The organism is Dactylosporangium sucinum (assembly GCF_014647515.1).
Taxonomy (GTDB): domain Bacteria; phylum Actinomycetota; class Actinomycetes; order Mycobacteriales; family Micromonosporaceae; genus Dactylosporangium; species Dactylosporangium sucinum.
This window is the reverse complement of sequence record NZ_BMPI01000018.1, coordinates 1-57,671: the sequence shown is the minus strand read 5'-3', so window position 1 is coordinate 57,671 and position 57,671 is coordinate 1. Positions and strand designations below refer to the sequence as shown.

Here is a 57,671-nt window from a genome sequence, read left to right as displayed (position 1 = left end):
CGTAGCCGGCCCACGCGACGGTCTCCAGGACGGACGGCTGCGGCGTGAAGTTGAACATGCCGCGCAGCAGCTCGGCGTACCACGAGTCGGGCGGGAACGCGGTGCTCAGGTCGTACGCGTAGGTGTTGAGGCCGGGGACGATGCCGGCCTCCTGCAGGTCGTGCACGCCGTACTTGAAGATGCCGGCGGCGACCAGCACGAGCAGGGCGCCGGTCCACATGAAGAACTTCGTCAGGTTGATGCGCACGGCGCTCGCGTACAGCAGCCAGCCGAGCACGACGGCGGTGAGCAGGCCGAGCGAGATGCCGACGAGCGGCTCCGCGGTGTCCTTCGCACCCTGCGCGGCCGCATAGAAGAGGATCGACGTCTCCAGGCCCTCCCGGATCACCGCGAGGAAGGCCATGCCGGCGACGGCGAACGAGCCGACCTGGATCGCCTCTTCGAGCTTGCCACGCAGCTCGGCGGCCATGCGCCGGGCCATGCGGCGCATCCAGAAGATCATCCAGGTGACGAAGATGACGGCCACGAACGAGGCGATGGCCTCGAACAGCTCCTGCTGCTCGAAGCTGAGCTCGGCGGCGCCGATCTCCAGCAGCGTGGTGAAGCCGATCGAGATGAGGGCGGCGAGCGCGACGCCGGACCAGACCCACTTCAGCAGGTGCCGACGGTCGCTCTTGACCAGGAACGCCACGAGGATCGAGACGACGAGCGTGATCTCGAGTCCTTCGCGCAGGCCGATCAGGTAGATGGCGGTCATGCCGAGCTCCGTAGGTTAGCTATACCTAAGTTAGGTCAGCCATACCTTAGACCGCTTCGATGATCCGCTACAAGCTTGTAGAACACAAACGGGGTCCGGTCACACGACCGGACCCCGCCATGCGGAGCGGATGTCAGTAGCGGTAGTGGTCCGACTTGTACGGGCCCTCCACCGGGACGCCGAGATACTCGGCCTGCTTCTTCGTCAGCTCGGTGAGCTTGACGCCCAGCGCGTCGAGGTGCAGGCGGGCGACCTTCTCGTCGAGGTGCTTCGGCAGCGTGTAGACGCCCACCGGATACTGCTCGAGCTTGGTGAACAGCTCGATCTGCGCGATGACCTGGTTGGCGAAGCTGTTCGACATCACGAAGGACGGGTGCCCGGTCGCGTTGCCGAGGTTCAGCAGGCGGCCCTCGGAGAGCACGATGATCGAGTGGCCGTCGTCGAACTTCCACTCGTCGACCTGCGGCTTGATGTTGATCCTCTTGACGTCCGCGCGGCGGGCCAGGCCGGCCATGTCGATCTCGTTGTCGAAGTGGCCGATGTTGCCGACGATCGCCTGGTGCTTCATCCGCGCCATGTGGTCGGCGGTGATGACGTCGAGGCAGCCGGTCGCGGTGACGAAGATGTCCGCGGTCTCGACGACGTCCTCGATCGTGGCGACCTGGTAGCCGTCCATCGCGGCCTGCAGCGCGCAGATCGGGTCGACCTCGGTGACGATGACCCGGGCGCCCTGGCCGCGCAGCGACTCGGCGCAGCCCTTGCCCACGTCGCCGTAGCCGAACACGACCGCGACCTTGCCGCCGATGAGCACGTCGGTGGCCCGGTTGATGCCGTCGATGAGCGAGTGGCGGCAACCGTACTTGTTGTCGAACTTCGACTTCGTCACCGAGTCGTTGACGTTGATCGCCGGGAAGAGCAGCGTGCCCTGCTGCTGCATCTCGTACAGGCGGTGCACGCCCGTCGTGGTCTCCTCCGTCACGCCCTTGATGCCGGCGGCGACGCGGGTCCAGCGGCGGTTGTCCTCCTGCAGCGAGCGCTGCAGCAGGCCCAGGATCACGCCGTACTCCTCCGAGTCGGCCGTGTCCGGCGACGGCACCGCGCCCGCACCCTCGAACTCGGCACCCTTGTGCACGAGCAGGGTGGCGTCACCGCCGTCGTCGAGGATCATGTTGGGGCCCTGACCGTCGGGCCAGACGAGCACCTGCTCGGTGCACCACCAGTACTCCTCCAGCGTCTCGCCCTTCCAGGCATACACCGGGACGCCCTGCGGCTTCTCCGGCGTGCCCTCGGGGCCGACCGCGATGGCGGCGGCCGCGTGGTCCTGGGTGGAGAAGATGTTGCAGCTCGCCCACCGCACCTGCGCGCCGAGGGCGACGAGGGTCTCGATCAGGACCGCGGTCTGGATCGTCATGTGCAGCGATCCGGTGATCCGCGCACCACGCAGCGGCTGCGCGGCGGCGAACTCGCGGCGGATCGCCATCAGACCGGGCATCTCGTGCTCGGCGAGCTGGATTTCCTTGCGCCCGAAGGCCGCGAGGGAGAGATCCGCCACCTTGAAGTCGCCGTCGGCGACGGTCTGCGGGCGGTCCCCCGGCTCGGTCCGCGGCGGCAGCGTGCTGGTCAATGCAATCTCCTGCTTCTTCAGAGGCGTTGCGGCGACCTTTCACGGTACGCGGCGTGAGTTGCCGAGCACCAACCGCCTCGCGGGGCCGTGGATCGGGTTCTGGACAGCGCACGGGGCGGTGAGATCACTCTCACCGCCCCGTGCTTCCCCCCGGTTTGGTTCCCCCGCATGCGGCTTGCGCTCATCGCCAAACCCTGCGTAGCTGAAACACTACTCTCCGCAATGCGAATGTCAAGCAAGTCGCAAAAATCGGTCAAGCCGGACTTGTACCGCGCTCGCGTGCTGCTGTCGGCGAAGGCTTGCCGGCGAAGGGGCTTCGACGGCACGCCGGGTCAGCGAAGCGTTCGAGCGCACGCCCCGCCGACGGCGAGGCTTGACGGCACGCCGAGCCCTCGCCGCGGTCCCGCGCAACAAGGCGTCGCCCGACATTTCGGATATGTCCGGCGCGAGACGCGGCGCCAGATCGTTCCCACGATCATGCAGCGCGACGTGCAACGTCAGCGGCTCGGGGCCGTCCATGATCCATGGAGACTCCTGGTTGCCATGGCAGCCAGCCGGCTCCATCGATCATGAAGGGTTGCGCAGTGCGGCGCGCGCTACGGAGTGGCCGCCTGGTAGGCCTCGCCGACGCCGCTCACCGCGAGCTCCCCGCGCGACGCCGGGGCGAACGCCGCCTGGCCCCGCGTCAGGGTCACCGGGACCACCCCGTCGTCGACGCGCAGGCTGCCCCGGATGCAGAGGACGATGCGGGGGCCGCCGGCCGGGAAGCGGACCGCGGGGGTCTGCGCGTCCACGGCGGCGCGGTGGAGGGTGAAGTCCTCGATGGGCACCGGGTACGACGTCAGGCCCGGAGCCAGCGTCACCGGGCGGGTCACCGGATCCTCCAGGATCTCGAAGCGCAGCACGTGCAGGAGCTCGTCCACGTCCACGTGCTTCGGGGTCAGGCCGCCCCGCAGGACGTTGTCCGAGGCGGCCATGATCTCGACGCCGACGCCCTGCAGGTATGCGTGCAGGTTGCCCGCCGGCATCCAGACCGCCTCGCCGGGGTGGAGGCGGACCCGGTTGAGGAGGGTGGCGACGATGACGCCGGTGTCGCCCGGATACTGCCTGGCCAGGTCGGCGACGAGGTCGCCCCGGCGACTGGCGGCCACCACGTCCGCCACCAGCTCGGGGTCGGGCTGGCCCAGCAGGCCGCGCACCGCGTCGTGCAGGGCCTTGGCCGGGTCGGGCTGGCTCAGGGCGTCGATCGTCGCCTTCAGGCGCGGGACGTTCAGCGCCGCCAGTTCGCGGGCCGTGGCGGCCGGGTCGCGGAAGCCGCACAGGGCGTCGAAGTCGGTGACCGCGACGAGCATCTCCGGCTTGTGCCAGGCGTCGACGTAGGAGGCGTGGCCGGCCGCGAACCGCTCGCGCGCCCGCTGCAGGTCCGGGTGGGCCTGCAGGGACAGCGGCTGGGCCGCGGCCAGCACCTTCAGCAGGAACGGCAGCCGGAGCCCGAACCGCTCGACGTTGCGGGGGCCCAGCAGGGTCTCCGGGGCGGCGGCGACCGCGTCGACGAGCGACGTGCCGCTCACCGCGAGCCGGGACGGGCTCGCCGGGTGGGCGCCCATCCACAGCTCCGCCTCCGGGTCCTCCGTCGGCGCCGGGCGACCCTGCAGGGTGGCGATCGCGGTGTGCGACCCCCACGCGTACTTGCGGATCGGGCTCTCCAGCAGCTCCAAGCTAATGCGCCTCCGCCGTCGAGGGGGCGGCCGTCTCGCGCGCGGCCTTCCCCGCCTGGTAGATGTCGGGCTCCAGATAGATGACGCGGGCGATCGGCACGGCGGCCCGGATGCGGGCCTCGGCCGCGTCGATGCCGCGGGCGATCTCGTCGGCCGTCTCGTTGTGCCGCACCGCGATCTTCGCCGCGACGAGCAGCTCGTCGGGGCCCAGGTGGACGGTGCGCATGTGGATCACGCGCTCGACCTCGGGGCCGTCGACGATGGCCTGCTCGATCGCGTCGATCTGGTCGGGGGCGGCCGACTCGCCGACCAGCAGGCTCTTCATCTCCACCGCGAGGATCGCGGCGACCACGATGAGCAGCACGCCGATCAGGGCGGTGCCGACACCGTCCCAGATGCCGTTGTCCGTGATCAGCGTCAGCCCGACGCCGAACAGCGCGAAGACGAGGCCGAGCAGGGCGGCGAGGTCCTCGAGGAGGATGACCGGCAGCTCGGGCTGCTTGGCGCGGCGGATGAACTGCCACCACGACGCCTCGCCCTTGATCTTCCTGGTCTCGATGATGGCCGTCCGGAAGGACAGGCTCTCCATGACGATCGCGGCGACGAGCACCGCGACCGGCACCCACTTCCACTCCTCGATCGGGTGCGGGTCGGCCAGCTTGTGCCACGCCTCGTACAGCGCGAACACGCCACCGACGAAGAACAGCACGACGGCGACGACGAAGGCGTAGATATACCGGTCGCGACCGTAGCCGAACGGGTGGCGCGCGGTGGCGGGCCGTTCGGCCTGCCGGCCGCCGAAGAGCAGCAGGCCCTGGTTGCCGGAGTCGGCGACCGAGTGGATGGCCTCGGCGAGCATCGACGAGGACCCGGTCAGGGCGAACGCGACGAACTTCGTCACGGCGATGCCGAGGTTCGCGAAGAGCGCCGCGACGACGGCCTTCGTGCCGCCCTCGGTGCTCACGACGCCACCGCTTCGCGGCGGCGGGCGCCACACTGAACCGAACGCGGACCGATCACGGGCTCACCAGCTCCTTCATCTCGGACACGGCGGGCACGGCCATCGGGTCGAAGCCGTGCGCGAGTCCAAGATAGATGGAGGCGAAGTCCGGCACAGCAACGAGCGAGGCCAAGCGCTCCAGCGCCGAGCCACCCTCGGCGGTGATCAGGCTCACTCGGACACCGCGGCGTTCGGCCAGCTCCTGGATCGCCTCGGCGCGCCGCTCCTCCACCACGGTCGGCTCGCCGTCGAGCTCCTCGTCGTCGTTGGCCAGCCCGCCGTCGCGCAGCAGGACCAGCCGCAGCCGGGTCGGGCCGCCGCTCTCCTCGTCGGACGGGTCGGCGAAGATGTCGCGGTCGGCCTCGGCCAGGCCGCCGTAGACGCCGTCGATCAGGCCGACCCGGCCGCGGCCCGCCTCGCCGAGGGCGCCGGCGACGGCGGGGTACCGGGCGTTGGCGGCCAGCGTGTCGCCGAAGCGCCGCGCGGCCACCGTGGCCAGCGGCGACGAGCCCCAGATGACCGGCACCGAGTGGGCCAGGTCGAGCGCGAGGCTCTTGCCCGGGTTGACGAACGACTCCAGGGTCGTCCGGCAGCGGTCGGCGTCGGCGTCGAGGCGCGACGCGGTCTCCGCGAAGTCCGCCTCGTTGACCTTGATCAGGCCGAGCTGGCGGCCGGCGAGCAGCACCGGCACGGCGAGCCCCCACAGGCTGGCCCGGGCCGGGGCGCGGCGGGGCACCGGGATGAACGGCGCCCGGAACCGGTCGGCGAGGGCGTGCAGCTGGGTGTCGGGCGCCCCGATGGCGACCAGCCGGGCGCCGCGGCGGCCGGCCGCCTCGGCCGCGGCGAGCGCCTCCGGGGAGCGGCCCGACGCCGACACCGCGATGACCACGTCGGCGGCGCCGACCCAGCCCGGGATGCCGGCGCTGCGGTGCGCGAGGACCGGCACCGGGCAGCGCGGCCCGGCGACGGTCTCCAGGATGTCGCCGGTGCGCGCGGCGGTGCCGACGCCGGCGACGACCACCGCGCGCGGCCGGCCCTCGTCGGCGAGCTGGCTCAGGTCCGCCTCGGCGGCCAGGGCGGCCGACTCCCGCACCTGGGCGCCGGCCGACGCCGTGGCCCGCAGCATGCCGCCCGGGTCGTTGCGCTCCAGCGACTCGGCGTTGTCGAGCAGCGCCAGGTCGACCTCCCGGTGCCCGCGGACGCCCGCGGTGCCCTCCAGCGGGTTCACTGCTGCTCCCCCTCGGCCGGTGCGGTGCGCGCCTCGTCGAGCAGCAGGACCGGGATGCCGTCGCGGATCTCGTAGATCCGGCCGCACTCGGTGCAGGTCAGCGTCTGCTCGTCCGCGTCGAGCGTGAGCTCGGCGTGGTGCTCGTCGGGGCAGCGCAGGATGGAAAGCAGGGCGGGGTCGACGGACACGCGTGCCATCTCCTTCGTGCGTTCGTCAGCGGCGGATCACACCCAGCATCTCATCGCGCAGGGCCGCCATCCGCTCGGCGGTCGGCGCCTCGACGTTGAGCCGCAGCAGCGGCTCGGTGTTCGACGGCCGCACGTTGGCCCAGCTGCCGTCGGGGAAGTCCAGCGTGATGCCGTCGAGGCGGTCGACCGGCACCGGGAACGCCGCCTCGATCTCCGCCATCTTCGCGGCCTGGTCGGCGACCGTCGAGTTGATCTCTCCCGACGCAGCGTACCGCTCGTAGTCCTTGGCGAGCGCGGACAGCGGCGCGGCCTGCCCGCCGAGCATCGCGAGCGTGTGCATCGCGGCGAGCATGCCGGTGTCGGCGCCCCAGAAGTCGCGGAAGTAGTAGTGCGCCGAGTGCTCGCCGCCGAAGACGGCGCCGGTGCGGGCCATCTCGCCCTTGATGAACGAGTGGCCGACCCGGGTGCGCACCGCGACGCCGCCGTGCTCGGCGACGATCTCCGGCACCACCCGCGAGGTGATCAGGTTGTGGATGATCGTGGCGCCGGGCACCTTGGCCAGCTCGCGGACGGCCACCATCGCGGTGATCGTCGACGGCGAGACGGCCTCGCCGCGCTCGTCGACCACGAAGCAGCGGTCGGCGTCGCCGTCGAAGGCGAGCCCCAGGTCGGCGCCGGTCTCGCGCACCTTGGCCTGCAGGTCGACCAGGTTGGCCGGCTCCAGCGGGTTGGCCTCGTGGTTGGGGAACGAGCCGTCGAGCTCGAAGTACAGCGGGACGATCGTCAGCGGCAGGCCCTCGCCCAGCACCGCCGGCACCGTGTAGCCGCCCATGCCGTTGCCGGCGTCGACGACCACGGTCAGCGGGCGGATGCCGGTCAGGTCGACCAGCGTGCGCAGGTGCGCGGCGTAGTCGGTGAGCAGGCCGCGCCGCTCCAGGCCACCCTTCGGCTCACCCGCGCGGTCACCCGCGTCGAGCAGCGCCTGGGCGCGCGAGCGGATCTCGGCCAGCCCGGTGTCCTGACCGACGGGCTTGGCGCCCTGCTTGCAGAGTTTGATCCCGTTGTACCGCGCGGGATTGTGACTCGCCGTGAACATCGCACCCGGCAGGTCCAGCGAGCCCGACGCATAGTAGAGCAGGTCGGTCGATCCCAGGCCCGCCTCCACGATGTCGGCGCCCTCGGCGCGCGCACCGGCGGCGAACGCGCCCGCCAGCGCCGGACCGGACTCCCGCATGTCGTGCGCGGTGACGATCCGCTCGGCGAACTCGCCGCGGTCGCGCAGCGTCTGCACGAAGGCACGGCCCAGTGCCTCGGCCACCGGCTCGTTGAGCTGGTCCGGCACGGTGCCCCGCACGTCGTACGCCTTGACGATCCGGCTCAGGTCGATCACAGTCCCCTACCCCTGTCGTGGTCGCTGTTCCTAGTGGGGAAGCCTAGTGCCGATGCGTTCCGTGCACGTGTCAGTCCGGAGTTGCGAGGGTGAGATCGCGTAAAGGTTGTGGTACAGGATGAATCATGGCCGAGGAAGGTAACTCCGTCCGGGCGATCGTCGCCGCGCTCGCCGCCAACCTCGGCATCGCGGTCAGCAAGTTCGTCGCGTTCCTGTTCACCGGGTCGTCCTCGCTGCTGGCCGAGGCCGTGCACTCGGTGGCCGACACCGCCAACCAGGTGCTGCTGCTCGTCGGCGGGCGCCGGGCGCAGCAGCGCGCCAGCCAGCTGCACCCGTTCGGCTACGCCCGCTTCCGGTACTTCTACGGCTTCCTCGTCACCCTGGTCATCTTCCTGGTCGGCGGCGTGTTCGCGCTGTTCGAGGGCTACGAGAAGCTGCACGACCCGAAGCCGGTGGAGTCGCCGGTCTGGGCGTTCGCGGTGCTCGGGATCTCGATCGTGCTGGAGGGCTTCTCGCTGCGCACGGCCGTCCACGAGGCCCAGCCGTCCCGCCGCGGCCTGCCCTGGCTGCGGTTCATCCGCACCACCCGCTCCCCCGAGCTGCCGGTCGTGCTGGCCGAGGACTTCGGCGCGCTGACCGGCCTCACGTTCGCCCTCGTGGGCATCACCCTCGCGGTGGTCACCGGGGACGGGCGCTGGGACGCCGCCGGCACCCTGGCGATCGGCGCGCTGCTCGTGGTCATCTCGATCACGCTGTCGCAGCGGATGCGCAGCCTGCTCATCGGCGAGTCGGCCGACAACGCCACGCTGCACCGGATCGAGGCGGCGATCGAGCGGGAGCCGCTGGTCGAGCGCATGATCCACCTGCGGACCATGCACCTCGGCCCCGACCAGCTGCTCATCGCGGCCAAGGTGGCGGTGCGGCCCGACGAGTCGATGGGCCACGTGGCGCGCGCGATCAACCGGGCCGAGGCGCGGGTCCGGGAGGCGCTGAGCTACGAGTGCTTCATCTTCATCGAACCCGACGTGTTCGACCCGTCGCTCAGCGAGGCGAGCCGGCCGCCGGGGTCGGCGGCCGACGAGGCCCGGCCGGGCTGGGAGTAGCCGCCTGGAGTGGCTACAGCTGCAGGCCGGTCAGCACCATCACCCGTTCCTCGGTGTAGTCGGCCATCGCGGACGCCAGGCCCTCGCGGCCGACGCCGCTGGCCTTCGACCCGCCGTACGGCATCTGGTCGGCGCGGTAGCTCGGCACGTCGCCGACGATGACGCCGCCGACGTCGAGCACCCGGTGCGCCTCGAACGCCCGGTCGAGCCGCCGGGTGAAGACGCCCGCCTGCAGGCCGTACTGCGAGTCGTTGACCGCGGCGAAGCCCTCCTCGTCCGAGGTGATCCGCTCCAGGACCAGCACGGGGCCGAAGACCTCCTCGGCGACGACCTTCGTGGCGACGGGGGCGCCGGCGAGGACGGTGGGGGCGTAGGCGGCGCCGTCCCGCGCCCCGCCCGTGAGCAGCTTCGCGCCGGCCGCGACGGCCTCGTTGACCCACGCCTCGACGCGCTCCGCGGCGGCCTCGCTGATGAGCGGGCCGACGTCGGTCGCGTCGTCGGACGGGTCGCCGGTGCGCTGCGCCTCGACGGCGGCGACGAGCTTGTCGGCCACGGCGTCGTAGTGCCGCTCGTGGACGTACACCCGCTGGACGGCGATGCAGCTCTGCCCGGCCTGGTAGTTGGAGAAGGTGGCGATGCGGGTCGCGGCCCAGTCGAGGTCGTCCCAGTCGGCGCAGACGACCACCGCCGCGTTGCCGCCGAGCTCCAGGGTGACGTGCTTGCGCGGCACCGCGTCGCGGATCTGCCAGCCGACCGGGCCCGAGCCGGTGAACGACACGACCGGCAGCCGCGGGTCGGCGACCAGCGCGGACGCCCGGTCGTTGGGCACCGGCACGACCGACCACATGCCCTCGGGCAGCTCGGTCTCGGCCAGGATCTCGCCGAGCAGCAGCGCGCTCAGCGGCGTCGCCGGGGCCGGCTTGAGCACGATCGGCGCGCCGACCGCGATCGCCGGCGCGACCTTGTGCGCGACCAGGTTGAGCGGGAAGTTGAACGGCGAGATGCCGAGCACCGGCCCGCGCGGGACCCGCTTCACGAACGCCATCCGGCCGGTCGCGGCGGGGTCGGTGTCGAGCCGCTGGACGCTGCCGGAGAACCGGCGCGCCTCCTCCGCCGCCCAGCGGAATGTCGAGACCGCGCGGCCGACCTCGCCCCGCGACCACTTCACCGGCTTGCCGTTCTCGGCGGTGATGAGCCGGGCGACCTCCTCGGCGCGCTCCTTGAGGCGGGCGCTCACGTGGTCGAGCGCCGCGGCCCGGGCGCTCGCCGGCAGGGCGGCGGCGACGTTCGCCGCGGCGGTGGCCGCGGCGACGGCCGTCTCGACCTGCTCGGGGGTGGCATACGCCGTCCTGCCGACGACCCGCCCGTCGAAGGGATGCCGGATGTCGACGACGTCGTCGCTGGTGGCCGGGCGACCGGCGATGTAGAACGGGGTCACGATCCCAATCCTATTCCCGTTCACGGCGCGGAAACAGTTGCTCATGGGGTTGTGCACTGCGGATTCGATGGAAAGATGTGGCTGCCGGCACTCAAAGGAGTGGACATGACCAAGCAACTGCAGAATTTCGTCGACGGCGCCCACGTGGCTCCCGCCGACGGCCGCTATTCCGACCTGATCGACCCGACGACCGGCGAGGTCTTCGCGTCCGCGCCGGTGTCCGGCGCCGAGGACGTCGACCGGGCCGTGAAGGCCGCCGCGAAGGCGTTCGAGACCTGGCGCGACGCGACGCCGTCCGAGCGGCAGCGGGCGCTGCTGAAGCTCGCCGACGCCATGGAGGACCGGGCCGCCGAGGTGATCGACGCCGAGGTCCGCAACACCGGCAAGCCCCGGGCGCTCACCGCCAGCGACGAGCTCCCGCCCGCGATCGACCAGATCCGCTTCTTCGCGGGCGCGGCCCGGGTGCTGGAGGGCAAGTCCGCCGGCGAGTACATGAAGGGCCACACGAGCTACGTGCGGCGCGAGCCGATCGGCGTCTGCGCGCAGGTCACGCCCTGGAACTACCCGCTCATGATGGCGGTCTGGAAGATCGCCCCGGCGCTCGCCGCCGGCAACACGGTCGTGCTCAAGCCGTCGGACACGACCCCGGTCTCGACCCTGCTGCTGGCCGAGCTCGCGGCCGAGTTCCTGCCGCCGGGCGTGCTCAACGTCGTCACCGGCGACCGGGAGACCGGCCGGGCGCTGGTCAACCACCCGACGCCGCAGTTCGTCTCGATCACCGGCTCGGTCCGCGCCGGGCGCGAGGTGGCGGCCGCGGCCGCGCCGTCGCTCAAGCGCACCCACCTGGAGCTCGGCGGCAAGGCCCCGGTCGTGGTCTTCGACGACGCCGACCTCGCCGCGGCGGCCGAGGCGATCGCCGTGGCCGGGTACTTCAACGCCGGTCAGGACTGCACCGCCGCCACCCGGGTGCTCGCCGGCCCGGGCATCTACGCCGACTTCGTTGCCGCGCTCAGCGAGCAGGCCGCGGCGACGAAGACCGGCGCGCCGGACGACGAGGACATCCTCTACGGCCCGCTCAACAACGCCAACCAGCTGGCCCGCGTCGGCGGGTTCATCGACCGGCTCCCCGGCCACGCCTCGGTCGACGCCGGCGGCGCCCGGGTCGGCGACCGGGGCTACTTCTACTCGCCGACGGTCGTGTCCGGCCTGCGCCAGGACGACGAGATCATCCAGGACGAGGTGTTCGGCCCGGTCATCACCGTGCAGCGGTTCAGCGACGAGGACGAGGCGGTCCGCTGGGCCAACGGCGTCGAGTACGGGTTGGCGTCGTCGGTCTGGACCCGCGACCACGGCCGCGCGATGCGGATGACCCGCCGCCTCGACTTCGGCTGCGTGTGGGTCAACACGCACATCCCGATCGTCGCCGAGATGCCCCACGGCGGCTTCAAGCAGTCCGGCTACGGCAAGGACCTGTCGATGTACGGGCTGGAGGACTACACCCGGGTCAAGCACGTCATGCACAACATCGAGCTGTGATGTCACAGTCCGCAGACCTGCACAAGCGCCGCACCGCCGCCGTCGCCCGCGGCGTCAGCAGCATGATCTCGTCCTATGTGGACCACGCCGCGGGCGGCACGCTGTCCGATGTGGACGGTCGCGAGTGGATCGACCTGGCGGCCGGCATCGCGGTCACCAACGTCGGCAACTCGGCCCCACGGGTCGTCGAGGCCGTCAAGCGGCAGGCCGAGCGGTTCACCCACACCTGCTTCATGATCGCGCCGTACGAGAGCTACGTCGCCGTCTGCGAGCAGCTGAACGCGCTCACGCCGGGCGCGTTCGAGAAGCGCTCGGCGCTGTTCAACTCGGGCGCCGAGGCGGTCGAGAACGCGGTGAAGATCGCCCGGCACGCCACCGGGCGGCCGGCCGTCGTCGTGTTCGACCACGCCTACCACGGCCGGACCAACCTGACGATGGCCCTGACCGCGAAGGCGATGCCGTACAAGCACCGCTTCGGGCCGTTCGCCGGGGAGGTCTACCGCGTCCCCATGTCGTACCCGTACCGCGACGGCCTGTCCGGACCGGACGCGGCCGCCCTGGCAATCAACACCATCGAGAAGCAGGTCGGCGCCGACCAGGTGGCCGCCGTGCTCATCGAGCCCATCCAGGGCGAGGGCGGCTTCGTGGTCCCGGCGCCGGGCTTCCTGTCGTCGCTGGCGACCTGGGCCCGCGGCGCCGGGGCGCTGTTCGTCGCCGACGAGATCCAGACCGGCTTCTGCCGCACGGGCGACTGGTTCGCCTCGACGTTCGAGGGCGTCGAACCCGACCTGGTCACCACCGCGAAGGGCATCGCGGGCGGGCTTCCCCTGGCCGCCGTCACCGGCCGCGCCACCGTCATGGACGCGGTCCACGCCGGCGGCCTGGGCGGCACCTACGGCGGCAACCCGATCGCCTGCGCCGCCGCCCTGGCCTCGATCGAGACCATGCGGGAGCTGGACCTCGGCGCGGCCGCCCGGCGGATCGAGTCGGTCATGGTCCCCCGCCTGCGCGAGCTCGCCTCGTCCCGTCCGTACATCGGCGACGTCCGCGGCCGCGGCGCCATGCTGGCCATGGAGATCGTGGTCCCGGGCTCGGCGACGCCCGGCACCCTCACCGCGGAGCGCGTCCACGGCCGGGGCGCCCCGCTGGGTGCCACCCCGGACCCGGCCCGCACGGCGGCGATCCAGAAGGCGGCCCACGAGGCGGGCCTGCTGCTGCTCACCTGCGGCACGTATTCGAACGTGATCCGCTTCCTCCCGCCGCTGGTCATGGACGACGAGACCCTCGCCCAGGCACTCGACCGCCTGGAGTCCGCCCTCGCCTGACCCCCTCCCCGTCGATCTTGCAGTTGTGGTGCCGCGACACTCCCGGGATGTCCGGATTTGGGCGGCACCACAACTGCAAGATCAACGCAAGCGGAGGGCATCGTAGACCGTTCGCACCACGTGGCCGGGCGGACCGTACAGGTCTCGGGCCGTGAAATGCCGCATGATCCATCCGTGTGCCGCCAACCAGTTCGCGCGGCGGCGGTCGCGGTGCATCGCGGCCGGATCCAAGTGCGATGCGCCGTCGTACTCGACACCGACCTTCTTGTCCTCGTAAGCGAGATCGAGGCGGTAGACGCCACTGCCCTGCTCCGACCGGGCCCAGACCTGCGTCCTCGGTGCCGGCAACCGGCCGTCGACGAGCAACAACCGCAAGTGGCTCTCCTGCGCGCACTCAGCACCGCCGTCGGCCAGAGGAACCAGCTCACGGGCCTGCCGGACCCCACGGAGCTTGCCGTGCCGGACGACCTCCACGGCGAGCCCGTCGGCGTCCACCAACCCGGTGCGCAGCGCGGCGTCGAGCACCGCGATCCCGTCGAAGCGCCGACCGGACCGCGCCAAATCGATCGCCGCCCGCGCGGGCGGGGTGCAACGGACGCCGAAATGCATCATCGGCGCCCCCACCGGCAGAACCGCCTCGTGGGCGATCACCCCGTCGAGCCTCGGTTTCGCCATGCCGGCCGGGAACGTCACGTGGATCGCCCTCGGCGCGAGCGCGAAACCGAACAGCGCGGCGGCGGACTGATGACTCAGCAACACGTCCGAGGGCAACCGCAGCAGCGTCGCCTGCAGGCGATCGATCTGGTCAACGACGGCCGGACCGTAGACGCTCCTGACCACCGGCTCGACCCGCCCGGCGGCAACCTGGTCGCGCAGTCGCTGACGCGACATCCCGCTCGCCAACATCTCCTGGTAGGTACGCAGCTCGCCATCCACGCCGGCATACGGTTCCCGATTCCGGACGCCTCCGCTCGCCCAACGGCGCCATCCTGTGGACACCGCCCGCGTTGTGGAAACCGCTCCGCGTCGATCTTGCAGTTGTGGTGCCCCCCAAACCCGGACATCGTGGGAGTGTCGCGGCACCACAACTGCAAGATCGACGCGTTGGGGGGTGGGGGCGGGGGGCGGGGTCAGCGGGCGTCGAGGAGGGGCTGGCGGGGGTTCCACTCGTCGCCGCGGCGGCGTCTGGCCAGGGCGGACAGGGCCTCCAGGACCACGCGGTTGGCCAGGTACGCCGTGATCTCGGCGTGGTCGTAGGGCGGGCTGACCTCGACCACGTCCACGCCGACGATCGGCAGCTCGTAGCAGCAGCGACGGACCGCGTCCAGGAGCTGGCGCGACGTCAGCCCGCCCGGCTCCGGCGTGCCGGTGCCGGGGGCCATGCCTGGGTCGACCACGTCGACGTCGACCGACAGGAAGACACCGTCGCACTCGTCGACCGCGATGGCGAACGCCTCGGTCAGGCACTCGTCCAGGCCGCGGGCGACGATCTCGGTCATCTCGTACGAGCGCATCCGCTGCTCGGCCATCCAGGAGAGGGTCTGCGGGCCGGGCCAGTACCCCCGCAGGCCGATCTGCAGGAAGCGGTCGCCGCGCACGGCGCCGGACTCGATCAGGCGGCGCATCGGCTGGCCGTGGCCGATCAGCGAGCCGAACTCGGTGTCACCCGTGTCGGCGTGCGCGTCGAAGTGGACCATCGAGACGCGGCCGAAGCCGAGCTCGCGGGCCACGCCGGTGGCGTCGGGCCAGGCGATCGTGTGGTCGCCGCCGAGGACGATCGGGATCGCGCCGGCGGCGGCCACCCGATGTACCGCATCCTCCAGCGCGGCGACGGAACGGGCCGCGTCGCCGGAGAACATCTCGACGTCGCCGGCGTCGAGCACGCGCAGGTCCTGCAGCGCGTCGACGCGCAGGGCGAGCGACGGGCGGGAGCCGTCGTGCGGCAGGTAGCACGCCTGCCGGATGGCTTGCGGGCCGAAGCGCGTGCCCGGCCGGTGCGAGGTGCCGCCGTCGAAGGGCGCGCCCAGGATGACGACGTCGGCATCCGCGAGGGAGGACAGGTCGCACCGGGGAACGCCCAGGAACGTGATGTCCGGGCCGAACATGGGACCGTATCGGGTCATGCGACCCCCGCTTCGCTCCGGTCACACGGCCTGCACACTGAGCTCATGGTGCCCGGCCCCTCCGCTTCGCTCCGGACCGGTCATTTCTCCTGGATACCCCACGGAGAGCCGTACTCGGTGAGCAGGTCGAGGAACGGCTTGGCCGGCAGCGCCTCCGGGCCGAGCACCCCGCGGCCCGACCAGGCGCCGGCGGCGAGCAGCTCCAGCGCGACGACCGGGTTGATCGCGGTCTGCCAGACGACGGCCTGCGAGCCGTACTCGCGCATCGACCAGGCGTTGTCGACCACGTGGTACAGGTAGGTGGCCCGCGGGCGGCCGTCGCGGCCGAGGCCGGTGACGTAGGTGCCGGCGCAGGTCTTGCCGTGCATCCGGTCGCCGAGCGTCGCCGGGTCGGGCAGGCACGCGGCGACCACGTCGCGCGGCGAGACCTCGACGTCGCCGACACGGACCTTCGCCGTGGCGTCCAGGCCGAGCTTGTGGATGGTCTTGAGGACCTCGATGAACTCGTTGCCCAGGCCGTACTTGAACGTCACGCGCCGGGCGTCGACCCACCGCGGGATCAGCAGCACCTCCTCGTGCTCCACGTTCACGCACTCGACGGGGCCGATGCCGGCCGGGAAGTCGAAGATCTCCGGCTCCGAGAACGGCCGGGTGACGAACCAGCCGCGGTCCTTCTCGTAGACCACCGGCGGGTTCAGGCACTCCTCGATCGTGGTCCAGATCGAGAACGACGGCGCGAAGTCGTAGCCCTCGACGACCAGGTCGGAGCCGTCGCGGACGCCGATGTCGTGCACCTCGGCGAAGAGGTGGTCGGCGGCGTACCGCGCGAAGACGTCCGACAGCCCCGGCTCGACGCCGATGCCGCAGAGGGCGAGCCGGCCGGCGGCGGCCCACGCGTCGGCCGCGGCGAACTGCTCGTCGCCGAGCTTCACCCCGGTCAGCTCGTAGGGCCGGGTCGGGTGCGGCCGCGACAGCGACATCGCCATGTCGAGGTAGTCGACCCCGGCGGCGAAGGCGCCGTCGAAGATCGGCATGACGAACCTCGGGTCGACCGCGTTGAGCACGTGCGTGATCCGCAGCGACGTGCACAGCTCGGCGACCGCGCCGGACGACGACGCGTCCAGCTGGACTGCGCTGAACCGCGCGCCGTCCACCGAGGCGACCGAGGACACCGCCGCCTGGGCGCGGTCGAGCGAGTAGTCGGCCACCACGCAGTGCTCGAAGAACGTGCGGCGGGCGGCGATGCGCACGGCCGCGGTACCGACGCCGCCGGCTCCGACGATAAGCAGTCGCATGTCAGGCCTTCCGGCGCAGGCGGGGCAGCTGTCCGATGAGGACGATCAGGAACGAGATGACGAACATCGCCGTGCCGATCACGTTGATCTGCGGCGGGATGCCGCGCTGCGACGCTCCCCAGACGAACATCGGGAACGTCACGACGGTGCCGGAGTTGAAGTTGGTGACGATGAAGTCGTCGAACGACAGCGAGAACGACAGCAGCGCCGCCGCCACGATGCCCGGCATGACCAGCGGCAGCGTCACGCGCAGGAACGTCTGCGTCTCGTTGGCGTAGAGGTCCATCGCCGCCTCCTGCAGCCGCGGGTCGAGCCCGGCGAGGCGGGCCTTCACCGTGACGACCACGAACGACAGGCAGAACATCACGTGGGCGATGACGATCGTCCAGAAGCCGAGCTGCACGCCCGACGCGACGAACAGCGCCAGCAGCGACGAGCCCATCACGATCTCGGGGGTGGCCATCGGCAGGAAGATGAGGGTGTTGGTGGCGGCCCGGCCGCGGAACCGGTGCCGGGCCAGGGCGAACGACATCAGCGTGCCGAGGATCGTGGCGACCAGGGTGGAGATGAGCGCGATCGCGATGCTCGTCCAGAAGGCGTCGCCGATGCCGGCGGTGCCGAACGGGTGCGCCCAGTGGTCCCAGGTGAACCTGTAGTTCTGCAGCGTGTAGGGCGCGTTGCGGCCGGCGTCGCGGAACGACATGGCGGCGACCACGGCGATCGGCACGAAGAGGTACAGCAGCACCAGCAGGCCGATCGCCATCACCCAGTGGTCGGCGGCGAAGCGGCGGAGGCGATGGACCATCACAGCACCTCGTCGGTTCCGGCGCGGCGCACGTAGACGAAGACCAGCACGAGGATCGCCGCCATCAGGGTGAACGACAGCGCGGCGGCGGCGGGGTAGTCGCCCACGCGCAGGAACTTCGACTGGATGACGTTGCCGATCATGTACTGCCGGTTCGTCCCGAGCAGCTGCGCGTTGATGTAGTCGCCGGCGGCGGGGATGAACGTCAGCAGCGTGCCGGCCACGACGCCGGGCATCGACAGCGGCAGGATCACCCGGGTGAAGCGGGCCGCCGGCCGGGCGTAGAGGTCGCCGGCCGCCTCGATGAGGCGCGGGTCGAGCTTCTCCAGGCTGGCGTACAGCGGGAGCACCATGAACGGCAGGAAGTTGTAGACCAGCCCGGCGATCACGGCCGGGGTGGTCGCCAGCAGCCGCCCGTCGGGCAGCGGCACGTGCAGCCAGTTGAGCGTCGACACGACCCAGCCGCCGTCGGAGAGGATGACCTTCCAGGCCAGCGTCCGGATCAGGAAGCTGGTGAAGAACGGCGCGATGACGCAGATGAGCAGCACGTTCTTCCACCGGCCGCCCTTGACCGCGATCGCGTAGGCGAGCGGGTAGCCGACGAGCAGCGAGATGGCCGTGGTGAGCGCGGCGTAGCCGATGGAGCGCCCGAAGTGCGGCAGGTACTCCTGGACGGCGTCGGCGTAGTTCGCGAAGTGCCACGTCATCACGTAGCCGTTCTCCAGCGACCCGCCCGGGTCGTAGAGGCTGGTCGCGAACAGCTGGACGGCGGGCACCGCGAAGAACACGATCAGCCAGAGCCCGCCGGGCAGGAGCAGCAGGTAGGGCAGCCAGCTCTTGCGCGGCTTGTGCAGCTCCGGCGCGGGACCCGTCCCCGCGCCCAGTTGCCCGAGCGCGCTCACGCGGGCACTTCCTCGGCGTCCACGACCGGCGCCTGCGTCTCGCCGGCGGGGCGGGCGAGCAGGAACGCGTGCTCGGGCCGCCAGGACACCGTCACCTCGCTCGCCACGGCGAGCGGCGCGGACACGCCCTGGTTCGGCACGAAGACGGTGAGCTCGTCGCCCCATTCGGCGCGCACGAGGTACTGCGTGCTGACGCCCATGTACGACGAGTCGGTGACGATGCCCCGCACGCCCTGCTGCCCGGCCGGCACCTCGGTGCCGACGTGCAGCTTCTCCGGCCGGACGCCGAGCCAGACGGTGCCGTCGGCGGCGCGGGCCCGCCCGGCGGGCACCGAGTAGCGGCCGCCGTACGCCTCGACCAGCAGGTCGTCGCCGTTGCGCCCGGTGACGGCGCCGGCGAGCAGGTTCGACTGGCCGAGGAAGTTCGCGACGAACGCGGTACCGGGGAAGTCGTACATCTCCACGGGCGAGCCGAGCTGCTCGATCTTCCCCGCGTTCATCACCGCGACCGTGTCGGCCATCGTCATGGCCTCCTCCTGGTCGTGCGTGACGTGGACGAACGTGATCCCGACCTCGGTCTGGATCCGCTTGAGCTCGACCTGCATCTGCCGGCGCAGCTTGAGGTCGAGCGCGCCGAGCGGCTCGTCGAGCAGCAGCACCTGCGGGTGGTTGATGAGCGCCCGGGCCAGCGCGACGCGCTGCTGCTGGCCGCCGGAGAGCTGGGCCGGCCGCCGCTTGCCGAAGCCGTCCATCTCGACCAGGTGGAGCATGCGCTCCACCTGGTCGGCGTACTGCCGCACGCCGCGCCGGCGCAGGCCGAACGCCACGTTGTCCGCGATGGAGAGGTGCGGGAACAGCGCGTAGGACTGGAACACCGTGTTCACCGGCCGCTTGTAGGGCCGCAGCCGGGTCACGTCCTGGTCGCCGAGCATCACCCGGCCAGCCGTCGGCTCCTCGAGGCCGGCGATCATCCGCAAGGTGGTCGTCTTGCCGCACCCGGACGCGCCGAGCAGGGCGAAGAACGATCCGCGGGGCACCGTGAGGGTCAGGTCGTCGACCGCCGTGAAGGCCCCGAACCGCTTGGTCACGCCGACCAGGTGGAGGTCGGCGCCGCTGGCACCACTGTGCTGCTCGGCCATCTATCAGGCTCCCGAAACAGACTCGAACTTCTCGGCGTACTTCTTGTCCTCGGCCTCGGTGAGCGCCTTGAAGGAGTGGACCTTCTTGAGCGTCTCCGCGTCGGGGAAGATGAGCGGGTTGTCGGCCAGCTCGGGGTCGACCTGCTGCATGGCCTCCTGCGCGCCCTGCACCGGGCAGATGTAGTTGACCGACGCGGCGACCTGGGCGGCGACCTTCGGGTCGTAGTAGTAGTCGATGAGCTGCTCGACGTTGGCCTTGTGGGTCGCGGTGGCCGGGATCAGCATGTTGTCCGACCAGAGGATCAGGCCCTCCTCGGGCGCGACGAACTTGATGCTCTCGTCCTCGGCGGCCAACTGGATGACGTCGCCGGACCAGGCCACGCACGCGGCGAGGTCGCCCTTGGCGAGGTCCTCCTTGTAGTCGTTGCCGGTGAACTTGCGGATCTGGCCGGAGTCGACGGCCTTCTTGAGCTTCTCGATCGCCGCGTCGAAGTCGGCGTCGGTGACGGTGGCCGGGTCCTTGCCCATCGACAGCAGCAGGAGGCCGACGGTGTCGCGCATCTCGGTGAGCACCGCGACCTTGCCCTTGAGGTCGGGGCGGGTCAGCAGCTCGTCGAGGGTGCGGATCTCCTTGGTCACCTTGGCGTTGTAGGCCAGGCCGGTGAGGCCCGACTGCCAGGGCGCCGCGTGGTTCATGTCCTTGTCCCACGGCCGGTTGCGCAGCGAGGCGAGGACGTTCTTGGTGAAGTTCGGGGTCTTGCCCGGGTCGAACTGCTGGGTCCAGCCGAGGCCGACGACGCGCGAGGCCATCCAGTCGGTGAGGACCATGACGTCACGGTCGATCGACTGGCAGGCCTGCAGCTGGTTGCGGACCTTGCCGAAGAACTCGTTGTTGTCGTTGATGTCCTCGGTGTACGTGACGGCGATGCCGGTCTTCGCGGTGAAGCCGTCGATCGACGGGCGCTTCTTCTCGTCGTTCTCATCGACGTCGATGTAGAGCGGCCAGTTGGACCAGTTGAGCTTCTTCTCGGTCGCGGAGACGTCGGCCGCGCTGCACGCGGGGCTGCTGCTGGCGTCGGGCTTCTTCGCCGGTGCGGTGCCACAGGCCGCGAGTGCGCCGCCGGCCGCCATGAAGGCGCCACCGGCCAGGATGCCGCGCATCAGCGTGCGGCGCGAGAGTCCGGTGGCATTCAGGATCGCGGCCGCTTCTGGGGAGAGCGGGCGGGAGGGGTTTGGCACGGGGACTCCTATGGATCTCGATGCCGGCGCACACTTCTGGGGGGCGGTGAACCGACGACTGATCCTGACACGAGGTGCCATCGCTCACAAGGGATTCCGTTGTCACGATCGAGCCGCACAACGAAAAGCGCTGAGTGATCAAGGAGGGGTTACGGCTGTCACCTCGCCGAAACAGGCCCGGCCAGTCTGGCACGGAAAACCGGCCCTCAGCACCCTAACGATTCCGCAGATCTGTCGTTGACCAGCCATGGAATTAGTTGCCAACCCCCGGGTCTTGGGCAAGAATCCACATGTGACCGACCCCGTCCTCGACGACGTCAACAAGCGCATCATCGAGCAGCTGCAGCGTGACGGCCGGATGTCCTACGCCGCGCTGGCCAAGGTCGTCGGCCTCTCCGAGGCCGCGGTGCGCCAGCGCGTGCAGCGGCTGCTCGACACCGGTGTCATGCAGATCGTGGCGGTCACCGATCCCCTGACGCTGGGCTTCGCGCGGCAGGTGATGGTCGGGATCAAGGTCGAGGGTGATCTGCGGCCGGTCGCGAAGTCCCTGGCCGCGGTGCCCGAGATCGACTACGTGGTGATTTGCGCCGGGGGCTACGACCTGCTCGCCGAGATGGTGTGCACTGACGACGAGCACCTCCTCGACCTTCTCAACGACACGATCCGGAGCATCCCTGGCGTGACCGCCACGGAGACCTTCGTCTATCTCAAGCTCGCCAAGCAGACCTATGCGTGGGGGACCCGATGAACGACCAGCAGCTCGACGACGCTGCTCGCGACCACCTCTGGATGCACTTCACCCGCCTGTCGGCCTACCGGGACGCGCCGGTGCCGGTCATCGTGCGGGGCGACGGGCCCTACATCTACGACAGCAACGGCAAGCGGTACCTCGACGGGCTGGCCGGCCTGTTCGTGGTGCAGACCGGCCACGGCCGGCACGAGCTCGCCGACGCCGCGGCCAAGCAGGCCTCCGAGCTCGCCTACTTCCCGCTCTGGTCGTACGCGCACCCGAAGGCGATCGAGCTGGCCGACCGGCTGGCCGACCTCACCCCGGGCGACCTCAACCGGGTCTTCTTCACCACCGGCGGTTCGGAGGCGGTGGAGAGCGCGTGGAAGCTCGCCCGCTCGTACTTCAAGCGCACCGGCAAGCCGCTGAAGACCAAGGTGCTGTCCCGCTCGATCGCCTACCACGGCACGTCGATGGGCGCCCTGTCGATCACCGGCATCCCGGTGCTGAAGCAGGACTTCGAGCCGCTCGTCCCCGGCGCGTTCCGGGTGCCGAACACCAACTACTACCGGCGCCCCGACGAGTCGATGACGCCGGAGCAGTTCGGCGTCTGGGCCGCCGACCGGATCGCCGAGGCCATCGAGTTCGAGGGCCCGGACACGGTCGCCGCCGTCTACCTGGAGCCGGTGCAGAACGCGGGCGGCTGCTTCCCGCCCCCGCCCGGGTACTTCCAGCGGGTCCGGGAGATCTGCGACCGGTACGACGTGCTGCTCGTCTCCGACGAGGTGATCTGCGCGTTCGGCCGGTTGGGTGAGTACTTCGGGGCGAAGCGGTACGGGTACCAGCCGGACATCATCACCGTCGCGAAGGGACTCACGTCGGGCTACGTGCCGCTCGGCGCGATGCTCGCGTCGGAGAAGCTCGCCGAGCCGTTCCTCGGCGGCACGAACTGGTTCGCGCACGGCATCACCTACGGCGGCCACCCGGTCGGCTCGGCGGTGGCGCTGGCCAACCTCGACATCTTCGAGCGTGAGGGCCTCAACGAGCACGTGCGCAGGAACTCGTCGCTGTTCCGGTCGTACCTCGAGCGCCTCTACGACCTGCCGATCGTCGGCGACGTCCGGGGCGACGGCTACTTCTTCGGCATCGAGCTGGTGAAGGACAAGGCGACCAAGGAGACGTTCAACGACGTCGAGTCCGAGGCGCTGCTGCGCGGCTTCCTGTCGAAGGCGCTGTTCGACGCCGGCCTGTACTGCCGGGCCGACGACCGGGGCGACCCGGTGATCCAGCTGGCCCCGCCGCTGATCTGCGACGAGACCCAGTTCGCCGAGATCGAGCAGATCCTGCGCGCGGTGCTGACCGAGGCATGGACGCGCCTGTAAGCCGCACGCGCATCCGCCGGCTGCCCGAGCTGGCGGTCACCGACCCCGCGGTGCTGCGGGAGGTGCTCGACGCCGGCGTCGCCGGGCACGTGGCGTTCGTCCACGATGGACAGCCGTACGCGGTCCCGGTCGCCTACGGCCGCTCCGGCGACGCCGTGCTGTTCCACGGCTCCACCGGCAGCCGGCTCTTCCGGACGCTGGCGCTCGGGGTGCCGTGCTGCTTCACGGTGACGCACCTCGACGGCCTGGTGCTGGCGCGCAGCGCGTTCGAGACGTCGATGCACTACCGGTCGGCGATGGTGCTCGGCCGCTGCGCGGTGGTCCCCGACAAGCTGCCGGCGCTGCGGGCGATCAGCGAACGCATCGTGCCGGGGCGGTGGGACGTGGTTCGCCCGCCGTCCACGAAGGAGCTGGCGGCCACGCTGGTGCTGTCGCTGCCGCTCGACGAGTGGTCGGTGAAGGTCAGCGCCGGCCCGCCCGACTCGTCGCCGGAGGATTCCGGTTGGGACCCGCCGACCGGGGTAGTGCCGTTCGAGCTGGTGCGCGGTGCACTCACGGAGTCGTCGTGAGCGGTCCGGAGCGTAGCGGGTACTCAGCCGGCCGGAGCGAAGCGGAGGACGCATGAGCTTTTGGATGTCGGTCCTTCCGGAGGCGGGGCCGCGGGCGGCGCTGGCCGGGTCGGCCGAGGCCGACGTGGCGATCGTCGGCGCCGGTTACACCGGACTGTGGACCGCCTACTACCTGGCCCGCGCGGACCCGTCGCTGCGGGTCGTGGTGCTGGAGGCGGAGACCGCCGGGTTCGGCGCCAGCGGCCGCAACGGCGGCTGGTGCTCGGCGCTGTTCCCGAAGTCCGTCGCGGCGCTGGCCCGCGCCTACGGGCGGGACGCCGCGCTCGCCCTCAACGCCGCGATGGAGTCCACTGTGGACGAGGTCGGGCGGGTCGCCGCCGAGGAGGGCATCGACTGCGACTACGCCAAGGGCGGCACGGTCGTGCTGGCGCGCAATGCGGTACAGCTGGAACGCGCGCGGCACGAGGCGGAGGAGGCCGCCGGGTTCGGGATCCACCTCGACCTGCTGTCGGCGGCCGAGGCGACCGAGCGGGTCGGCGCGACCGGCGTGCTGGGCGGCACCTACACGCCGCACTGCGCGGCGATCCAGCCGGCGAAGCTGGTGCGCGGGCTGGCGGCCGCCGCCGAGCGCCGCGGGGTGCGCATCCACGAGCGGACGCCGGCCACGGCCGTCGCCGCCGGCCGGGTCGAGACGCCCTTCGGCACGGTCCGGGCACCGATCGTGGTGCGGGCGACGGAGGGGTTCACGCCCCGGCTGCCGGGGCTGCGCCGGACGATCGCGCCGGTGTACTCGCTCATGGTCGCCACCGAGCCGCTCCCGGAGACGTTCTGGGCGACGGCCGGCCTGGCCGCCCGCGAGACGTTCTCCGACCACCGGCACCTCATCATCTACGGCCAGCGGACGGCCGACGACCGGCTGGCGTTCGGCGGCCGGGGCGCGCCGTACCACTTCGGCTCGGCGGTCGAGCCCTCCTTCGACCGGGAGCCGCGGGTCTTCGCCGAGCTGCACCGGGTGCTGCTCGACCTGTTCCCGGCGCTCGGGGACGCCCGGATCGCGCACGCCTGGGGCGGGCCGCTCGGCATCGCCCGCGACTGGATGGCCTCCGTCGGCCTCGACCCGGCGACGGGGCTGGCCTGGGCGGGCGGGTACGTCGGCGACGGGGTCGGCACCTCGAACCTGGCCGGCCGGACCCTCGCGGACCTGGTCCGCGGGGTGTCGTCGGAGCTGACGGCGCTGCCGTGGGTCGGGCACCGTTCGCCCCGCTGGGAGCCGGAGCCGCTGCGCTGGCTGGGCGTGAACGCGAGCCTGCGGATGATGACGAGCGCCGACGCGGCCGAGGCCCGCTCGGGCCGCCCGTCGCGGCGGGCCGCGCTGATGGCCCGCCTCCTGGGGGCCTGATCAGCCCTCCAGGTCCTCCGGTGACATGCCGAGCAGGTTGGCGACCTGCTCGATGATCACGTCGTGGACCAGGTCGGCCAGGTCGTCGTGGTCGGCGGCGCGGAACTCCAGGGGCCGGCGGTACAGCACGATGCGCGGCGGCACGCCGTGGCGCCCGGGCCGGCCGGGCAGCAGCCGGGCCAGCGGCACCTCACCGTCCTCCAGCACGTCGGAGTCGTAGACGTTGAGCTCCGGCGGCACGTCCTCGACGGCGAACTCGACCCCGGCGAGCTCCTGGGCATACCGCTGCTCCAGCTGCTCGACCGAGTCGAGGACCAGGTCGTCGAACATCTCCGCCCGGGTGCGCGACATCGGCAGGGACGCGGGCACGAGCCGGCCGCGCAGCCCCCGGCCATGCCGGTCGCGGCCGCGCCGCCCCGGTCCGCTGCGTCGTCGGTCTGGGCTCGCCACATAGCCAGCGTACTGCCCGCGGCCCCATCGCCCGAGCGGGCGTGTCGCCCGGGTCACTGCGGCGTGTCGCGAGGCTACGGGGTTGGGCGGAGCCCCGCGGAGCGATACCGTTCGGCCGTGAGGACCCCACGTCGATGCTCGCGCAACGGTTGCCCCCGACAGCCCGTTGCGACGTTGACGTACGTTTATGCCGAATCGACCGCGGTCGTCGGCCCGCTGGCCGCGTTCGCCGAGCCCCACTCGTACGACCTGTGCGAGTCCCATGCCCGCGGCCTCACCGCGCCACGCGGCTGGGACCTGGTCCGCCACGAGGGCGAGTACGGTCCGCCCCCGCCCACCAACGACGACCTCGTCGCGCTCGCCGAGGCGGTCCGCGAGGCGGCCCGGCCGGCCCCGCGCCGGGACCGGGAGGACGCCGACCAGCAGCCTCCGCTCGGCCGGCGTGGGCACCTTCGGGTGATTCCGCCCGATGCGTAACGGAAAAGGGCGCCGGCAGCGCCGGCGCCCTTTTCTTGCATTCACGATCTGCTAGGCAGCGCGTCGTTTGAGCTTCCGGCGCTCCCGCTCGGAGAGCCCGCCCCAAATCCCGAAGCGCTCGTCGTGCCCCAGCGCGTACTCCAGGCAGTCGGCCCGCACCTCGCAGCGCGAGCAGATGCGCTTGGCCTCGCGCGTGGACCCACCCTTCTCCGGAAAGAATGCCTCCGGGTCGGTCTGCGAGCACAGAGCGCGTTCTTGCCACTCCGGAGCGTTACCCAGCAGGTCGGCCACGACTGGTCGGCCGTCCATCAGCGTGCCTCCTTCTTGCGCACCGGCGACAATGCCGGCGCAACCCCCCACGCGGAAGGCGCATGTCCTACAAGGTTGCTGTACCTCGGCGCGGTGTTCCTTATGTCCGCTTGGTGGCTAACTGGAGCCCACCCTGCGAACATCCCCCGTGAAATTACACGCGTGTAATGCGTGCGTCGTCAAGCCGAACCTGCTAAATAGGCCCGCTTGGGCGATCGCCTGCACCCCGTGCCGTACCCATACCGACGCAGCCCCGCCGGAGGTAACGGGCGACACGCCGGACGCGCCGAAACCGGTCCAGAAGTTTGCTCAACCCGGGCCCGCGGCGGCCGAACGGGCGGCCGTGATCCACCGGCTGCTGCTGGGTGTGGCCCTGTCCACCGTCCTCTTCTCCGTGGGCGTCGCCGGTCTCGGCTGGCGGCCCTACGTGGTGACGTCGGAGGCGATGGCGCCCGGCATGCACGCGGGCGACCTGGTGTTCGTCGATCCCCGGGCGCAGACGGTCGCCAACTACGAGGTCGTCGTCTACACCGACTCGCGGGGCCCGGTGACGCACCGGGTGGTGGGCCAGGCCGCCGACGGCCGGCTGACGCTCAAGGCCGACGCCGGCGCGCAGCCCGACCCGGCCGCGGTCGAGCGCGCCGAGCTCGTCGGGCCGGTGCGGCTGGTGCTGCCGAACGTCGGCTGGCCGGTCGTGCAGGTGCGCACCCACCCGCTGCGGATCGCGGGTGGTGCGCTCCTGCTCGCGCTGCTGATCCCCGGGCGGCGGCTGCTGATGCTGCTCCTGCTGGGCGGGATCGTCGCGGCGATCGCGATGGTGCCGACGACGCTTTAGGCCTCCACCTTGTCGTAGACGGTCGTGCGGCGGCGGACCGGGCGGCCGGCCGCGGTGCCGATCGCCTCCAGCTCGGCGGTGGTGCGGGCCGAGCCGTGCTCGGAGCCGGCCATCCGGGAGATGGTCTCCTCCATGAGCGTGCCGCCGAGGTCGTTGGCGCCGCCCTGGAGCATCGCCACGGTGCCCTCGTCGCCCAGTTTCACCCAGGAGCACTGGATGTTGTCGATCCGGCCGTGCAGCAGGATGCGGGCCATCGCGTGCACGGCCCGGTTGTCCCGCCACGTCGGGCCCGGCCGCGCGATGCCGGCGAGGTAGATGGGCGCGCTGTGGTGCACGAACGGGAGCGCCACGAACTCGGTGAAGCCGCCGGTGCGGTCCTGGATGCCGGCGAGCACCCGGAAGTGGCCGAGCCAGTGGCCGGGGTGGTCGACGTGGCCGTACATCATCGTCGAGCTCGACCGGATGCCCAGCTCGTGCGCCGTGGTCACCACCTCGACCCAGGCCGACGTGGGCAGCTTGCCCTTGGTGAGCACCCAGCGGACCTCGTCGTCGAGGATCTCGGCGGCGGTGCCGGGGATCGTGTCGAGCCCGGCCTCCTTGAGCTGCGCCAGCCAGTCGCGGATCGGCACGCCGGCCTTCGACGCGGCGGTCACCACCTCCATCGGGCTGAACGCGTGCACGTGCATGCCGGGGACCCGGGCCTTCACCGCGCGGACCAGGTCGGCGTAGGCGGTGACGGGCAGCTTCGGGTCGATGCCGCCCTGCATGCAGACCTCGGTCGCGCCGGCCTGCCAGGCCTCCTCGGCGCGGTCGGCCACCTGCTCGTAGGACAGGCGGTAGGCGTCGGCATCGCGCTCCCGCTGGGCGAACGCGCAGAACCGGCAGCCGACGTAGCAGACGTTGGAGAAGTTGATGTTCCGGTTGACGACGTAGGTGATGTCGTCGCCGACCGCCTGGCGGCGCAGGTCGTCGGCGATCCGGGTCAGCGCCTCCAGGCCGGGACCGTCCACATTGAACAGCGCGAGCGCCTCCTGCTCGTGCTGCCGCTCCAGGAGGCTGCCGGGGTCCTCCTCGGCCCGCTTCAGTCCACTGTGGACGTCGCGGTCGAGGCGCTCCCCCTTCGTCGTCGAGACGCGTTTCGCGACCTCCTGCCAGTCGCCGTACACCGTGTCGAAGTCGCCGCGGCGGTCCTCCGCGCGGCCCTCGGTGTCGATCGCCGTGTGCAGGTCGGTGCGGCCGCTGTCGGCGTAGCCGCCGTCGGGCTCCTGCCACGGCAGGCCCTGCGGCATCCGCTCCTCGTCCGCCAGGCCCGTCTCCGGGTCCATGAGGGCGGCCACGTGGCCGGCCAGCCGGGCGTCGATCCACGGGACGCCACGCCGGGCGTACTCCGGGTAGATCGTGAGCCGCTCCTTCAGCGTGAAGCCGGCCTCGGCGCTGCGCCGGGCGAGCTCGTCGATGGCCGGCCACGGACGCTCCGGGTTGACGTGGTCGGGCGTGACCGGCGAGACGCCGCCCCAGTCGTCGATGCCGGCGCGGAGGAGGAGGTTGTACTCCTGGTCGATGAGGTTCGGCGGCGCCTGGATCCGCGCCTTCGGGCCGAGCACCAGCCGGGCGACCGCGATCGTCGCCGCCAGGTCCTGGAGCTCCGCGTCGGGCATCCCGCGCATCGCCGTGTCCGGCTTGGCGCGGAAGTTCTGGACGATGACCTCCTGGACGTGGCCGTACTCCCGCATCGTCCGGCGGATCGCGAACAGCGACTCCGCCCGTTCGTCGAGCGTCTCGCCGATGCCGATGAGGATGCCGGTCGTGAACGGCACGCCGACCCGGCCGGCGTCGTCCAGCACCCGCAGGCGGACGGCGGGCTCCTTGTCCGGCGAGCCGTAGTGCGGGCCGCCGGGCTCGGACCACAGGCGGGTCGCGGTCGTCTCCAGCATCATGCCCATGCTCGGCGCGACCGGCTTGAGCCGCTGCAGCTCGGCCCAGGACAGCACGCCCGGGTTGAGGTGGGGCAGCAGGCCGGTCTCCTCCAGCACCGCCACCGCGCAGGCCCGCAGGTAGTCGAGGGTGGAGTCGTAGCCACGCTCGTCGAGCCAGCGCTTGGCCTGGGGCCAGCGCTCCTCGGGGCGGTCGCCGAGGGTGAAGAGGGCTTCCTTGCAGCCCTGCTTGGCGCCCTCGCGGGCGATCTCCAGGACCTCGTCGATCTCCAGGTACTCGCTCGGCAGCCGGTGCGGCACCGTCGCGAACGTGCAGTAGTGGCAGCGGTCCCGGCACAGGCGGGTGAGCGGGATGAAGACCTTCCTGGAGTAGGTCACCACACCCGGGCGTCCCGCGTCGGCCAGGCCCGCGTCGCGCACCTGGCCGGCGATCGCCAGCAGGTCGTCGAGCGCCTGGCCGCGGGCGGTGAGCAGGACGGCCGCCTCGGTCACGTCGAGCGGGCGACCGTCGGCCGCTCGGCGCAGGGCCCGCCGCATCGCGTTGCCCTCGGTACTACTGGCTGGAGACGTCACGCCTTGCAGCGTATGCCGCCGCCGGACGGATCAACGCGCACCTCGGATGTGACTTACTCCCTGTTGCCGCCGGGCGGGCTCCCCCACCCGGCGGCAAACCGGCCGGCCGTCTCAGTCGCGCGGCGGGATGACCTGGGTGCGCTGGGTGTCGTCGCCGTCCTCGGCCGGCCTCGGTGCGGCCTGGGCCGGGGCCTCGAACTTGGCGGTGGCGTCGGGGTCGGCCGCGGGCTGGGCCTGCTGCGGGTTGAACGCCGCGGTCGCGTCGGGATCGGCCGCGGGCTGCGCCGCCTGCGGGCTGAACGCCGCGGTCGCGTCGGGATCGGCCGCGGGCTGCGCCGCCTGCGGGCTGAACGCCGCGGTCGCGTCGGGGCCGGCCTCGGGCTGCGGGTTGAACGCCGCGGTGGCATCGGGATCGGCCGCGGGCTGCGCCGCCTGCGGGCTGAACGCCGCGGTCGCGTCGGGGCCGGCCGCGGGCTGCGGGTTGAACGCCGCGGTGGCATCGGGATCGGCCGCGGGCTGCGCCGCCTGCGGGCTGAACGCCGCGGTCGCGTCGGGGCCGGCCGCGGGCTGCGGGTTGAACGCCGCAGCGGCATCGGGACCGGCCTCGGTCGCTGCGACAGCGGCGGTCGGCTCGCCGGCCTTGGGCCCGGTCTCCGGGAAGGCGCCCGTCTTGCCGAACGGCGAGGCGGCCTCGCCCTCGGCGGCCTCCGCCGGCGCCGGGTGCGTGGAGGTGCCGCCCGGCCAGCCGGCGGCGGCGAAGCCGTGCGGCGGGGTCGACGGGGCGGTGTCGGCCGGCGACGCGGACACCGGCTCGTCGGCGCTCGTCGCGGGCGCCGTGTACGACGCGAACGGCGAGCTCAGCGGGGGCGCCGAGCTTGGCTCGGCCCCGGCCTGCGGCGCGGGGGCCGGCGGGGCGCCGAAGCTCGGCGCGGTGGCCGCCGGCGCCGTATACGCCGGGGCGCCCGTCGACGTGGGCTGCGCGGGCGCCGGGACGCCCGAGATCGGCGCGCTGAAGGCCGGCGCGCCGGTCGACGTCGGCTGGGCCTGCTGCGCCGGGTAGGCGGTCGCGGGGTTGGCCCAGCCACCGGTCGCCGTCTGCTGCTGCGGGTAACCCGCCTGGCCCGGCTGCGGCTGGTACGCCTGCGGGACGACGGTCGTCTGCGCGGCCGCGTAGCCGGGCTGCTGGAAGGCGCCGGTCTGCTGGCCGTAGGGGTAGCCGGGCTGGCCGTACGGATATGCGTACTGGACCGGCTTCGCGGGCGCGTAGGCGCCCAGGTAGATCCGGATGACCAGGAACAGCGCGAGGCCGAGCAGGCCCATCATCCCCAGCCGGCCCAGGAAGCTGGCCAGCACGAAGCCGAACGACACGCCGTCGGTCTGCAGGTCGCCGATGAGGCTGGCCAGGATCAGCACGACGCCGAACAGGGCCGACACCGCATACTCGATCAGGGCACCCAGCACGACGACGCGCGCCCGCGAGACGGCCGGCTCGATGTGCGTGGCGAGCAGCACCGCGATGATCGGCAGGGCCACGGTCTCCAGCGACACGAAGGTGCCGAACGAGCCGCCCGCGTTGAGCAGGAAGTCCTGCGTGAACGAGGTCAGCAGCCGGATGAGCCCGACCAGCAGGAACAGCGCGCCGACGCCGAGCAGCACCAGGGCGGCGAGCTCACGGTAGGGCGCGGTGAACTGGCGGGCCGGCTTCGGCTCGCCAGCCGCGGTCATCGTCGGCTGAGGCTGGACCTGCGGCTGGCCGGGCTGCGCCTGGCCGTAGGCCGGCTGGGCCGACGTCGGCTGCTGGCCCGGCTGGGCGTGGCCGTATGCCTGCTGGGCCTGCGCCGGCTGGACGTGCGCGTAGGCCGGCTGGGCCTGCGCCGGCTGGGCCTGGGCGTAGGCCGGCTGGGCTTGGGCGGGCTGGGCCGGCTGGGCCTGGGGCTGCGCCGCATACGGCGTGGCGCCCGGCTGGGGCGCGAACCCCCCGGTCGACGTCGGGTCGGGTGGCTGGGTGCTCACTGGCTCTCCCGAAATGACACGCATGGAACGCAACAGGTCGCCAGCAGCCTAGTCCCTGCGACCGAATCTCGCGTGCGCAGGAACACCCGGGCGACCCAGGGGAAAGTGTCGTACAGGTGGGGCAGGATTGACGGCATGCGGATCGTGGTTCTGGCCGGCGGCATCGGCGGCGCACGTTTTCTTCTCGGTGTCCGGGCGGTGGCCCGGGAGCTTGGCGCCGAGGTCACGGCGGTCGTCAACGTCGGCGACGACGTCACGCTGCACGGCCTGCGCATCTGCCCCGACCTCGACAGCGTGATGTATACGCTGGGCGGCGGCGCCGATCCCGAGCGTGGCTGGGGCCGCGCCGGCGAGTCCTGGACGGTCAAGGAGGAGCTGGCGGCCTACGGCGCCGAGCCCACCTGGTTCGGCCTCGGCGACAAGGACATCGCGACCCACCTGGTCCGCACCCGCATGCTCGACGCCGGCTATCCGCTGTCCGCCGTCACCGAGGCGCTGAACGCACGCTGGCAGCCGGGCATCCGCGTCCTGCCCGCGAGCGACGACCGCGTCGAGACCCACGCCGTGGCCGAGCTCGACGGCGCGACCCGCGCGATCCACTTCCAGGAGTGGTGGATCCGCTACCGTGCGGAGCTGCCGACCCAGCGCTTCGTGTTCGTGGGCGCCGAGACCGCCAAGCCGGCGGCGGGCGTGCTCGACGCGCTGGCGGCCGCGGACGTGGTGCTGCTGGCGCCGAGCAACCCGGTCGTCAGCATCGCCCCGGTCCTTGCCGTCCCCGCCCTCCGCGAGGCGGTGGCCACCGGCCGGGCCCCGGTGGTCGGCCTCTCCCCCATCATCGGCACGGCCCCGGTGCGCGGCATGGCCGACAAATGCCTGGCCGTCATGGGCGTGGAGTGCACCGCGGCCGGCGTCGGCGCCCTGCTCGGCGCCCGCTCGGCGGGCGGCGTCCTCGACGGCTGGCTGGTCGACTCGACCGACGCGGGCGCGGCCGTCCCCGGCGTCGAGGTGCGCGCCGTCCCGCTCTGGATGACCGACGAGGCCACCACCGCCGCCATGGTGCGCGAGGCCCTGACCCTGGCCGGTGTGGCGTGAGCCCCGCCGCCGCGGACGGCGCGGCCGCGACGCCCGAGCCGGTGACCGCTTCCGGTGGGCTCGAGGTGCTGCCCGTCACCGGGATCGGGGACGTGCGGCCCGGCGACGACCTGGCCGGGCTGATCCGGGCGGCGGCGCCCTGGATCGTGTCGGGGGACGTCCTCCTGGTCACCAGCAAGGTGGTCAGCAAGGCCGAGGGCCAGCTGGTCGAGATCCCGCTCGACGAGCCGGCGCGGGAGGCGGCCCGCGAGGCGGTGCTGCGGGCCGAGACCTCGCGGGTGGTCGCGCGGCGCGGGGCGACGCGGATCGTGCAGACGCACCACGGGTTCGTGCTGGCGGCCGCGGGCATCGACGCGTCCAACGTCGACCCGGCGCGGCTGGTCCTGCTGCCCAAGGATCCGGACGCGTCGGCGCGGTGGTTGCGGGACGAGTTCCGGGAGCGGTTCGGGGTCGACGTGGCGGTCGTGGTCACCGACACGATGGGCCGACCGTGGCGGCTGGGCCTCACCGACGTGGCGATCGGCGCGGCCGGCATCGACGCGCTGACGGACTACCGGGGCCGCCTCGATGCGTATGGCAACGAGCTGCAGCTCACCCAGATGGCCGTCGTCGACGAGCTGGCGGCCGCGGCCGACCTGGTGAAGGGCAAGGTCACGCAGGTGCCGGTGGCGGTGGTCCGGGGGCTGCCGATCCGCGCCCAGGGGCACGGGGCGGGCGCCGCCGAGCTGATCCGCGGGGCGGACGCCGACCTGTTCTCGCTCGGCACCGCCGAGGCGGTCGCGCGCGGGCTGCGGCAGGCGGCCGAGGTCGGCGACGCGCCGGCGTTCCACCCGGGGCCGGTGCACCTGCCCGAGCTGCCGTTCCCGCAGACACGGAGCGTGATCGTTCCGGACCACACGGCGGTGGCGGTCGTCGCCTGGGCGCCGGCCGGCGACCTCGCCGGCGCCGTCCGGGCCGGCATGGAGGTGCAGCGACTGCGGGCCGTTCTGGCTGCTGAGGGCCTTGCGACCGTCTGGCTCGACGCGCCGGGCGATCCGCGGCTGGCGGGCGACGTCCCCGAAGGCGGCGTGCCACTCGGCGTGCTCGCCATCGGGCGCGGTAGCCTGCCGTCACTATGACCCTGCACGATGACGCACTCGCGGTGCTGACGAGCTGGGCGGCGCCGACGGCCGAGGCCGAGTCCACCCGGCAGCGATTCCTGGGATTCGTCCGCTCCGACGCCACCACGGTATGGCGCGAGCACCCCGGCGGCCACGTCACGGCGAGCACGCTGGTCGTCGACGCCGCAGCCGAGCGGGTCCTGCTCTGCCTGCACGGCCGCATCAGGAGCTGGGTGCAGCTCGGGGGCCACTGCGAGCCCGGCGACCGCTCCGTGGCCGACGCCGCCCTGCGCGAGGCGACCGAGGAGTCGGGCATCGCCGGCCTGCGCCTCAGCGAGGCCCCGATCGGACTGGACGTCCACCACGTCCAGTGCTCGGGTGGCTCGTCGCTGCACTACGACGTCCGGTATGCAGCGATCGCCCCACCTGGCGCCGTCGAGAAGGTGAGCGCCGAGTCGAGCGCGCTGGGCTGGTTCACGCCGGACGCCCTGCCGACGCCGCTGGCCGAAGCGACCGAGCCGCTGGTCGCACCCGCGCTGGCCTGGGCCAAGCGCACCTGACCGCCGGCCGCTCGCGCCCGGCGCCGCCGCACCGACCTTTGCGCGCCGGCCTGGGTCAAACGCACCCGACCGCCGGCCGCTCACGCCCGCGGCCGCCCGCACCGGCCTTGCGCGCGCCGTCCCACGCCCGATCCGGAGCGCACCTCACCGCTTGGCGCGCGCCTGGATCGAGCGCACCCCGGCCGCTGAGCGCGCCCGCCCGAGCAAACCCCCGCCGCTGAACGCGCCCGCCCGAGCGGACCCCGCCCGCTGAGCGCGTCGCACGAGCGCACCTCTCCGCGCCGCGGGCGCTCTGTGCCGGGGTCGGCCCGCGTACCCTTCGCAAAGACGTTGGTCGATCTACCCTCGGCTCTTGTGATCAACTTGAGGGTAGATCGACCAACGTCTGTGAAACGGGTCCAGCCGGGCGCGCGTCCGGGCGCCGAGCGGCTACAGCAGCTCGATCGAACCGCGTGCCTTCAGGGAGTCTACGAGCTTCTTCACGTCCTGGGCCTTGTTGCGCGGGCAGACCAGCAGGGCGTCCGGGGTGTCGACGATGATCAGGTCGTTGACGCCGATGGCGGCGACCAGGCGGCCCGAGTGCGGGACGACCACGACGCGCTCCGCGTCCTGCATCAGGACCGTCGGCTTGCCCGGAGAAGGGTTGTCGAGGTTGCCGAGGCCCAGGTCGACGACCACGTTGCCCGCGGTGTCGGTCTCCAGCAGCTCGCCCAGCGTGTGGAAGTCTCCCACGTCGTTCCAGCCGAAGTTGCCGGGCACGGTGCCGACGAGGCCGGCGCGGCCGGCGCCCTCCATGACGCCGAAGTCGACCGAGATCTTGGTCAGGCCCGGCCACAGCTCGGCCAGGACCTCCTCGTGCTCCCGAGTGTGCCAGGCCTCGGCGATGCGCATCAGGCCCTCGTGCAGGGACGGCTGCTGGCGGGCGAGCTCGTCGAGGAAGACGTCGACGCGCCAGACGAACATGCCGGCGTTCCAGAGGTACTCGCCCGAGTCGACGTAGCGCCGCGCGACGTCCAGGGCCGGCTTCTCCGCGAACTCGGCGACCTTGCACACGTCGACGGTGCCGGTGGGCTCGCCCACGTGCAGGTAGCCGTACCCGGTCTCGGGGTGCGTCGGGGTGATGCCGATCGTCATCAGCAGGCCGTCCTCGGCGCCCTGGATCGCGCGCCGCAGCGTCTCGGTGAACGCCGGGACGTCACGGACGAGCTGGTCTGCCGCGAACGCACCCATGACGGCGCGCGGGTCGCGGCGCGAGATGACCGCCGCGGCCAGGCCGATCGCCGCGCAGGAGTCGCGCGGGGTGGGCTCGACGAGGATGTTGCGCTCGGGAAGGCCGGGCAGCTGGCGGGCCACCGCCGCCGCATGGGCCACCCCCGTCACCACGAACGTGGTCGCCGGCGTCGCCAGGCCCTCCAGTCGACCGTACGTCGCCTGGAGCAGCGACAACGGGGTGCCCGTCAGGGCGTGGAGGAACTTGGGATGACCGGCTCGCGACAGCGGCCAGAGCCGCGTGCCACTGCCGCCTGCAGGAATCACCGCGTAGAACACTGGCCCATCATGCCCAGCGGAGGGCACCTTCCAACAACTCGGCGGTGTCGTGTCCATTACGAAAATCGCCCGGAGCGGTTTCAGAGGGTGACGCTGGGTGTGCGCAAGGCGAGAACCCCCGGAAGGCAGACCACCCTGAGGCCTGTTTCATCACTGGGGCCTGTTTCATCACTGGGGCCGGTTTCATCACTGGGGCCGGGCTGCGGCGGGCCCAGATATGAAACAGGCCTAGAAGCGCGGGCCGGCCGCTCGGGACCAGGCGGCGAGGTGGACCTCGGCGCTGGACTCCCAGGTGAACTCCTTGGCCCGCGCGGCACCCGCCTTGGCCAGCGCCGTGCGGCGCTCGGTGTCGTCCAGCAGGGCCGCCAGGTCGCGGGCGATCTCGTCCGGGCTCGGGCCGGTGTAGGCGACCGCGTCGCCGCCGACCTCCGGCAGGGAGAGCCGGGGGGTGGTGAGCACCGGCGCCCCGCAGGCCATCGCCTCCAGGATCGGCAGCCCGAAGCCCTCGCCGAACGACGGGTAGGCGGCCACCGTGGCCCCACCGAGGAAGCCGGGGAGGTCGGCGTACCGGAGATACCCCGGACGCAGCAGCCGCAGGTGCGAGGGGACCTCGCTGATCGCGCCGTCGATCTCGTCGTCGTGGCCCTGGCCGCCGGCGACCACCAGGGCCGGCGGGTCGGTGCGGTCGCGGACGGCGGAGATCCAGCCGCGGATCAGGCTGGGGACGTTCTTGCGGGGCTCCTTGGCGCCGAGGAAGGCGATGTAGGAGGTCGAGCCCAGGCCGAGCCGCGCCCGGACGCGGGCCTTCTCGTCGTCGCTCGGCGCGTGGAAGGCCTCGGAGTCGACGCCGTGGTAGGCGACGTCGATGCGGGTCGGGTCGGCGTCGAGCAGCCGGATGAGCTCGTCGCGGGTCGCCTTGCTGGGCACGATCACCCGGCTGGCGCGGCGCAGCGAGGTCTTGATCGCCGAGCGGAAGAACGTGCGCCGGGACTTGTCGTAGTGCTCCGGCTCGGTGAAGAACGTGGCGTCGTGGACGGTCACGGTGACCGGGCAGCCGGCCCGCAGCGGGCACGTGTAGAACGGCGAGTGGAGCACCTGCGCGCCGACCTGCTGGGCCAGCATGGGCAGGCCGGTCTGCTCCCAGGCGAGGCGGGCCGGGCGGTGGGCCGCGGCGGCGGGCGCGGACATGATCCGCGCGTTGGGCAGCAGCCGCCCGTAGCGCTCCTGGTCGGTCCGCTGGCACACGACGGTCAGGTCGGAGTCCAGCTTGCCCAGGGCGCCGAGCAGCCCGTCAACGTAACGCCCCACCCCGCCTCGGTCGGCTGGGACACTCGTGGCGTCGACGAGCACGCGTGGCGGACGGCCGGGGGTCACTTGGCGACTCCTTCTGGACTCGACGACTCGATGTGACGTTCCGGCCCAAAGCCTACGCCCGATCCCCCGGTGATCGATGTCCACGACGCGACTGCGAGCCGAGTTCCACCCAGGATTCAGCCGAGCGGCATCGGAACGTCGCCGGGCGATCCCACGTCGTAGCTGCCCACGCCGCGGATCTCGAACCGTCCGTCGTGGAAGACCGCCAGATCGGCGCGGCCGTCGCCGTCGTACTGGCCGGGGATCGGCGTGTCGCCCGGATCACCCAGCCGGACGGGCGCCCTGCCCTCCACCGAGAACTGCTGGGTCGTGGGCGACCAGGTGGCCGGGTCCAGCGTGCCGTTGCCGTCGTAGTCGGCGGGCACGGCCACGGCGCCGGGCTCGGCGTCGAGGCGGAACTCGCGCAGCGCGTAGATCGCCCAGGTCTTGGTCGCCGGGCGCCAGATCGCCGGCTCGGCCCGTCCGTCGCCGGTGTAGTCGCCGGGGACGGGCTGGTCCCCGGGCGCGCCGAGCTGGATCTCGCCGACGCCCTTGATGTACCAGTGCCCGGTCGGCGGCCGGAACACCGTGAGCTCGGCCTTGCCGTCGCCGTCGTAGTCGGCCGGTGCCGGAACGTCACCCGGCAGGCCCCACTGCACCACCTCCCGCCCCTGGCCGCTGAGCTGCATCGTCCAGTTGCCGGTGGTCGGCGACCAGGTGGCCACGTCGACCTTGCCGTCGCCGTTGTAGTCGGCCGGCACCGCGATCTCGTTCGGCCCGGTGGTGAAGATGGGCTCGGGGATGCCCTGCAGCCGCACGGTGCCGTCGGCCGGCCGGTAGGCGGCCATGAGCGTGCGCACGGTGTCCGGCTTGACCAGGTCGCCGAGCAGCTCGGTGGCCCGGTTGCGGATCTGCGGCAGCACCTCCATGCCCTTGTCGCCGGGGCACTCGGTGGGGTTGGTCTGCCGGTGCGGGAACACCCGCGGGACGGTGACCGTGGTGCCGACCGGGTAGCGCGAGGTCGATCCGCCCCCGGTGAGCGCGACGGTACCGCGTGGGTCGATGGCCTGGCTGAGTGAAAGTTTCCAGGCGACGTACTGCGACGTGGCCTCGACGACCGCCGCCGGCACCCTGGTGGCGCTGTAGTTGCCGATCATCGCGATGCCCGCGGTACCCGTGTTGAATCCGCCCGCCTGGGCGCCGACGACCGGCCGGGCCAGCCCGCCGGTGCGCCCCTCCCAGAGCCGGCCGAAACGGTCGACCAGCACGTTGTAGCCGATGTCGCCCCAGCCGCGGCTCACCGTCTGGAACTGGTAGATCGAGCGCAGGATCTTCGGTACGTCGGACTCGCTGTAGGCGTTGGACGTCGCGGTGTGATGGACGGCGACGGCCTTGACGTAGGGGGCGTACTGCGGCCGCCAGTCCATCTGCTGCTCGTTGGCGCCCCAGGCGGACCGCCGGTTGATCGGCGGCATGAACGGCCGCAGCCCGACCGGTGCGGCCTCGGTGGACGGCGGCGGGGGCGGCACCGCGTCGCCGGGGACGTCGGTGGGGTCGATGAGGTCGGCGGCGACGTCGTGCGGCGCCGCGCCGCCGACCGAGGTCACCGACACCTGCACGCCGTCGCTCGGCCCGACCCAGAGCAGGTCGGCGCCGCCGCGCCGGGTCTCGCCGCCGTCCGGGGCCGGCGGCTCGACGGCGTCGCGGTCGTTCTCGCCCGCGGCGACCGTCTGCCAGCCGCTCCACGCGCCGCCCGGCACGTGGTGGCGCACGGCGACGCTGACCTCGCCGACGCCCGCCGGCTCGCGCCAGGTGATCCCGACGGCGCTGAACCGGCCGGTGGTCGCGCGGGTCGTGGTGAGCGTGCGGGTCTGGCGGGTGCGGCGGTACCCCTCGGCGAGCGGGACGTCACTCAGCGTCCCGCCCTGGGCGGTGACCCCGGCCGCTGGACGATGGAAGTCGCCGAGCGCGATGCGCGTGACCCGGGGCGTCACCCCGGCCCCGCCGGGTGCCCGCGCGGCCGGGTTGGCCCAGGCGAGCGGTTCGGCGAGGTCGGGCGGGGCGACCGGCCGTGACGGCGGGTCGGCCGTCGCGCCGCCCGCGCCCGCACCGAAGAGCGTCAGGGTGCAGGCGACGACGGCGACCAGCTTGTGGCGCCGGTATCGTCGCGTTGCCCGGAGTTGCATGCCGAGATGCTATGGAAGGGATTTTCCGGACATATGGGGAATACAGTTCCTTCACTCTTTGCGGCGATTGTCGGCCGTGACCCGTCACTTCCGCTGGTGACCTTCTACGACGACGCGAGCGGCGAGCGGGCCGAGCTGTCCGGGGCGACGCTCGCCAACTGGGTGGCGAAGACGGCCAACCTGCTCGTGGACGGCTGCGGCCTCGGCCCGGGCGACCAGGCCACCGTCTGGCTGCCGCCGCACTGGCAGAGCGCCGCGGTGCTGCTGGGCGCCTGGTCGGCCGGGCTCACCGTGGCCTACGGCGAGCCGACCGCCGCCGGCGCGGCCGTCGAGTTCGCGTCGCTGAGCGTGGTCGAGGCCGGGGTGCCGGCCGGGCCGCCGGACCGCTTCGTGCTCGGGCTCGCGCCGATGGGCATGCCGCTGCGCGAGGTGCCCGCGGGCTGGACCGACTTCGTGGCCGACATGCGCCGGCACGGCGACCACTTCCCGGGCGCCCCGGTCGGCGACGACACGGTCGCGCTCGTCGACCCCGACGGCACGCCGTTCACCCACGCCGCGCTCCTCGAGCGGGCCGCGGCCCGGGCCGCCGAGCTCGGCATCGACGGCGGCCGGGTGCTCATCGACGCCGACGTGTACCCCTGGCCGGTCGACTGGCTGCTCGCCCCGCTCGCCGCCGGCGCCAGCCTGGTCCTGAGCACCCACACCGACCTGGCCAAGCTGCCCGGCCGCGCCGAGTCGGAGCAGGCCGCCCAGATCGTCGGCCCGACGGTCTAGCTCAGCGGGACGCGCGGATCGACTCGAAGTACCGCAGCGACTCCGGGTTGGCCAGGGCGCCCTTCGCGGCGGCCTGGTCGACCGGGGTGCCGGTGAGGATGCGCTTGACGGGCACTTCGAGCTTCTTGCCGGACAGCGTGCGCGGCACCGCCTCGACCTGGAAGACCTGGTCGGGCACGTGCCGCGGGGACAGCGCGGTGCGCAGCTCGCGGGCGATCGCGCCGCGCAGGGCGTCGTCGAGCGTCACGCCCGGCCGCAGCACCACGAACAGCAGCAGCTCGCCGGCGCCGCCCTGCGGGTCCTCCAGGTGCACGACCACCGAGTCGGCCACGTCGTCGAGGCCCTCGACCACGGAGTAGAACTCGCTGGTGCCGAGCCGCACGCCGCCCCGGTTGAGGGTGGCGTCGGACCGGCCGGTGATCACGCAGGCGCCCGACTCGTCGATGGTGATCCAGTCGCCGTGCCGCCAGACGCCCGGGTACGTCGAGAAGTAGGCGTCGGCGTAGCGGGAGCCGTCGGCGTCGCCCCAGAACCCGACCGGCATGCTCGGCATCGGGGCGGTGATGACCAGCTCGCCCAGCTCCCCCACGACCGGCGTGCCGTCGGCGGCGAACGCCTCGACGCGCGCGCCGAGCGCCCGGCAGGCGATCTCGCCGGCCCGGACCGGCAGCAGCGGGACACCGCCCACGAAGGCGGTGCACACGTCGGTACCGCCGGAGGCCGACGCCAGCAGGACCCGGTCCGACACCGCCTCGTAGACCCACTCGAAGCCCTCCGGCGGCAGCGGCGCGCCGGTCGAGCCGACCCCGCGCAGCGCGGACAGGTCGGCGATCTCCTTCGGCACGACGCCCGCCTTCCGGCAGGACAGCAGGAACGGCGCGGACGTCCCGAAGTACGACATCCCCGTCTCCTCGGCGACCCGCCACAGCCAGCCGAGGTCCGGGTGCGCCGGGTTGCCGTCGACGAGCACGATCGCGGCGCCCACGGCGGGGCCGGAGACGAGGTAGTTCCACATCATCCAGCCGGTCGTGGTGAACCAGAAGAACCGGTCGCCGGGGCCGAGGTCGTGGTGCAGGGCGAGCATCTTGAGGTGCTCCAGCAGGATGCCGCCGTGCCCGTGCACGATCGGCTTCGGCAGCCCCGTGGTGCCGGAGGAGTAGAGGACGTACAGCGGGTGCCCGAACGGCACCGGCTCGAACGCCAGCGGCTCGTCGGTCCCGGCGGTGAGCTCGGCCCAGCCGGTGCCCTCCTCGTGGAGGTACGGGATGGTGACCAGGGCCTCGACGGAGGGCAGCGCCTCGACGATCGCGGCGACCTCGGCCCGGCGGTCGACGGGCTTGTCCCCGTACCGGTACCCGTCCACGGCCACCAGCACCTTCGGCTCGATCTGCCGCCAGCGGTCGACCACCGAGCGGGTGCCGAACTCCGGCGCGCAGCTGGAGAAGATCGCGCCCAGGCTGGCGGTGGCGAGCATGAGGACGAACGTCTCGGGGATGTTCGGCGCGTAGGCGGCCACCCGGTCGCCCGGCCCGACCCCGAGCCGGCGCAGCCCGGCCCGCGCCCGGCGGACCTGCTCGCGCAGCTCGGCGGCGGTCAGCGTGACCGGGCCACGGGTCTGCGAGCGGGCGAGCACGACCGGCTCGTCGTCGGCGATGCCGGGCATGCGCAGGACGTTCTCGGCGTAGTTGAGCCGCGCGCCGGGGAACCAGTCGGCGCCGGGCATCCGCGCGTCGGCCAGCGCGGCGGCCGGCGGCTTCTGCGCGACGACCCCGAAGTGGTCCCAGACCGCCTGCCAGAACTCGCCCGGCGCGTCGACCGACCAGCGCCACAGCGCCTGGTAGTCACCGCCGAAGTCCAGGCCACGCTCCGCCTCCAGCCAGCGCAGGAACGCTCCGATGCGGGAGCGGTCGAGCACGTCTGCGGGGGGTCGCCACAGCTCCTTCGCCATGAACACATCTTCCTGCACCCCCGAACGATCGCTCAGTGTGGGTCACCCCTACCCCGCGCCCTGTTGCAATGTGGGCCGGCCGGGTGTCCGACGCGGCAATCGACGCAAGGGCGCCGCGATCGGCGCGACCGTCGCCGGAACAGCGCGACGGTCGCACCTCCGTTCCCCAGGTATCGCTAGCTGCGCTGCGTTCGATGGGCCTGGATCGCTTCCCGGCGGGCGAGACGGTGCTCGCGTCGGATTTCCGCCTCTCGCCACCGGCCCTCGTTCTCGGGCGAGTCTGGGACGACCGCCGGCACGCGGCGCGGCTTGCCCTCGGCGTCGACGGCGACGAACACGAGGTACGCCGTCGCGACCACCACCGGCGCGCCCTCGGACACCTCGTCCCAGCGCTCGGCCACCAGCCGCACGCCGACCTCCATCGAGGTGTGGCCGGTCCAGTTGACCTGTGCGAACGCGTGCACGAGATCGCCGACGCGCAACGGCTCCAGGAAGACGATCTCGTCGATCGAGGCGGTCACGGCCGTCCCGCCGCTGTGCCGCGCGGCGGCCGCGCCCGCAACGTCGTCGACGAACTTCATGATGACGCCGCCGTGCACGGTCCCGTACAGATTGACGTCGACTGCCGTCATGATCCGACTCAACGTGACGCGCGAGTAACCCGTGGGACGGCTGAGCGATCGGCCGGTGTGCTCGGTCATGGCAAAAACGGTACGGTGCGAGCCATGCGACACGTGGGAAGCCTGATCGCGGGGATGCTGATCGCCCCGATCGCGTGGCTGCTGATCGCCATCGGGCAGCAGAAATCCACGGAGACAGTGGCAAAGTGGGTCGCGCGCGGCGCGTTCGACTCGGTCGACCTGCTGGTCCCGGCCGCTTACCTGGTCGGCGCGGGCCTGCTCATCGGCCTCATCGCCACCCTCCGCATCTCCCCGGTCGGCCCGATCGTCGCCGGCCTGGCCCTCCTGGGCACGTACGTGAGCCTGTTCATCGACCCGCTGTCGACGATGAACAGCCTGCCGGACGACCTGGACCTCGCGGGCCTGAAGGTCGACCTCCGCCTGCCGATCGCCAACGGCACCACGGCGGTCCTCGGCTTCGCCCTGCTGGTCGCCGCGGCGAGCGTGAAGCGCTGGCGCGCCTGGCCCCAGGTCGTGGCGCTGCCGCCGGGGGAGCCGGGCGCACCGGTCGACATCCACGAGTACCCGCTGGGCCAGGGCCCGAAGAACGCCCCGCCCGTGGCCGCCCGCCCGCCGTACGGCCCGCCGAGCCACACGGCCGAGTTCCCGGCGGGCGCCGCGGCGGCGACGTCGGTCCTGCCCCCGCCCGTTGCCGCACCGGCGGCCCCGGCCGGCCTGGGCGCCACGGCGGTCCTGGGCTCCCCGAGCGCCGCGCCGTCATTCGGTACCGCCGGTGCGTACGCCGCCCGCCCCACCGACGAGACGCAGCCGGTGTCGGCCCCGCCGCCCTACGTCCCGTCGGCGTCCTCGGCCCCGCCGCCGGCCGCGCCGAGAACGTTCCAGCCCCCGGTGACCTCGGGCCCGCCCGGCTCGTTCCCGCCCCCGGTGGTGTCGGGTCCGCCGGCCGGGTCGTTCCCGCCGCCGGTCGTCTCCGGGCCGCCCGCCGCCGTCTCGGGGCCGCCGGCCGGGTCGTTCCCGCCGCCGGTCGTCTCGGGGCCGCCCGCGCCGGTGCCGCCCGTGGTGTCGGGGCCGCCGGGTGGCAAGCCCGGGCCGTTCCCGCCGGCGCCTCCCGGGGTGCCGCCCGCGCCCGTGCAGCCCCACGCCTTCCCGGCCGCGGCGCCGCCCTCGTCCGCGCCGCCCTCCTCGGCGCCGCCGTTGCGGCCGGCCGGGGCGCCGGGTGAGCCGGCCTGGCTGACGCCGGAGCCGATCGGGGAGTCGAAGCGTCCCGGATCCGGATACGACGGGCTGACCCAGAACCTTCCCGGGCCGGCCGCCGGCAACCCGCCCGCGGCCTCCGCGGGGCAGCCGCAGCCGCCCGCCGGTGGGCGCCCGTCCATCGACGCCCGGCTGGCGGCCCTCGGCACCTCCGGTCCGGCCGCCGCCGCGCCGGCCGGGCCGGTTTCGCCACCTCCCGTGTCGGCGCCGCCGGTCGCAACACCGCCGGTGACCGCGCCGCCCGTCCCGGCGCCACCGGTCGCGGCGCCGCCCGTCGCCGGCCCACCGGTCGCGGCGCCGCCCGTCGCCGGCCCGCCGGCCGCGCCGCCCGTTGCCAGCCCGCCGGTGGCCACTCCGCCGGTCTCGCCGCCGCCGGTTGCGGCTCCGCCGGTGTCCAAGCCTCCGGTTTCGGCACCGCCGGTCTCGACGCCGCCCGTGTCGACGCCGCCGGTCTCCACACTGCCCGTGTCCACGCCCCCTGTTTCCACGCCCCCTGTTGCCACGCCGCCCGTCTCGCCGCCGCCGGGGGCCACCGGGTACAGCCGTGCGGCCGCGCACGGCAACGACGAGGAGGCCACGCAGGTCATCGGGCGGGCCGCGAGCGCCGCCGGCGGCGCCGACGACGAGCCGACCGCGGCCACCACGGCGGCCGGGCTGCCCTCGCGGGCCGCTCGGGAGAACGTGCCCGCCGAGACCTCCATCCTGGACGGGCCGTCGTTCGACGGGTTCACGCCGGTCAAGCGGGCCGGCGCCGAAGAGGAGACCGAGGCGTTCCACCCCGGGCACCAGTCGCCGGCGACCCCGCGGCCCCGGCATGCGGCGCCCAGCGGCACGGGGCAGTTCCCGGTGGTACCGCCGCCCTCCGACGAAGCGACCACCCGCCTCGGCGGCGCGGCGGACCCCGACGCGACGGCCAAGCTGGGCTTCCCGCCCGCGAGCGTCGACCCCGACGCCACCACGCGGCTCGGGCCCACCGCCCAGGAGCAGGCCGAGCGCCGGGCCGCCTTCGCCCGCGGCGAGGCCGAGCGCCGGGCCGGCGCCCAGGCCGAGCTCGACCGCCTGGCCGCCGAGCGAGCCGCCCGCGAGTCCAGCAGCGAGCCGGCCAGCGAGCCGAGCGGCGACTCGGGCAGCGAACCGGGCAGCGAACCGGGCAGCGACTCGGGCAACGCTGGGCAGCCGGACGCCGACCCGCTCGGCCCGCCGGCCTCACCGTGGTCGGCCCCGCCGCCCAACCGCACCTGACCGATCCGGCAGCGCGCCACCCGCGTCGAGCGCATCGACCCGGGTGGCGCTTTTGCATGATCACCGGAGCCAAGCGCGGTTTAAGGTTGGTGACTCTTACATTTAATAGTGTTAACTGATAACGTCCCGAACCATCGATCCATCGATGTGTTGGGGGTCCCATGAGATCTCGGCGTCGCACATTCGCACTGGTGGCCGGGGCCGCGCTGACCGTCGTGACGGCGCTCGTTCTCGTGCCCACCATCCAGGCGCAGGCCGTCAGCAGTGCCGCCGCCGCGGCCTGCACGGCGCCCACCTGGGCGGAAGGGAACACGTACACGGCGGGCACCCAGGTGACCTACAACGGGCACACCTACCAGGCGCTCGTCACGCACACGGCGTACGTCGGGGCCGGGTGGAACCCGGCGGCCACGCCGTCGCTGTGGAAGGACCTGGGCACCTGCACCGGCGGGACCTCGTCGCCGTCGCCCAGCCCGAGCCGGACCACCTCGCCGTCGGCGAGCCCGAGCCCGAGCGCGTCGGCCAGCCCGAGCCGTAGCCCGTCCAGCTCGCCGACGACCTCGCCGACCGGCGGGACGTGCGGCGTGAAGTCGCGGCCGGCCGCGAAGGTGCTGCAGGGGTACTGGGAGAACTGGGACGGCGCCGCCAACGGCGTGCACCCGGGCCTCGGCTGGATCCCGATCACCGACTCGCGCATGGCGCAGCACGGGTACAACGTCATCAACCTGGCGTTCCCGGTCATCCGCTCCGACGGCACCGTGCTGTGGGAGAACGGCATGGACGCCGGCGTGAAGGTGCCGACGCCCGCCGAGATGTGCCAGGCCAAGGCCAACGGGCTCACGCTGCTGATGTCGATCGGCGGCGCGACCGCGGGCATCGACCTGAGCTCCAGCACCGTCGCGGACCGGTTCGTCGCCACGATCGTGCCGATCCTCAAGGCCAACAACTTCGACGGCATCGACATCGACATCGAGACCGGGCTGTCCGGGTCGGGCAACATCAACACGCTGTCGGCGTCGCAGGCCAACCTGATCCGCATCATCGACGGCGTGCTCGCGCAGATGCCGTCGAACTTCGGCCTCACGATGGCGCCGGAGACGGCCTACGTGACCGGCGGCAGCGTCACCTACGGCTCGATCTGGGGCGCGTACCTGCCGATCGTGAAGAAGTACGCCGACAACGGGCGGCTCTGGTGGCTGAACATGCAGTACTACAACGGCAGCATGTACGGCTGCTCGGGTGACTCGTACTCGGCCGGCACCGTCCAGGGCTTCACGGTCCAGACCCAGTGCCTGAACAACGGCCTGGTCATCCAGGGCACGACGATCCGGGTGCCGTACGACAAGCAGGTCCCCGGCCTGCCCGCGCAGAGCGGCGCCGGCGGCGGGTACATGTCCCCGTCGCTGGTCAGCCAGGGGTACAACTCCTTCAACGGCCAGCTGAAGGGCCTGATGACCTGGTCCATCAACTGGGACGGCTCGAAGGGCTGGACCTTCGGCGACAACGTGAAGTCGCTGCAGGGCCGGTAGGCAGGTAGGCAGCGTCGCGCGGCGGGCCGCTCGGAAGGGCGGCCCGCCGCAGCCGTTCGTCAGCGCGGGCCGCGGGCCGTGTGGGCGCCCTGCGGGAGACCGTCGAGCAGGGCGTCCAGCCGCTTCACCATCGGGTCGTCGACGTCGGCCCGGTAGTCCTCGGGCTGGGTGCGGTCCCGGCCGCCGGGCACGCCCGCGAGGCGGAGCAGCGCGGTGCCCGCCACGGTGACGACGAGGTTGACCAGCAGGGCGAGGAGCCCGGCGTACACCGTGATCCCGGAGTCGCCCAGGGGCCAGCTGGACCCGCCGAAGTGCGCCTTCACGACCTGGCCGGTCGGGGACAGCTGCGGGATGTCCCACAGCAGCGCCACCCCGGCCGCCAGCCCGGCCAGCAGCCCGGCGATCAGCGCGCGGCGGTGGAACCAGCCGGTGGTGAGGCCGAACACGACGGCGGGCGCGGTCTGCAGGATGACGACGCCGCCGATGAGCTGCAGCTCGGCGGAGTACGCCGGGTCGAGCAGCAGGATGCAGGCGACCGCGCCGAACTTCACGGCGAGCGACGCCCAGCGGCTCACCCAGGCCTCGTCGGACGGGCTGGCCGACGGCTTGAGGTACTGCTTGTAGATCGACCGGGTGAACGCGTTGGCCGCGGCGATCGACATGACGGCCGCCGGGATGAGCGCGGCCACCCCGAGCGTCGCGTAGGCGATGCCGGCCGACCAGGACGGGAAGAGGTCGCGGAACATCAGCGGCGTGACGGTGTTGAGGTCGCCGCCGATCGGCACCACGCCGTGGGCGGCGGCGAAGTAGCCGAGCATGCCCATGAGGCCCAGCGCGAGGCAGTAGATCGGCAGGGCCGCCGTGTTGCGCTGGACGGTCGCCCGGTCGCGGGCGGCGATCATGGCCACCACCGCGTGCGGGTAGGCGAACATCGACAGCGCCGACCCGACGATCATCGTCAGGTAGCCCACCTGGGCGTGCTCGCCGAGCAGCAGCCCGTCGGCCGGCGACGGCGTGGCCGCGAACCGGTCCGCCACCTGCCGGAACGTGGCGCCCCAGCCGCCGGACATCGCCACCACCAGCACGCCGGAGACGACAACCCAGACGAGCAGCACGTCCTTGGCGATCGACAGCAGCGCGGGCGCCCGCAGCCCGGAGCGGAACGTGCTCACCGACACCAGCCCGACCGCCACGAGCAGCGGCCACTCCCCGGTGACGCCGAGCACCTTGAACACGGCCTGCAGCGAGAGCAGCTGCACCGCCACGTACGGCATGGTCGCCACGATGCCCGTGACCGCCACCAGCGCGGCCAGGCCGGGCGAGCCGAAGCGGGCCCCGGCGAACTCCCCCGGCGTCACGAACCCGTGCCGGTGCGACACCGACCAGGCGCGCGCGCTGAGCACGAAGGCGACGGGCGTGGTGGCGATCGCGAACGGTACCGCGAAGAATCCCACGGCGCCGATGCCGTAGGTCAGCGCGGGCACGGCGACGAACGTGTAGGCCGTGTACATGCTGCCGCCGAGCAGGAACCAGGTGACCCAATTGCCGAACGCCCGGCCGCCGACGCCCCACTCCTCCAGGCTGTGGATGCTGTGCGGCCGGCGCCAGCGGGCGGCGCCGAACCCGAGCAGCATCATCGCCCCCATGAGCGCGGCGAAGACGGCGATCTCGACGTCGCGGCCGCTCATCGGCGCACCTGCCACACGTCGGGCTTGCGGGTCGCGAGGTACACGACGGAGATGACGACGATGGCCAGCACCGCGCACGCGAGCTGGTACCAGTAGAAGAACGGCACGCCCCAGAGGGTCGGGTCGGCCCGGTTGTAGAGGGGCACCAGCAACGGCGCCACGGTGGGCACGACCAGCAGCGCGTGCCACTTCCGGTTGGATCGCTCGTTCGCCACGGGTCGATCACAGTGCGCGGTCTTCAGGATGACAAAGACCGAATTCCATCGGGCCCATAGACGATCCGTGTGAGTCGGCGGGCGGCCGGGGACAGCTGGCCCGGCCGGTGCAGCAGGCCGAACGGCCGGCTTCGATCCCGCTTGATCGTCGCGCCGCCCCGCTCGGCCGCGACCGCCTGGCGCGCGGAGACGAGCGCGGCGCCGCCACCGGCCAGCACCAGCGGTACCACCGCGTCGGGATGCCCGCAGCGCACCTGGGGTTCGTCCCCCTCGGCGCCCCCGGGCGGCAGCGCGAGCAGCAGCTCCTGCGTGCCGACCTCGCGCACGGCCAGCCCGGGATGGCGCACCGGCAGGTAGCTCAGGCCCAGCTCGCAGTGGCCGTCGACGACGTACCGCACGATCTCGTCCTCGTCGCGCGCGGTGTGCACCCGGACCGGGACCGCCGAGTGGCGGCGGTGGAACGCCGCGAGCGGGCCCGCGAGCCCCACGGCGAGGCCGTCGTGCACGGCCACGTCGAGCCGCCCGGCGGTCAGCCCGATCACGCCGGTCACCGCCGCCTTCGCCGCGGCCAGGTCGGCCAGCACCCGCCGGGCCGGGTCGAGCAGCGCCTTGCCGTCGGGCGTGAGCGCGAGGCGCCGGCCGCGCCGCTCGAACAGCTCGACGCCCAGGTCGCGTTCGAGGCTCTTGATCGACTGCGACAGCGCGGGCTGGGCGACGTGCAGGGCGAGCGCGGCGGCCGTCACGGTGCCGTGGTCGGCGACGGCCAGGAAGTGCTCGAGACGGCGCAGGTCCACGGCGGTTCCCCCTTCGTCTGGTTTGGCCGGGGCCGATCGGCTCTGGACCCGGTTCAGCTGCGTAACGCGTGCTCCACGAATGCGGCGGCGGCGGTGGACAGTTCGGCGGTGCGGTGCACGAGCCCGTACGGCAGGCGCAGGGGCGGGTCGAGCCGGCGGACGACGGCGCCGCGCGCGGCGGCCGCCGGGGCGGCGGCGTCGGTGAGGAAGGCGGGGCCGGCCCCGGCGAGCACCAGCTCGACGAGCAGGTCGCGGCGGCCGGCCTCGATGGCGACGCGGGTGCGCACGCCGGCCGCGCGCAGGGCCGCCTCGACGACGAGCCGGGGCGCGCTGCCCTCGGGCACGCCGAGCAGCGTGGCGCCGTTGAGGGTCCGCAGCTGGATCCGGGGCGGCGGCGTCGTCCTCGGCGGGTAGGCGAGCACGAGCTCGTGCACGCCGAGCTCGACCTCGGTCAGGCCGGGCCGGGCGGCGGGGAGGTACACCAGGCCGACCTCGCTGGCGCCGTCCCGGATCCGCTGCGGGATCTCGTCGTCGCCGGCCAGGTCGAGGTTGACCCGCGCCCCGGGCCGTTCGCGGGCGAACGACCCGGCCAGCCGGGCGCCGGGGCGCGGCGCGGCGCGGTAGCCATGATCGATGGAGCGTTCCGGCTGCCATGACAGCCAGGACGCTCCATCGATCATGGACGGACGTCAGCGCATGTCGCGGTAGGCGCCGCGCAGGCGGTCCAGGCGGCGGCGCTGCTCGTACGTCGCGCCCAGGCTGATGAGCAGGATGCCGGTGCCGGTGTACAGCAGCAGCTGCATCCACCAGGGCAGGTCGATGCGCACCAGCTCGTTGATCGTGGCGATGACCGTCACCGCCGCGCCCACCGCGACCGGGGCCTTCTGCCGGCGGACGGCGCCGATCGCCACCGTGATCACCGCGGCCAGGATCAGCAGCACGCGGCGCAGCTCCGGCGACTCGGTGTCGATGACCGCGATCACCAGGCTGGGTGCGAAGCCGGCGACCAGCGCCGGGCCGTAGGCGAGCCAGCTGCCCAGCTCCGGCCGGTTGCGGATCTCGATCAGGCCGGTGATCAGGGCGAGGGCGGCGAACGGCAGGGTGTACGCCTCGGGGAGGGCGACCTTGACCGTCACCAGCAGCAGCCAGATCGCCAGCAGCTCGGCGACCGACGCGGCGACGACGAGGATCGTGCGCTGCCGGCCGCTGCGCCCCTTCCGGGCCGCGGACAGGCCCAGGACGGCGCCGAGGGCGGTCAGGGCGGCCGCGGTGTGGGCCGGCGAGCCGAGGGTGAGCAGCACGGCGATGACGGCGCCGGCGTACCCGGCGGCCTCGACCGTCATCGCCTCGCGGGTGATGGTCGGGGAAGGCCGCAGGCGGGGCAGCGCCGCGCCCAGCACCAGCAGCAGCGTCGCCATGATGAGCAGCGGGAACGCGCACTGCTTGAGGCTCAGGCCGGCCGCCAGCCCGGCGGCCAGCGCGAAGCCCTGCGCGGTCGACGCGGCCACGTGCCAGCCGAGCATGCGGGCCGTCGCGGTGCGGCCCCAGATGCCGCCGACGGCGCCGACCACGACCGAGCCGGCCAGCCAGGCCAGGGTCTGCGAGCGCGTCGCGAGGCTTCCGGCGCCGCCCGCGCCGGCCGCCAGTACCGCGATCGCGAACACCAGCCGCCGCGCGTTGATCATCAGGGTGGCGTCCGGCCCGCCCCGGTCCGGGGGCACGGTCAGCGCCAGGCCGAGGCCGGCGATCGTGGCCACCAGCAGGGCCAGCGTGGGCTGCACCGGCCACGGCGCGTAGAGCGCGGCCGGGGCGATGAGCAGGGTGAGCGCCGCGCTCGGCACGACGATCGCCACCGCCCGGTTGGCGACCGCCTGGCCGCTGCCGCCGAGCCCGACCGCCATGAGCGCGCCGGCCACGGTGAGCAGGAACGCGCCCAGGACGTGGGTGTTGTTGCCCGCGTAGCGGCTCAGGTCGCCCAGGTCGGACGCGGTCGCGGGGGTGCCGGTCCAGGGATGGAGGACCCAGCGGTACGGGCCGGCGAGCGCCGCGAGCACCGCCGGCGCGATGAAGACGACGACGATGGCGGCCGGGACCCCGGCGGCCATGGCCACCCCGAGCGCGAAGTTGCGCGGCATGCGGGGCCGCTGCCAGCGGCCGGAGAACGCGCCCTCGCGGTCCGGCCGGAACCCGCGCACCGGCTCGTACTCGTCGCCGGGCTCGAACCGGGTCGCCCGCAGCAGCTCGGCGAGCACGCCCAGCAGGGCCGCCGCGGCGGCGTAGACGATCGCGCCGTCACGCTGCACGAACAGGGCGACCACGGCGGTCGCGGTCGCGGAGACGGCGACGCCGGCGGTGACGTACGGCAGGTACCCCGGCGCCTGCTGCGCCCCGGCCGCGGCGGCGGCCAGCCCGACGGCGCTCGTCGCCAGGCCGGCGATGAGGATCGTGCTGGTCCGGTCGGGGTGCAGGCCGCCGACCATGGCCGCGGCCGCGCCCGCGAAGGCGAAGAGCGCGCCGGCGACGGCGGTGCCGCCGACGAGCGTGAGCGGCCCGTCGTCGGTGGTGTCGCCGCGGCGCTGCGCGACGACGCGGGCCAGGACCGCGATGAGGGCGGCGCTGACCCCGAGGGCGGTCAGCGTGCCGGCGGTCGCGCCGGGCCGCACAAGGCTCGCGCCGGCCGCGAACAGGCCCGCGACCAGCGCCGCGCCGAGCCGCGTGGTGGCGCCGCGCCAGCTGCGCGCGAAGCTCGCCCAGGCGGCGATGCCGGTGGCCGCGAGCCAGCCGAGCACCATCGGCGCCTGCCAGCCCAGGCCGAGCCCGATCGGGGCGCCGAGCGCGGCCAGGGCCACGGCGGCCGCGGCGGTGTCGTCGCCGTACGGCTGCGGCAGCGCGATCGCGGACGCCCCGGCCAGCAGGAGCAGCGCGATCGGCACCTGCCAGCCGAACGAGGCCGCGTCGGTGGCGGTGGCCAGCCAGCCGGCGCCGAGGTCGGCCTTCCACGGCGGGCTGGCGGCGCGGATGACGCCGACCGCGCCGATGATCGACAGGGCCCCGGCGTACACGCCGGTGCCGAACCCGACCGCGGCGGCGCCGGCGACCGGGCCGCGGCGCCAGCCCGCGGGCAGCGTCCGGGCGGCGACCGCGACGGCGAAGACGAGCAGGGCGAGGGTCACGACCTCGATGCCGGAGGCGGCGAGGGAGACGGCGCGGGCGACGGCGCCGATGGCCGCGATGGTCACGGCGGCCGCGGCCGCGTCGGCGCCGGTGAACTCGACGCCGAACGTCCGCCGGTCGTCGAGCCGGGGCGCGGCCCAGAGCATCGCCGCGGCGATAAGCATGAGGACGGCGATGACGAGGTCGATGGTGGTGGCGCCCGAGACGACGACGGCCGCGACCGCGACCGCGCCGGCGCCGGCGGTGGCGCCCACCAGCAGCGGCGGGCTCTGCTCGCCCCGGGCCACCTGCGTGATGGCGGCGAACCCGAGGGTGACGGCGAGGGCGAGGTAGCTCAGCACCAGCACGACCGTCGCGCCGCCGGCGAGGCCGCCGAAGACGATCGAGGCGCCGGAGGCGGCGGCGCCGGGGAACGCGAAGAGCGCCCCTCCCGCGGCGGCGTCGGAGACGATGCGGCCGACCCGCGTCGGCTGGGTGCCCTCGGGCTGGTTCAGCCGCGGGAGGACGGCGATCGCGGTACCCGCCACCGCGATGGTCAGCAGCGTGATGGTGGTGGCCGCCGGGCGGGCGAGGCTGGCCGCGGCCGCGTACAGGCCGAGGCCGAGCGCCGCTCCGAGCAGGATCCAGGCGGTGCGGGTCGCGCGCACCCGCAGCGAGTAGGCGCCGGCCGCGACCGCGCCGGACACCGCGAGGGTGGGGACGGTCAGCCAGCCCAGCCCGAGCGCGGCCGGGGCGATGAGCACGGTGAGCGCCGCGCCGACGACCGCGACGTCGGTGCGCAGCGCGATGTCCTCGAGCAGCATGAGCACGCCGGCGCCGGTGAGCAGGACGGCGGCCAGGACGTACTGCCAGCCGAACGGGCCGACGGCGAGGTCGACCCGGGCGCGGTAGTGCTCCTCGGCGGCCCCCCAGACCGGCCAGACCGCCCGCAGCGTGGCCGCGATGCCCGGCGCGACGCCGACGACGAGCAGCAGCCCGCCGACGACCGCGGCGACCGACACGGCGCTGCGCGGGCCGCGGCGCGCGTCGGCCGGCAGCGCGATCACCCCGAGCGCGGCGACCGCCACGGCGAGCGCCAGGAACAGCAGCATGAGGCCCGGGAACGCGACCGCGCCGACGCGGGAGATCGCCGCGATGACGGCAACGGTGGCGATGCCGGCGGCGACGTCGGGCACGCCGCCGCGCCGCCACGACAGCGAGCCGGCGACGCCGACCCCGGCGGCGAGCAGCGTGACGCCCGCGGCCCGCAGGGTCTCCGGCAGCGTGTCGGTGGTCACGAGCGCGACGAGCGCGGCGCCCAGCGCGACCGCGAAGGCGAGGGCGAACAGCGCCCAGGCCATGTCGCGCATGAGGGCGTCGGCGATGCGGTTGGTCTTGCCGGTGTGCGCCGGCTCGTCCTCGGCGGCCGCGTCGTCCTGGTGGGCGTCGAGGCGCCGCTGCACCGACTGCTTCAGCCCGACGGCGAACCCGAGGTCGATGAGGGCCACGCCGGACAGCGCCAGGGAGAGCCCGGTCGGGCCCTTGATCGCGTCGAAGGCGAGCAGCGGCAGGACCGGCTGCAGGGCGATGAGGGTGGCGTACCGCGAGGCGATGAGATGGCTCTGCATGCTGTACACGGCGGCGACGCCGGCCGTGGCGAGGCACACGATGCCGAGATAGACGGTGAACTCGATGCGGTCCGCCCCGAGCAGCCTCTCGGAGCGCACGACGTACCCGTCGAGCAGCACGAGCAGGAGCGCGACCGACGCGACCGTCTCGGCCGTGGCGCTGAGCCCGCGGCGGACCAGCACGAGCGGCAGGGCGAGCGCGACCGCGGTGATGAGGGCCAGCGAGACGACCCGGCCGACGGTGCCGATCGTGCCGAACGCGTCGACGGTCAGCACGATCGCGGCGCCGGCCAGCAGCAGGCCGCCGAGCGCCAGCACCGACGCCTGCATGCTCGACTGGGTGGCCTCGGGCTTGTCGGCGGCCGGACCGGCGCCGTCGTCACCGCCGTGGCGGCGGCGCATCTGGGGCAGCGGCGCGATGCGGGGCCGCTCCGGGGCCAGGACCGGCGGGTGCCCGGCCGCGCCGGTCGGCGTGTCGCTCGCGTGGCCGCTCTCGACCGCGTGCGGTGCGCGGGGCGAGTACCGCTGCTGCTCCCCCGTTGCCGTCGTCGCCGTCGTCGCCGTCGGTGCCGCCGACGCCGCCGACGCCGGAGCCGGAGCCGGTGCCCGGTAGACGGCCGGCGGCGCGCTCTCCACCGGGGGCGTCTTGCGCAGCAGCGGCAGGCGGCGGGTCTTGGCGGCCTGCCCGGCCTGCTCGGCATCGAGCTGGGCCTTGACCTTGCGGCGCAGGCTGTCGCGCTGCGCGGAGGCGTGGGCGAGCTGGAGGCGCAGCGACTTGGTGTCGTCCGTCAGGTCGCGCTTCTTCTGCTCCAGTGAGGCGACCATCCGCTGGAGCATGGCGAGGTTCGCCGCGTCGGGGTCGTGCGGGCGGCCGCAGTTGCGGCAGCCGGCCTCGGTGGCGGGGCCACCACACGCCGGGCACGGATACGGTTCCACGCCACTCCTCCCCCGGGTCACGATCCGGGGCGGCCGCCGTGGGCGGTCACCCCGGGTCGTTCACGCCTTACTGGGAAGAATGCCTTGTTTCGCCGATCGACGAAAGCGAACCGCTCGTTCGGGAGTTTCTAGGCAGATCCGGGGTCGGCTTCAGCTCACGACCGGGCGGCCCATGCCGCGGTACTCCCAGCCGGCCGCCAGCCAGACCGCCGGGTCGAGGCAGTTGCGGCCGTCGATGACCTTCTTGGCGGTCACGAGCGGGCTGAGCGTGTTGGGGTCGGTGTTGCGGAACTCCTCCCACTCGGTCAGCACGCAGACCAGGTCGGCGCCGGTGACCGCATCGGTGAGGGTCTTCGCGTAGGTGACGTCGCCCACGTCGTTGCGGGCGTTGTCCATGCCCTCCGGGTCGTAGACGGTGACGTCGGCGCCGGAGCGGGACAGCTTGCGCACCACCGACAGGGCGGGCGAGTCGCGCACGTCGTCGGAGTTGGGCTTGAAGGTGGCCCCCAGCACGGTGATCCGGGTGCCGACCAGGTCCGGGCCGGCCGGCCCGTACTGCCGGTCGAGCAGCTCGGCGGAGAGCTGGACGATCTTCTGGCGGCGGCGCTGGTTGATCAGGTCGACCTCGTGCAGGAACCGCAGCGCCTCGCCGACGCCGAGCTCCTGGGCGCGGGCCTGGAACGCGCGGATGTCCTTCGGCAGGCAGCCGCCGCCGAAGCCGACGCCGGCCCGGAGGAACTTGTTGCCGATGCGGGCGTCGTAGCCGATCGAGCGGGCCAGCTGCGTGACGTCGGCGCCGGCGGCCTCGCAGACCTCCGCCATCGCGTTGATGAACGAGATCTTGGTGGCGAGGAACGCGTTGGCGGCGACCTTGACCAGCTCGGCCGTGGCGAAGTCGGTGACGACGACCGGGACCTCGCGGTCCTCGGTGAGGGCCAGGTCGAAGACGCCCTTGTGCGCCGAATACAGCATGCCGGTGGCCCAGTCGGACTTGACGCCGAAGATGACCCGGTTGGGGCGCAGCACGTCCTCGACGGCGACGCCCTCCTGCAGGAACTCGGGGCTCCAGGCGACCTCGATGCCGAGGTCCTCGGCGGCGTGCCGGCCGACCAGGTTCTCGATCCACTCGGCGGTGCCGACCGGGACGGTCGACTTGCCGACAATGAGCGCCTTGCGGGTCAGGTGCGGCGCCAGGTTGGTGACGGCGCTCTCGACGTGCGACAGGTCGGCGGCCATGCCGTCGGGGCGCTGCGGGGTGCCCACGCAGATGAAGTGGATGTCGCCGAACTCGGCGACCTCCTCGTACGACGTCGTGAACCGCAGGCGGCCGGCCGACAGGTTCTTGCGCAGCAGCTCGTCCAGGCCGGGCTCGTGGAACGGCACGTCGCCGCCGGCCAGCTTGGCGATCTTGGCCTCATCGATGTCGAAGCCCAGCACCTCATAGCCCAGCTCCGCGAAGCAGATGGCATACGTCGCGCCAAGGTAGCCGGTGCCGAGGAAGGTCAGCCGTGGCCGGGCCGACCCGGACGGCGCCGCTACAACGGGTGGGGTGCTCGGGTACGCGATGGTCACGCCTTGTCTCCGCTCGATCGAGGTCTGCGCCGCCGACCTGCCCGCTTTCCCCGCACGATTTCTCGCAAACACCCGAAAGAACGGACACTTGTGGCGTATAGGACCGGGTCTGGCCGACGTTGCTTCGGCGAGGATAGTCCCTCCTCGGCCGGTGCGCTTCCGGCTCCTTCGTTACTCGCCGGTATGCTCACCCTCGCGGGCGCCTGAACGCCTGCTCAGGTCCTTTGTGACGAGGGGGTTGTCGTGTTCGAGGCGTTCCAGCTGCCCGAGGAGCACGTCGCGATTCGTGAAGCCGTCCGCGCGGTGTGTGACGGCAAGGTCGCGCCCAATGCGGCCGCCGCCGACGAGAACAGCGAGTTCCCGCAGGCGTCCTACGACGCGCTGCGCGCCGGCGACTTCCACGCCCCGCACGTCCCGGTCGAGTACGGCGGCGCCGGGGCGGACGCCCTCGCCACCGCGATCGTCATCGAGGAGGTCGCGCGGGCCTGCGCCTCGTCGTCGCTCATCCCGGCCGTCAACAAGCTGGGGACGATGCCGCTGCTGCTGGCGGGCTCCGAAGAGCTCAAGCAGCGCTACCTCACGCCGGTGGCCCGCGGCGACGCGATGTTCTCGTACTGCCTGTCCGAGCCCGAGGCCGGCAGCGACGCGGCCGGCATGAAGACCCGCGCCGAGCTGGACGGCGACACCTGGGTGCTCAACGGCGTCAAGCGCTGGATCACCAACGCGGGCGTCAGCGAGTACTACACCGTGTTCGCGGTCACCGATCCGTCCGCCCGCTCGCGCGGCATCTCGGCGTTCGTGGTCGAGAAGTCGGACCCTGGTGTGAGCTTCGGCGCACCCGAGAAGAAGCTCGGCATCAAGGGCTCCCCGACGCGCGAGGTTTATCTCGACAATGTGCGCATTCCGGCGAACCGGATCATCGGCGAGCCCGGCACCGGCTTCGGCACGGCGATGCGCACGCTCGACCACACGCGCGTGAC

At 73.0% G+C, this 57,671-nt stretch carries 46 protein-coding genes (1 of these 46 running past the window's edge); 16 read left to right on the top strand and 30 right to left on the bottom strand.

Annotation, left to right across the window (positions count from 1 at the left end; genetic code table 11):
• The 7 genes from efeU to IEZ31_RS19810 form a co-directional block, all read right to left on the bottom strand.
• Positions 1–757, bottom strand: the 5' portion of a protein-coding gene (efeU, locus tag IEZ31_RS19840) for an iron uptake transporter permease EfeU (protein WP_190251393.1). Its footprint begins 98 nt before the window's first position; 757 of the gene's 855 nt are visible here — the first part of the coding sequence; the start codon lies at positions 755–757; its stop codon lies off the left edge, out of view.
• A gap of 133 nt (positions 758–890) precedes the next feature.
• Positions 891–2,381, bottom strand: a complete 1,491-nt coding sequence (gene ahcY, locus IEZ31_RS19835) for an adenosylhomocysteinase (protein ID WP_190251392.1) — start codon at positions 2,379–2,381, stop codon at positions 891–893.
• Positions 2,382–2,977: 596 nt separating this feature from the next.
• Entirely contained in the window at positions 2,978–4,099 is a 1,122-nt protein-coding gene (manA, locus tag IEZ31_RS19830) for a mannose-6-phosphate isomerase, class I (protein WP_190251391.1), read from the bottom strand.
• A 1-nt stretch (position 4,100) separates the two neighbouring features.
• Positions 4,101–5,063 carry a cation diffusion facilitator family transporter gene (locus IEZ31_RS19825; protein ID WP_190251390.1) on the bottom strand — a complete coding sequence of 321 codons (963 nt, stop codon included), beginning with the start codon at positions 5,061–5,063 and terminating at the stop codon, positions 4,101–4,103.
• Positions 5,064–5,115: 52 nt separating this feature from the next.
• A complete protein-coding gene (locus tag IEZ31_RS19820; protein ID WP_190251498.1) occupies positions 5,116–6,318 on the bottom strand; it encodes an SIS domain-containing protein in 1,203 nt (400 codons plus the stop codon).
• A 5-nt stretch (positions 6,319–6,323) separates the two neighbouring features.
• Complete coding sequence (locus IEZ31_RS19815; RefSeq protein ID WP_190251389.1) at positions 6,324–6,515, bottom strand: Trm112 family protein; 192 nt, start codon at positions 6,513–6,515, stop codon at positions 6,324–6,326.
• Between the two features lie 25 nt (positions 6,516–6,540).
• A complete protein-coding gene (locus tag IEZ31_RS19810) occupies positions 6,541–7,905 on the bottom strand; it encodes a phosphomannomutase/phosphoglucomutase (protein WP_190251388.1) in 1,365 nt (454 codons plus the stop codon).
• 125 nt (positions 7,906–8,030) lie between these two features.
• On the opposite strand from IEZ31_RS19810, the gene IEZ31_RS19805 reads away from it, so the two are divergent.
• Positions 8,031–9,008, top strand: coding sequence for a cation diffusion facilitator family transporter (locus tag IEZ31_RS19805; RefSeq protein WP_190251387.1), 978 nt, complete (start codon positions 8,031–8,033; stop codon positions 9,006–9,008).
• 13 nt (positions 9,009–9,021) lie between these two features.
• On the opposite strand, the gene IEZ31_RS19800 is transcribed toward IEZ31_RS19805, so the two are convergent.
• Complete coding sequence (locus IEZ31_RS19800) at positions 9,022–10,491, bottom strand: aldehyde dehydrogenase family protein (RefSeq protein ID WP_190251386.1); 1,470 nt, start codon at positions 10,489–10,491, stop codon at positions 9,022–9,024.
• 60 nt (positions 10,492–10,551) lie between these two features.
• On the opposite strand from IEZ31_RS19800, the gene IEZ31_RS19795 reads away from it, so the two are divergent.
• Positions 10,552–11,982 carry a gamma-aminobutyraldehyde dehydrogenase gene (locus IEZ31_RS19795; RefSeq protein WP_190251385.1) on the top strand — a complete coding sequence of 477 codons (1,431 nt, stop codon included), beginning with the start codon at positions 10,552–10,554 and terminating at the stop codon, positions 11,980–11,982.
• Positions 11,982–13,307, top strand: coding sequence for a 4-aminobutyrate--2-oxoglutarate transaminase (gene gabT / locus IEZ31_RS19790; protein WP_190251384.1), 1,326 nt, complete (start codon positions 11,982–11,984; stop codon positions 13,305–13,307). Before IEZ31_RS19795 ends, gabT begins: the two co-directional genes overlap by 1 nt.
• A gap of 81 nt (positions 13,308–13,388) precedes the next feature.
• On the opposite strand, the gene IEZ31_RS19785 is transcribed toward gabT, so the two are convergent.
• The 7 genes from IEZ31_RS19785 to IEZ31_RS19755 form a co-directional block, all read right to left on the bottom strand.
• Entirely contained in the window at positions 13,389–14,243 is an 855-nt protein-coding gene (locus IEZ31_RS19785; protein WP_229835548.1) for a type IV toxin-antitoxin system AbiEi family antitoxin, read from the bottom strand.
• A gap of 194 nt (positions 14,244–14,437) precedes the next feature.
• Positions 14,438–15,430 (bottom strand): agmatinase, encoded by a 993-nt coding sequence (speB, locus tag IEZ31_RS19780; protein ID WP_190251383.1) that lies wholly within the window; start codon positions 15,428–15,430, stop codon positions 14,438–14,440.
• Positions 15,431–15,510: 80 nt separating this feature from the next.
• A complete protein-coding gene (locus IEZ31_RS19775) occupies positions 15,511–16,725 on the bottom strand; it encodes a saccharopine dehydrogenase family protein (protein WP_190251382.1) in 1,215 nt (404 codons plus the stop codon).
• A 1-nt stretch (position 16,726) separates the two neighbouring features.
• Positions 16,727–17,530 (bottom strand): ABC transporter permease, encoded by an 804-nt coding sequence (locus tag IEZ31_RS19770; protein WP_229835547.1) that lies wholly within the window; start codon positions 17,528–17,530, stop codon positions 16,727–16,729.
• Positions 17,530–18,432, bottom strand: a complete 903-nt coding sequence (locus IEZ31_RS19765) for an ABC transporter permease (protein WP_190251381.1) — start codon at positions 18,430–18,432, stop codon at positions 17,530–17,532. The genes IEZ31_RS19770 and IEZ31_RS19765 overlap by 1 nt, the downstream gene beginning before the upstream one ends.
• Positions 18,429–19,571 (bottom strand): ABC transporter ATP-binding protein, encoded by a 1,143-nt coding sequence (locus IEZ31_RS19760; protein ID WP_190251380.1) that lies wholly within the window; start codon positions 19,569–19,571, stop codon positions 18,429–18,431. Before IEZ31_RS19760 ends, IEZ31_RS19765 begins: the two co-directional genes overlap by 4 nt.
• A gap of 3 nt (positions 19,572–19,574) precedes the next feature.
• A complete protein-coding gene (locus tag IEZ31_RS19755) occupies positions 19,575–20,810 on the bottom strand; it encodes a polyamine ABC transporter substrate-binding protein (protein ID WP_229835545.1) in 1,236 nt (411 codons plus the stop codon).
• A gap of 247 nt (positions 20,811–21,057) precedes the next feature.
• Between IEZ31_RS19755 and IEZ31_RS19750 the strand changes: the two genes are divergently transcribed.
• The 4 genes from IEZ31_RS19750 to IEZ31_RS19735 are packed head-to-tail and all read left to right on the top strand — an operon-like array spanning position 21,058 to position 24,887.
• On the top strand, positions 21,058–21,558 hold the full coding sequence (locus IEZ31_RS19750) for an Lrp/AsnC family transcriptional regulator (RefSeq protein ID WP_190251379.1): 501 nt from the start codon (positions 21,058–21,060) through the stop codon (positions 21,556–21,558).
• Positions 21,555–22,919, top strand: coding sequence for an aspartate aminotransferase family protein (locus IEZ31_RS19745; RefSeq protein WP_190251494.1), 1,365 nt, complete (start codon positions 21,555–21,557; stop codon positions 22,917–22,919). The genes IEZ31_RS19750 and IEZ31_RS19745 overlap by 4 nt, the downstream gene beginning before the upstream one ends.
• Entirely contained in the window at positions 22,904–23,488 is a 585-nt protein-coding gene (locus IEZ31_RS19740; RefSeq protein WP_190251378.1) for a pyridoxamine 5'-phosphate oxidase family protein, read from the top strand. Before IEZ31_RS19745 ends, IEZ31_RS19740 begins: the two co-directional genes overlap by 16 nt.
• A gap of 52 nt (positions 23,489–23,540) precedes the next feature.
• Positions 23,541–24,887, top strand: coding sequence for an NAD(P)/FAD-dependent oxidoreductase (locus IEZ31_RS19735; protein ID WP_190251377.1), 1,347 nt, complete (start codon positions 23,541–23,543; stop codon positions 24,885–24,887).
• Here IEZ31_RS19735 and IEZ31_RS19730 read toward each other — a convergent pair whose 3' ends face one another.
• Entirely contained in the window at positions 24,888–25,337 is a 450-nt protein-coding gene (locus IEZ31_RS19730) for a metallopeptidase family protein (RefSeq protein WP_190251376.1), read from the bottom strand.
• A 117-nt stretch (positions 25,338–25,454) separates the two neighbouring features.
• Between IEZ31_RS19730 and IEZ31_RS19725 the strand changes: the two genes are divergently transcribed.
• On the top strand, positions 25,455–25,814 hold the full coding sequence (locus IEZ31_RS19725; RefSeq protein ID WP_190251375.1) for a DUF3499 domain-containing protein: 360 nt from the start codon (positions 25,455–25,457) through the stop codon (positions 25,812–25,814).
• 51 nt (positions 25,815–25,865) lie between these two features.
• Here the strand turns inward: IEZ31_RS19725 and IEZ31_RS19720 are convergent, their stop codons facing one another.
• Complete coding sequence (locus tag IEZ31_RS19720; RefSeq protein WP_033364663.1) at positions 25,866–26,123, bottom strand: WhiB family transcriptional regulator; 258 nt, start codon at positions 26,121–26,123, stop codon at positions 25,866–25,868.
• Between the two features lie 343 nt (positions 26,124–26,466).
• Here IEZ31_RS19720 and IEZ31_RS19715 point away from each other — a divergent pair, with 343 nt between their 5' ends.
• A complete protein-coding gene (locus IEZ31_RS19715) occupies positions 26,467–26,958 on the top strand; it encodes a S24/S26 family peptidase (RefSeq protein WP_190251374.1) in 492 nt (163 codons plus the stop codon).
• Here the strand turns inward: IEZ31_RS19715 and IEZ31_RS19710 are convergent.
• Positions 26,955–29,429 (bottom strand): bifunctional FO biosynthesis protein CofGH, encoded by a 2,475-nt coding sequence (locus tag IEZ31_RS19710; protein WP_229835592.1) that lies wholly within the window; start codon positions 29,427–29,429, stop codon positions 26,955–26,957. The two genes, IEZ31_RS19715 and IEZ31_RS19710, sit on opposite strands and share 4 nt — an antisense overlap.
• Positions 29,430–29,576: 147 nt before the next feature.
• A complete protein-coding gene (locus tag IEZ31_RS19705) occupies positions 29,577–31,478 on the bottom strand; it encodes a hypothetical protein (RefSeq protein ID WP_190251373.1) in 1,902 nt (633 codons plus the stop codon).
• A 135-nt stretch (positions 31,479–31,613) separates the two neighbouring features.
• On the opposite strand from IEZ31_RS19705, the gene cofD reads away from it, so the two are divergent.
• Genes cofD through IEZ31_RS19690 form a run of 3 tightly spaced genes read left to right on the top strand, consistent with a single transcriptional unit; the run spans position 31,614 to position 34,230 of the window.
• A complete protein-coding gene (gene cofD, locus IEZ31_RS19700) occupies positions 31,614–32,570 on the top strand; it encodes a 2-phospho-L-lactate transferase (RefSeq protein ID WP_190251372.1) in 957 nt (318 codons plus the stop codon).
• The gene (locus IEZ31_RS19695) at positions 32,567–33,688 is read left to right on the top strand and encodes a coenzyme F420-0:L-glutamate ligase (protein ID WP_229835542.1); all 1,122 of its coding nucleotides are present in this window, start codon (positions 32,567–32,569) and stop codon (positions 33,686–33,688) included. The genes cofD and IEZ31_RS19695 overlap by 4 nt, the downstream gene beginning before the upstream one ends.
• The gene (locus IEZ31_RS19690; protein WP_190251371.1) at positions 33,685–34,230 is read left to right on the top strand and encodes an NUDIX hydrolase; all 546 of its coding nucleotides are present in this window, start codon (positions 33,685–33,687) and stop codon (positions 34,228–34,230) included. The genes IEZ31_RS19695 and IEZ31_RS19690 overlap by 4 nt, the downstream gene beginning before the upstream one ends.
• 429 nt (positions 34,231–34,659) lie before the next feature.
• Here the strand turns inward: IEZ31_RS19690 and IEZ31_RS19685 are convergent, their stop codons facing one another.
• From IEZ31_RS19685 to IEZ31_RS19675, 3 genes are all read right to left on the bottom strand, one after another.
• The gene (locus IEZ31_RS19685; RefSeq protein WP_190251370.1) at positions 34,660–35,778 is read right to left on the bottom strand and encodes a mannose-1-phosphate guanylyltransferase; all 1,119 of its coding nucleotides are present in this window, start codon (positions 35,776–35,778) and stop codon (positions 34,660–34,662) included.
• A 228-nt stretch (positions 35,779–36,006) separates the two neighbouring features.
• The gene (locus IEZ31_RS19680) at positions 36,007–37,152 is read right to left on the bottom strand and encodes a glycosyltransferase family 4 protein (protein WP_190251369.1); all 1,146 of its coding nucleotides are present in this window, start codon (positions 37,150–37,152) and stop codon (positions 36,007–36,009) included.
• 116 nt (positions 37,153–37,268) lie between these two features.
• The gene (locus IEZ31_RS19675; protein ID WP_190251368.1) at positions 37,269–39,317 is read right to left on the bottom strand and encodes an N-acetylmuramoyl-L-alanine amidase; all 2,049 of its coding nucleotides are present in this window, start codon (positions 39,315–39,317) and stop codon (positions 37,269–37,271) included.
• Between the two features lie 33 nt (positions 39,318–39,350).
• Between IEZ31_RS19675 and IEZ31_RS19670 the strand changes: the two genes are divergently transcribed.
• The gene (locus IEZ31_RS19670) at positions 39,351–40,091 is read left to right on the top strand and encodes a TIGR03089 family protein (protein ID WP_190251367.1); all 741 of its coding nucleotides are present in this window, start codon (positions 39,351–39,353) and stop codon (positions 40,089–40,091) included.
• Between the two features lies 1 nt (position 40,092).
• Here the strand turns inward: IEZ31_RS19670 and IEZ31_RS19665 are convergent, their stop codons facing one another.
• Positions 40,093–42,039 (bottom strand): acetoacetate--CoA ligase, encoded by a 1,947-nt coding sequence (locus IEZ31_RS19665; RefSeq protein WP_190251366.1) that lies wholly within the window; start codon positions 42,037–42,039, stop codon positions 40,093–40,095.
• Between the two features lie 176 nt (positions 42,040–42,215).
• Positions 42,216–42,740, bottom strand: coding sequence for an acyl-CoA thioesterase (locus tag IEZ31_RS19660; RefSeq protein WP_190251491.1), 525 nt, complete (start codon positions 42,738–42,740; stop codon positions 42,216–42,218).
• A gap of 24 nt (positions 42,741–42,764) precedes the next feature.
• Here IEZ31_RS19660 and IEZ31_RS19655 point away from each other — a divergent pair, with 24 nt between their 5' ends.
• Both IEZ31_RS19655 and IEZ31_RS19650 read left to right on the top strand, forming a co-directional pair.
• Entirely contained in the window at positions 42,765–45,176 is a 2,412-nt protein-coding gene (locus IEZ31_RS19655; RefSeq protein WP_190251365.1) for a hypothetical protein, read from the top strand.
• A 161-nt stretch (positions 45,177–45,337) separates the two neighbouring features.
• Positions 45,338–46,705, top strand: coding sequence for a carbohydrate-binding protein (locus tag IEZ31_RS19650; RefSeq protein ID WP_190251364.1), 1,368 nt, complete (start codon positions 45,338–45,340; stop codon positions 46,703–46,705).
• Positions 46,706–46,764: 59 nt separating this feature from the next.
• Here the strand turns inward: IEZ31_RS19650 and IEZ31_RS19645 are convergent, their stop codons facing one another.
• The 6 genes from IEZ31_RS19645 to IEZ31_RS19620 form a co-directional block, all read right to left on the bottom strand.
• On the bottom strand, positions 46,765–48,393 hold the full coding sequence (locus IEZ31_RS19645) for a sodium:solute symporter family protein (protein WP_190251363.1): 1,629 nt from the start codon (positions 48,391–48,393) through the stop codon (positions 46,765–46,767).
• Complete coding sequence (locus tag IEZ31_RS19640) at positions 48,390–48,608, bottom strand: DUF3311 domain-containing protein (RefSeq protein ID WP_190251362.1); 219 nt, start codon at positions 48,606–48,608, stop codon at positions 48,390–48,392. The genes IEZ31_RS19645 and IEZ31_RS19640 overlap by 4 nt, the downstream gene beginning before the upstream one ends.
• Positions 48,609–48,631: 23 nt before the next feature.
• Positions 48,632–49,402, bottom strand: coding sequence for a LysR family transcriptional regulator (locus IEZ31_RS19635; RefSeq protein ID WP_190251361.1), 771 nt, complete (start codon positions 49,400–49,402; stop codon positions 48,632–48,634).
• Positions 49,403–49,455: 53 nt separating this feature from the next.
• Entirely contained in the window at positions 49,456–50,082 is a 627-nt protein-coding gene (locus tag IEZ31_RS19630; protein ID WP_190251360.1) for a LysR family transcriptional regulator substrate-binding protein, read from the bottom strand.
• A gap of 9 nt (positions 50,083–50,091) precedes the next feature.
• Positions 50,092–55,119 carry an SCO7613 C-terminal domain-containing membrane protein gene (locus IEZ31_RS19625; protein ID WP_190251359.1) on the bottom strand — a complete coding sequence of 1,676 codons (5,028 nt, stop codon included), beginning with the start codon at positions 55,117–55,119 and terminating at the stop codon, positions 50,092–50,094.
• A gap of 150 nt (positions 55,120–55,269) precedes the next feature.
• Complete coding sequence (locus IEZ31_RS19620; protein WP_190251358.1) at positions 55,270–56,691, bottom strand: UDP-glucose dehydrogenase family protein; 1,422 nt, start codon at positions 56,689–56,691, stop codon at positions 55,270–55,272.
• A 243-nt stretch (positions 56,692–56,934) separates the two neighbouring features.
• Between IEZ31_RS19620 and IEZ31_RS19615 the strand changes: the two genes are divergently transcribed.
• The coding region (locus tag IEZ31_RS19615) for an acyl-CoA dehydrogenase family protein (protein WP_190251357.1) at positions 56,935–57,671 on the top strand (737 nt) is incomplete at its 3' end.

Excerpts from the sequence above, each read along its gene's own strand:
- IEZ31_RS19805 (WP_190251387.1), top strand. The coding sequence starts at position 8,031 with ATGGCCGAGGAAGGTAACTCCGTCCGGGCGATCGTCGCCGCGCTCGCC.
- IEZ31_RS19800 (WP_190251386.1), bottom strand. The coding sequence starts at position 10,491 with ATGAGCAACTGTTTCCGCGCCGTGAACGGGAATAGGATTGGGATCGTG.
- IEZ31_RS19795 (WP_190251385.1), top strand. The coding sequence starts at position 10,552 with ATGACCAAGCAACTGCAGAATTTCGTCGACGGCGCCCACGTGGCTCCC.
- gabT (WP_190251384.1), top strand. The coding sequence starts at position 11,982 with ATGTCACAGTCCGCAGACCTGCACAAGCGCCGCACCGCCGCCGTCGCC.
- speB (WP_190251383.1), bottom strand. The coding sequence starts at position 15,430 with ATGACCCGATACGGTCCCATGTTCGGCCCGGACATCACGTTCCTGGGC.
- IEZ31_RS19775 (WP_190251382.1), bottom strand. The coding sequence starts at position 16,725 with ATGCGACTGCTTATCGTCGGAGCCGGCGGCGTCGGTACCGCGGCCGTG.
- IEZ31_RS19770 (WP_229835547.1), bottom strand. The coding sequence starts at position 17,530 with ATGGTCCATCGCCTCCGCCGCTTCGCCGCCGACCACTGGGTGATGGCG.
- IEZ31_RS19760 (WP_190251380.1), bottom strand. The coding sequence starts at position 19,571 with ATGGCCGAGCAGCACAGTGGTGCCAGCGGCGCCGACCTCCACCTGGTC.
- IEZ31_RS19750 (WP_190251379.1), top strand. The coding sequence starts at position 21,058 with ATGGAATTAGTTGCCAACCCCCGGGTCTTGGGCAAGAATCCACATGTG.
- IEZ31_RS19745 (WP_190251494.1), top strand. The coding sequence starts at position 21,555 with ATGAACGACCAGCAGCTCGACGACGCTGCTCGCGACCACCTCTGGATG.
- IEZ31_RS19740 (WP_190251378.1), top strand. The coding sequence starts at position 22,904 with ATGGACGCGCCTGTAAGCCGCACGCGCATCCGCCGGCTGCCCGAGCTG.
- IEZ31_RS19735 (WP_190251377.1), top strand. The coding sequence starts at position 23,541 with ATGAGCTTTTGGATGTCGGTCCTTCCGGAGGCGGGGCCGCGGGCGGCG.
- IEZ31_RS19720 (WP_033364663.1), bottom strand. The coding sequence starts at position 26,123 with ATGGACGGCCGACCAGTCGTGGCCGACCTGCTGGGTAACGCTCCGGAG.
- IEZ31_RS19710 (WP_229835592.1), bottom strand. The coding sequence starts at position 29,429 with ATGCGGCGGGCCCTGCGCCGAGCGGCCGACGGTCGCCCGCTCGACGTG.
- cofD (WP_190251372.1), top strand. The coding sequence starts at position 31,614 with ATGCGGATCGTGGTTCTGGCCGGCGGCATCGGCGGCGCACGTTTTCTT.
- IEZ31_RS19690 (WP_190251371.1), top strand. The coding sequence starts at position 33,685 with ATGACCCTGCACGATGACGCACTCGCGGTGCTGACGAGCTGGGCGGCG.
- IEZ31_RS19675 (WP_190251368.1), bottom strand. The coding sequence starts at position 39,317 with ATGCAACTCCGGGCAACGCGACGATACCGGCGCCACAAGCTGGTCGCC.
- IEZ31_RS19670 (WP_190251367.1), top strand. The coding sequence starts at position 39,351 with ATGGGGAATACAGTTCCTTCACTCTTTGCGGCGATTGTCGGCCGTGAC.
- IEZ31_RS19665 (WP_190251366.1), bottom strand. The coding sequence starts at position 42,039 with ATGGCGAAGGAGCTGTGGCGACCCCCCGCAGACGTGCTCGACCGCTCC.
- IEZ31_RS19660 (WP_190251491.1), bottom strand. The coding sequence starts at position 42,740 with ATGACCGAGCACACCGGCCGATCGCTCAGCCGTCCCACGGGTTACTCG.
- IEZ31_RS19655 (WP_190251365.1), top strand. The coding sequence starts at position 42,765 with ATGCGACACGTGGGAAGCCTGATCGCGGGGATGCTGATCGCCCCGATC.
- IEZ31_RS19650 (WP_190251364.1), top strand. The coding sequence starts at position 45,338 with ATGAGATCTCGGCGTCGCACATTCGCACTGGTGGCCGGGGCCGCGCTG.
- IEZ31_RS19645 (WP_190251363.1), bottom strand. The coding sequence starts at position 48,393 with ATGAGCGGCCGCGACGTCGAGATCGCCGTCTTCGCCGCGCTCATGGGG.
- IEZ31_RS19630 (WP_190251360.1), bottom strand. The coding sequence starts at position 50,082 with ATGATCGATGGAGCGTCCTGGCTGTCATGGCAGCCGGAACGCTCCATC.